Origin of the sequence: Mycolicibacterium pulveris, assembly GCF_010725725.1 — a bacterium.
GTDB lineage: Bacteria > Actinomycetota > Actinomycetes > Mycobacteriales > Mycobacteriaceae > Mycobacterium > Mycobacterium pulveris.
Map to the genome: position 1 here is coordinate 897,295 of NZ_AP022599.1, position 56,607 is coordinate 953,901.

At 69.4% G+C, this 56,607-nt stretch carries 51 protein-coding genes, 2 pseudogenes and 2 riboswitches (2 of these 55 cut by a window edge); of the genes and pseudogenes, 29 read left to right on the top strand and 24 right to left on the bottom strand.

Translation table 11 applies throughout. From position 1 onward, the window contains the following. Together G6N28_RS04640 and G6N28_RS26700 are read right to left on the bottom strand one after the other, a co-directional pair. Positions 1 to 334, bottom strand: the 5' portion of a protein-coding gene (locus G6N28_RS04640; protein ID WP_235674464.1) for a DUF1330 domain-containing protein. The gene continues 44 nt to the left of window position 1, outside the view; only the first 334 of its 378 coding nucleotides appear in the window; its start codon is at positions 332 to 334; its stop codon lies off the left edge, out of view. Between the two features lies 1 nt (position 335). Further along, on the bottom strand, positions 336 to 668 hold the full coding sequence (locus G6N28_RS26700; protein WP_170307883.1) for an RNA-binding protein: 333 nt from the start codon (positions 666 to 668) through the stop codon (positions 336 to 338). A 474-nt stretch (positions 669 to 1,142) separates the two neighbouring features. Here G6N28_RS26700 and G6N28_RS04655 point away from each other — a divergent pair, with 474 nt between their 5' ends. Then, a complete protein-coding gene (locus G6N28_RS04655) occupies positions 1,143 to 3,086 on the top strand; it encodes a glycoside hydrolase family 2 protein (RefSeq protein WP_163897448.1) in 1,944 nt (647 codons plus the stop codon). On the opposite strand, the gene G6N28_RS04660 is transcribed toward G6N28_RS04655, so the two are convergent. From G6N28_RS04660 to G6N28_RS04670, 3 genes are read right to left on the bottom strand one after another with little or no spacing between them, the layout of a single operon-like run. Next, entirely contained in the window at positions 3,037 to 3,948 is a 912-nt protein-coding gene (locus G6N28_RS04660) for a pseudouridine synthase (RefSeq protein ID WP_235674465.1), read from the bottom strand. The genes G6N28_RS04655 and G6N28_RS04660 overlap by 50 nt on opposite strands. Next, complete coding sequence (locus G6N28_RS04665) at positions 3,945 to 5,684, bottom strand: glycerol-3-phosphate dehydrogenase/oxidase (protein ID WP_163897450.1); 1,740 nt, start codon at positions 5,682 to 5,684, stop codon at positions 3,945 to 3,947. The genes G6N28_RS04660 and G6N28_RS04665 overlap by 4 nt, the downstream gene beginning before the upstream one ends. A 20-nt stretch (positions 5,685 to 5,704) precedes the next feature. Beyond that, the gene (locus G6N28_RS04670) at positions 5,705 to 7,108 is read right to left on the bottom strand and encodes an NAD(P)H-quinone dehydrogenase (RefSeq protein WP_163897452.1); all 1,404 of its coding nucleotides are present in this window, start codon (positions 7,106 to 7,108) and stop codon (positions 5,705 to 5,707) included. A gap of 65 nt (positions 7,109 to 7,173) precedes the next feature. Between G6N28_RS04670 and G6N28_RS04675 the strand changes: the two genes are divergently transcribed. Beyond that, the gene (locus G6N28_RS04675; protein WP_163897454.1) at positions 7,174 to 7,656 is read left to right on the top strand and encodes a gamma-glutamylcyclotransferase family protein; all 483 of its coding nucleotides are present in this window, start codon (positions 7,174 to 7,176) and stop codon (positions 7,654 to 7,656) included. On the opposite strand, the gene G6N28_RS04680 is transcribed toward G6N28_RS04675, so the two are convergent. Further along, positions 7,553 to 8,989 carry an NAD(P)/FAD-dependent oxidoreductase gene (locus G6N28_RS04680; RefSeq protein WP_163897456.1) on the bottom strand — a complete coding sequence of 479 codons (1,437 nt, stop codon included), beginning with the start codon at positions 8,987 to 8,989 and terminating at the stop codon, positions 7,553 to 7,555. The genes G6N28_RS04675 and G6N28_RS04680 overlap by 104 nt on opposite strands. A 73-nt stretch (positions 8,990 to 9,062) precedes the next feature. Between G6N28_RS04680 and G6N28_RS04685 the strand changes: the two genes are divergently transcribed. Continuing rightward, positions 9,063 to 9,803 carry a TetR/AcrR family transcriptional regulator gene (locus G6N28_RS04685; protein WP_235674466.1) on the top strand — a complete coding sequence of 247 codons (741 nt, stop codon included), beginning with the start codon at positions 9,063 to 9,065 and terminating at the stop codon, positions 9,801 to 9,803. Here the strand turns inward: G6N28_RS04685 and G6N28_RS04690 are convergent. The 3 genes from G6N28_RS04690 to G6N28_RS04700 form a co-directional block, all read right to left on the bottom strand. Continuing rightward, positions 9,790 to 10,632, bottom strand: coding sequence for a type IV toxin-antitoxin system AbiEi family antitoxin (locus G6N28_RS04690; RefSeq protein ID WP_163897458.1), 843 nt, complete (start codon positions 10,630 to 10,632; stop codon positions 9,790 to 9,792). The genes G6N28_RS04685 and G6N28_RS04690 overlap by 14 nt on opposite strands. A gap of 133 nt (positions 10,633 to 10,765) precedes the next feature. Beyond that, positions 10,766 to 11,935, bottom strand: a complete 1,170-nt coding sequence (locus tag G6N28_RS04695) for an amidohydrolase (protein WP_163897460.1) — start codon at positions 11,933 to 11,935, stop codon at positions 10,766 to 10,768. Further along, positions 11,932 to 13,113, bottom strand: coding sequence for a M20 family metallopeptidase (locus G6N28_RS04700; protein WP_163897462.1), 1,182 nt, complete (start codon positions 13,111 to 13,113; stop codon positions 11,932 to 11,934). The genes G6N28_RS04695 and G6N28_RS04700 overlap by 4 nt, the downstream gene beginning before the upstream one ends. Before the next feature lie 57 nt (positions 13,114 to 13,170). Between G6N28_RS04700 and G6N28_RS04705 the strand changes: the two genes are divergently transcribed. Both G6N28_RS04705 and G6N28_RS04710 read left to right on the top strand, forming a co-directional pair. Continuing rightward, positions 13,171 to 13,965 (top strand): purine-nucleoside phosphorylase, encoded by a 795-nt coding sequence (locus tag G6N28_RS04705; protein ID WP_163897464.1) that lies wholly within the window; start codon positions 13,171 to 13,173, stop codon positions 13,963 to 13,965. A 46-nt stretch (positions 13,966 to 14,011) separates the two neighbouring features. Further along, complete coding sequence (locus tag G6N28_RS04710; protein ID WP_163897466.1) at positions 14,012 to 15,658, top strand: phospho-sugar mutase; 1,647 nt, start codon at positions 14,012 to 14,014, stop codon at positions 15,656 to 15,658. 55 nt (positions 15,659 to 15,713) lie between these two features. Here the strand turns inward: G6N28_RS04710 and upp are convergent, their stop codons facing one another. Further along, positions 15,714 to 16,337, bottom strand: a complete 624-nt coding sequence (gene upp / locus G6N28_RS04715; protein ID WP_163897468.1) for a uracil phosphoribosyltransferase — start codon at positions 16,335 to 16,337, stop codon at positions 15,714 to 15,716. Positions 16,338 to 16,386: 49 nt separating this feature from the next. Between upp and G6N28_RS04720 the strand changes: the two genes are divergently transcribed. The 4 genes from G6N28_RS04720 to G6N28_RS04735 are packed head-to-tail and all read left to right on the top strand — an operon-like array spanning position 16,387 to position 20,015. Beyond that, the gene (locus G6N28_RS04720; RefSeq protein WP_163897471.1) at positions 16,387 to 16,671 is read left to right on the top strand and encodes a type VII secretion target; all 285 of its coding nucleotides are present in this window, start codon (positions 16,387 to 16,389) and stop codon (positions 16,669 to 16,671) included. 2 nt (positions 16,672 to 16,673) lie between these two features. Continuing rightward, positions 16,674 to 17,741, top strand: a complete 1,068-nt coding sequence (locus G6N28_RS04725; protein WP_163897473.1) for a C40 family peptidase — start codon at positions 16,674 to 16,676, stop codon at positions 17,739 to 17,741. Between the two features lie 34 nt (positions 17,742 to 17,775). Further along, on the top strand, positions 17,776 to 19,059 hold the full coding sequence (gene satS, locus G6N28_RS04730; RefSeq protein WP_163897475.1) for a protein export chaperone SatS: 1,284 nt from the start codon (positions 17,776 to 17,778) through the stop codon (positions 19,057 to 19,059). After that, positions 19,059 to 20,015: an NAD(P)H-dependent flavin oxidoreductase gene (locus tag G6N28_RS04735; RefSeq protein WP_179962017.1), complete on the top strand. Its 957-nt coding sequence runs from the start codon at positions 19,059 to 19,061 to the stop codon at positions 20,013 to 20,015. The genes satS and G6N28_RS04735 overlap by 1 nt, the downstream gene beginning before the upstream one ends. Here the strand turns inward: G6N28_RS04735 and G6N28_RS04740 are convergent. Next, positions 20,012 to 21,100 (bottom strand): adenosine deaminase, encoded by a 1,089-nt coding sequence (locus G6N28_RS04740; protein WP_163897477.1) that lies wholly within the window; start codon positions 21,098 to 21,100, stop codon positions 20,012 to 20,014. The two genes, G6N28_RS04735 and G6N28_RS04740, sit on opposite strands and share 4 nt — an antisense overlap. Before the next feature lie 803 nt (positions 21,101 to 21,903). On the opposite strand from G6N28_RS04740, the gene G6N28_RS04745 reads away from it, so the two are divergent. Both G6N28_RS04745 and G6N28_RS04750 read left to right on the top strand, forming a co-directional pair. Continuing rightward, positions 21,904 to 22,326 (top strand): helix-turn-helix transcriptional regulator, encoded by a 423-nt coding sequence (locus tag G6N28_RS04745; protein WP_163897479.1) that lies wholly within the window; start codon positions 21,904 to 21,906, stop codon positions 22,324 to 22,326. A gap of 86 nt (positions 22,327 to 22,412) precedes the next feature. Next, positions 22,413 to 24,320, top strand: a complete 1,908-nt coding sequence (locus G6N28_RS04750; protein WP_163897481.1) for a hypothetical protein — start codon at positions 22,413 to 22,415, stop codon at positions 24,318 to 24,320. A 9-nt stretch (positions 24,321 to 24,329) separates the two neighbouring features. On the opposite strand, the gene G6N28_RS04755 is transcribed toward G6N28_RS04750, so the two are convergent. Both G6N28_RS04755 and G6N28_RS04760 read right to left on the bottom strand, forming a co-directional pair. Then, positions 24,330 to 25,631 (bottom strand): thymidine phosphorylase, encoded by a 1,302-nt coding sequence (locus tag G6N28_RS04755; RefSeq protein WP_163897483.1) that lies wholly within the window; start codon positions 25,629 to 25,631, stop codon positions 24,330 to 24,332. 105 nt (positions 25,632 to 25,736) lie between these two features. Then, positions 25,737 to 26,147, bottom strand: coding sequence for a cytidine deaminase (locus G6N28_RS04760; RefSeq protein ID WP_163897485.1), 411 nt, complete (start codon positions 26,145 to 26,147; stop codon positions 25,737 to 25,739). Positions 26,148 to 26,394: 247 nt separating this feature from the next. Between G6N28_RS04760 and sdhC the strand changes: the two genes are divergently transcribed. From sdhC to G6N28_RS04785, 5 genes and pseudogenes are all read left to right on the top strand, one after another. Beyond that, the gene (sdhC, locus tag G6N28_RS04765) at positions 26,395 to 26,814 is read left to right on the top strand and encodes a succinate dehydrogenase, cytochrome b556 subunit (RefSeq protein WP_163897488.1); all 420 of its coding nucleotides are present in this window, start codon (positions 26,395 to 26,397) and stop codon (positions 26,812 to 26,814) included. 56 nt (positions 26,815 to 26,870) lie between these two features. Continuing rightward, positions 26,871 to 27,293, top strand: a complete 423-nt coding sequence (locus G6N28_RS04770; RefSeq protein WP_163905836.1) for a succinate dehydrogenase hydrophobic membrane anchor subunit — start codon at positions 26,871 to 26,873, stop codon at positions 27,291 to 27,293. Positions 27,294 to 27,296: 3 nt separating this feature from the next. After that, a complete protein-coding gene (gene sdhA / locus G6N28_RS04775) occupies positions 27,297 to 29,051 on the top strand; it encodes a succinate dehydrogenase flavoprotein subunit (RefSeq protein WP_163897490.1) in 1,755 nt (584 codons plus the stop codon). Then, complete coding sequence (locus G6N28_RS04780) at positions 29,051 to 29,842, top strand: succinate dehydrogenase iron-sulfur subunit (RefSeq protein ID WP_163897492.1); 792 nt, start codon at positions 29,051 to 29,053, stop codon at positions 29,840 to 29,842. The genes sdhA and G6N28_RS04780 overlap by 1 nt, the downstream gene beginning before the upstream one ends. A 76-nt stretch (positions 29,843 to 29,918) precedes the next feature. Next, a pseudogene (locus G6N28_RS04785) lies at positions 29,919 to 30,563 on the top strand (carboxymuconolactone decarboxylase family protein); the annotation flags it as partial. Here the strand turns inward: G6N28_RS04785 and G6N28_RS04790 are convergent. Both G6N28_RS04790 and G6N28_RS04795 read right to left on the bottom strand, forming a co-directional pair. Then, complete coding sequence (locus tag G6N28_RS04790) at positions 30,499 to 31,437, bottom strand: sigma-70 family RNA polymerase sigma factor (protein WP_163897502.1); 939 nt, start codon at positions 31,435 to 31,437, stop codon at positions 30,499 to 30,501. The pseudogene G6N28_RS04785 and the gene G6N28_RS04790 overlap by 65 nt on opposite strands. A gap of 17 nt (positions 31,438 to 31,454) precedes the next feature. Beyond that, positions 31,455 to 32,930 (bottom strand): aminobutyraldehyde dehydrogenase, encoded by a 1,476-nt coding sequence (locus tag G6N28_RS04795; RefSeq protein WP_163897505.1) that lies wholly within the window; start codon positions 32,928 to 32,930, stop codon positions 31,455 to 31,457. A 121-nt stretch (positions 32,931 to 33,051) separates the two neighbouring features. On the opposite strand from G6N28_RS04795, the gene G6N28_RS04800 reads away from it, so the two are divergent. From G6N28_RS04800 to G6N28_RS04825, 6 genes and pseudogenes are all read left to right on the top strand, one after another. Next, positions 33,052 to 33,573, top strand: coding sequence for an Lrp/AsnC family transcriptional regulator (locus tag G6N28_RS04800; RefSeq protein ID WP_163897508.1), 522 nt, complete (start codon positions 33,052 to 33,054; stop codon positions 33,571 to 33,573). Then, a pseudogene (locus tag G6N28_RS04805) lies at positions 33,570 to 34,920 on the top strand (aspartate aminotransferase family protein). Before G6N28_RS04800 ends, G6N28_RS04805 begins: the two are co-directional and overlap by 4 nt. 23 nt (positions 34,921 to 34,943) lie before the next feature. Next, entirely contained in the window at positions 34,944 to 35,951 is a 1,008-nt protein-coding gene (locus G6N28_RS04810) for an SMP-30/gluconolactonase/LRE family protein (RefSeq protein ID WP_163897511.1), read from the top strand. 73 nt (positions 35,952 to 36,024) lie between these two features. Continuing rightward, complete coding sequence (locus G6N28_RS04815) at positions 36,025 to 37,320, top strand: hemolysin family protein (RefSeq protein WP_163897514.1); 1,296 nt, start codon at positions 36,025 to 36,027, stop codon at positions 37,318 to 37,320. Between the two features lie 92 nt (positions 37,321 to 37,412). Continuing rightward, entirely contained in the window at positions 37,413 to 38,636 is a 1,224-nt protein-coding gene (locus G6N28_RS04820; RefSeq protein WP_163897517.1) for a D-alanyl-D-alanine carboxypeptidase family protein, read from the top strand. 5 nt (positions 38,637 to 38,641) lie between these two features. Further along, positions 38,642 to 38,705, top strand: a riboswitch (guanidine-III (ykkC-III) riboswitch). An 11-nt stretch (positions 38,706 to 38,716) separates the two neighbouring features. Further along, positions 38,717 to 39,034 (top strand): DMT family transporter, encoded by a 318-nt coding sequence (locus G6N28_RS04825; RefSeq protein ID WP_128108753.1) that lies wholly within the window; start codon positions 38,717 to 38,719, stop codon positions 39,032 to 39,034. Here G6N28_RS04825 and yhjD read toward each other — a convergent pair. From yhjD to G6N28_RS04840, 3 genes are all read right to left on the bottom strand, one after another. Continuing rightward, a complete protein-coding gene (yhjD, locus tag G6N28_RS04830) occupies positions 39,031 to 40,071 on the bottom strand; it encodes an inner membrane protein YhjD (RefSeq protein ID WP_163897520.1) in 1,041 nt (346 codons plus the stop codon). The two genes, G6N28_RS04825 and yhjD, sit on opposite strands and share 4 nt — an antisense overlap. Before the next feature lie 13 nt (positions 40,072 to 40,084). Next, the gene (gene trpS, locus G6N28_RS04835; protein ID WP_163897523.1) at positions 40,085 to 41,113 is read right to left on the bottom strand and encodes a tryptophan--tRNA ligase; all 1,029 of its coding nucleotides are present in this window, start codon (positions 41,111 to 41,113) and stop codon (positions 40,085 to 40,087) included. An 89-nt stretch (positions 41,114 to 41,202) separates the two neighbouring features. Then, positions 41,203 to 41,997, bottom strand: a complete 795-nt coding sequence (locus tag G6N28_RS04840) for an exodeoxyribonuclease III (RefSeq protein WP_163897526.1) — start codon at positions 41,995 to 41,997, stop codon at positions 41,203 to 41,205. A 60-nt stretch (positions 41,998 to 42,057) separates the two neighbouring features. Between G6N28_RS04840 and G6N28_RS04845 the strand changes: the two genes are divergently transcribed. Further along, positions 42,058 to 42,921 carry an epoxide hydrolase EphH gene (locus G6N28_RS04845; protein ID WP_163897529.1) on the top strand — a complete coding sequence of 288 codons (864 nt, stop codon included), beginning with the start codon at positions 42,058 to 42,060 and terminating at the stop codon, positions 42,919 to 42,921. 5 nt (positions 42,922 to 42,926) lie between these two features. Here G6N28_RS04845 and G6N28_RS04850 read toward each other — a convergent pair whose 3' ends face one another. After that, the gene (locus tag G6N28_RS04850) at positions 42,927 to 44,144 is read right to left on the bottom strand and encodes an NADP-dependent isocitrate dehydrogenase (RefSeq protein ID WP_163897532.1); all 1,218 of its coding nucleotides are present in this window, start codon (positions 44,142 to 44,144) and stop codon (positions 42,927 to 42,929) included. A 46-nt stretch (positions 44,145 to 44,190) separates the two neighbouring features. Further along, a complete protein-coding gene (locus tag G6N28_RS04855) occupies positions 44,191 to 46,431 on the bottom strand; it encodes an NADP-dependent isocitrate dehydrogenase (RefSeq protein ID WP_163897535.1) in 2,241 nt (746 codons plus the stop codon). Between the two features lie 144 nt (positions 46,432 to 46,575). After that, positions 46,576 to 46,697: riboswitch (SAM riboswitch) on the top strand. A gap of 93 nt (positions 46,698 to 46,790) precedes the next feature. On the opposite strand from G6N28_RS04855, the gene G6N28_RS04860 reads away from it, so the two are divergent. Genes G6N28_RS04860 through G6N28_RS04870 form a run of 3 tightly spaced genes read left to right on the top strand, consistent with a single transcriptional unit; the run spans position 46,791 to position 50,018 of the window. Further along, the gene (locus G6N28_RS04860) at positions 46,791 to 48,146 is read left to right on the top strand and encodes a bifunctional o-acetylhomoserine/o-acetylserine sulfhydrylase (protein WP_163897538.1); all 1,356 of its coding nucleotides are present in this window, start codon (positions 46,791 to 46,793) and stop codon (positions 48,144 to 48,146) included. Further along, positions 48,146 to 49,279 (top strand): homoserine O-acetyltransferase MetX, encoded by a 1,134-nt coding sequence (gene metX, locus G6N28_RS04865; protein WP_163897541.1) that lies wholly within the window; start codon positions 48,146 to 48,148, stop codon positions 49,277 to 49,279. The genes G6N28_RS04860 and metX overlap by 1 nt, the downstream gene beginning before the upstream one ends. A 7-nt stretch (positions 49,280 to 49,286) precedes the next feature. Beyond that, positions 49,287 to 50,018, top strand: coding sequence for a class I SAM-dependent methyltransferase (locus tag G6N28_RS04870; RefSeq protein WP_163897545.1), 732 nt, complete (start codon positions 49,287 to 49,289; stop codon positions 50,016 to 50,018). Positions 50,019 to 50,100: 82 nt separating this feature from the next. Here the strand turns inward: G6N28_RS04870 and G6N28_RS04875 are convergent, their stop codons facing one another. Together G6N28_RS04875 and G6N28_RS04880 are read right to left on the bottom strand one after the other, a co-directional pair. Further along, on the bottom strand, positions 50,101 to 50,394 hold the full coding sequence (locus tag G6N28_RS04875; RefSeq protein WP_163897548.1) for a DUF3017 domain-containing protein: 294 nt from the start codon (positions 50,392 to 50,394) through the stop codon (positions 50,101 to 50,103). Next, positions 50,391 to 51,248: a bifunctional methylenetetrahydrofolate dehydrogenase/methenyltetrahydrofolate cyclohydrolase gene (locus G6N28_RS04880; protein WP_179962168.1), complete on the bottom strand. Its 858-nt coding sequence runs from the start codon at positions 51,246 to 51,248 to the stop codon at positions 50,391 to 50,393. Before G6N28_RS04880 ends, G6N28_RS04875 begins: the two co-directional genes overlap by 4 nt. 27 nt (positions 51,249 to 51,275) lie before the next feature. On the opposite strand from G6N28_RS04880, the gene G6N28_RS04885 reads away from it, so the two are divergent. Further along, complete coding sequence (locus G6N28_RS04885; protein ID WP_163897554.1) at positions 51,276 to 52,496, top strand: NADH:flavin oxidoreductase; 1,221 nt, start codon at positions 51,276 to 51,278, stop codon at positions 52,494 to 52,496. 4 nt (positions 52,497 to 52,500) lie between these two features. Here the strand turns inward: G6N28_RS04885 and G6N28_RS04890 are convergent, their stop codons facing one another. Continuing rightward, positions 52,501 to 52,938 carry a hypothetical protein gene (locus G6N28_RS04890; RefSeq protein WP_128108741.1) on the bottom strand — a complete coding sequence of 146 codons (438 nt, stop codon included), beginning with the start codon at positions 52,936 to 52,938 and terminating at the stop codon, positions 52,501 to 52,503. Between the two features lie 145 nt (positions 52,939 to 53,083). On the opposite strand from G6N28_RS04890, the gene G6N28_RS04895 reads away from it, so the two are divergent. Both G6N28_RS04895 and G6N28_RS04900 read left to right on the top strand, forming a co-directional pair. Beyond that, on the top strand, positions 53,084 to 55,744 hold the full coding sequence (locus G6N28_RS04895) for an FHA domain-containing protein (protein WP_163897557.1): 2,661 nt from the start codon (positions 53,084 to 53,086) through the stop codon (positions 55,742 to 55,744). Positions 55,745 to 55,829: 85 nt separating this feature from the next. Then, positions 55,830 to 56,171 carry a hemophore-related protein gene (locus G6N28_RS04900; RefSeq protein ID WP_163897560.1) on the top strand — a complete coding sequence of 114 codons (342 nt, stop codon included), beginning with the start codon at positions 55,830 to 55,832 and terminating at the stop codon, positions 56,169 to 56,171. An 11-nt stretch (positions 56,172 to 56,182) separates the two neighbouring features. Here the strand turns inward: G6N28_RS04900 and G6N28_RS04905 are convergent, their stop codons facing one another. Next, positions 56,183 to 56,607, bottom strand: partial view of a globin domain-containing protein gene (locus G6N28_RS04905; protein ID WP_163897562.1) — the end only. 802 nt of this gene lie beyond the right edge of the window; only the last 425 of its 1,227 coding nucleotides appear in the window; its start codon lies beyond the right edge, outside the window; its stop codon occupies positions 56,183 to 56,185.

A 56,607-nucleotide genomic window follows, 5' to 3' on the forward strand; every position in this document is an offset into this window, starting at 1 on the left:
CGAGCGCGTTCGCCCGATGCTCGTGGATCTTGAGGTACTCCTCGTTGGTCACCATGTCGAGAAACGCCGCGGGCGACGGATATTCGACCACCAGGATCGCGTCCCACCACGGCTCGGTACCGTCGCCGATGACCTGCGCGGGGGCGGTGCCTGCGTAGCGGACGGCGCCGCCGACGCGTTGCAGGTGCGGACCGGCCCCCCGCACATACCGCAGGTAGGCGTCCCTGCCGCCGTCGGCGAACCGCAACAGGTTGATCATCACCACCGGCTCGTCGGCAGGCCTGGCCGCCAGCTCCTCAAGCTGGCTCGCCGTCGGCTCCAGCGGCGAGCTCACGTCACGTGCATCCGGTGACGCTCACGCGCCGGCCCACGCTCGCGCACACGCTCACGTTCGGCGGGGGCGGCGGCACATACGCCGGCGGCGGGGGCGGCGGTGGTGGAGGTGGCGGCTCCTCCCCCGGTGGAGGCGGTGGTGGCGGCGGGGGCGGAGGTGGCGGAGGGGGTGGGAGCGCGTCGTTCAGGTAGGACAACGGGTCGGCACAGCCGGTGACGTCGACGAACCTGCCGCCGACGGAGCCACACACCGTCGCGTCGGCGGAGGGCATGATCGGTAGCGTCAGGCCGCCGGCGAACATCGCGGCCGCCGCGCACAGCAACACCTTGCGCACACTTCCTCCTCAACGGTCCACTTCAGTGTGGCTCACAACGGGTCGATTCCGGCGATCGCCACGCCTGAGCGCAGACGCAGGTCCCACCGAAATTGACGCCCATACTGTATTTGCTCAGCACGCGGTCTGTCATGGTTTTCACGTCGACTGCGGCGCTGGCAACTTCGCGGCGCCTCTCGCGGCTCACGATTTTCGCACGGTGGTCGTGGGTGGGCGCCACGGCAGCCGCAGGTTTCAGCACCCGTTGGGAAAGACCAACTTCCGTGTCCGTGCCGATTCCGATGCCCGGCGGGTCCGGCACATCACCGATGTCACCTGCTTGTCTATCCGTTTTGCGAAAAGCTGCACGCCAGAAGCCGGTGGTAATGTCGCCAACTTCCCGGTATGTTTGCTGCGACGTCCGCGGCGGTCGGGGGACCTTCGGGAATGGCGCCGCCACGTCGGTCTTCGCCGGATCCCAACGTGGGGAAGTTCATGTCTGCCAACGTGGTGTCGCCGCTTCGTCTGCGATTCGTCCGTCTCGCGGTCGCCTGTTCGGCGCTGCTGACCGTCGTCGCGACGCTCAGCACGCCCGCGCACGCCGCGGAGGCCTGGCAACGCAAGCGGCCCCCGTTGGCCACGCCGTGGACACATCTGGTCGGGCCCAACAACGCGCTGCCCGAATACCCACGCCCGCAGCTGGTTCGGCAACGCTGGCTGAACCTCAACGGTTTGTGGGGGTACACGGGCCGCTCCGGCGAGGACGCACTGGCGCCCCTGCCGTCGGCCGACGAGTACGACGAGAAGATCCTGGTGCCCTACCCCACCGAGTCGGCGCTGTCGGGCATCGAACGCCACGACGACCAGATGTGGTACCGCAGGACCTTCGAGGTGCCCGGCACCTGGCGCGGTCAGCGAGTGCTGCTGCACTTCGGCGCCGTCGACCAGATCGCCACCGTCTGGGTCAACGACCAGGAGGTCGCCCACCATGAAGGCGGCTACACCTCGTTCAGCGCCGACATCACCGACGCGCTGCGCTGGTCGGGCACCCAGGAACTGACGGTGCGTGTCGAAGACCGCAACGAGGCCAACGCGGTTCCGGTGGGCAAGCAGCGCAACCGGCCCGGCGGGCTGTTCTACACCGGCGCCTCGGGAATCTGGCAGACGGTGTGGATGGAGCCGGTGCGCGCCGCGCACATCGAGAAGCTCGACATCACCCCGGACCTCACCGGTTTCACCGTCACGCCCCGGGTTTCGGAAGCCGCCGCCGACGGGGTCGCCGAAGTCGTGGTGTACGAGGCCGACGGCGCGGAGGTGGCGCGGGTGTCCGGCGACGCGGGCCAGAGCCTGCGGGTCCGGGTGCCGCAGCCGCGGTTGTGGAACCCGGACGATCCGTACCTGTATGACCTGAAGGTGCGGCTCGTGGCCCGGTCCGGGAAGGTGTCCGACAGCGTCGGCAGCTACGCCGGGTTGCGCACCGTCGGCACCGTGCCCGACGCGCGGGGCCGGCCGCGAATCGCGTTGAACGACAAGATCACCTTTCTGCACGGGCCGCTCGACCAGGGCTACTGGCCCGACGGGATCTACACCGCACCCACCGACGACGCGCTGCGGTTCGACCTGGAACGCACCAAGGCGCTGGGCATGAACTTCGTCCGCAAGCACGCCAAGGTGGAGCCGGCGCGGTGGTACTACTGGGCCGACAAGCTCGGGCTGATGGTGTGGCAGGACATGCCGTCGCTGGACGTCTCGCTCGATCCGCCGACCGGCCCGGCCCCCGAACCCAGCCCGCAGGCCAAGGCCAACTTCGAGCGAGAGCTTGCCGAGATGGTGGACCAGCTGCGCAGCGTCACCTCGATCATCGGCTGGGTGCCCTTCAATGAGGGCTGGGGCGAGTTCGACACGGCGCGAATCGCCGACCGGGTGAAGGCGCAAGACCCGACCCGCATGGTGAACGCCAACAGCGGGGTGAACTGTTGTAAGTCCAGGCCCGACAGCCGCGCCGGCGACGTCTACGACGACCACACCTACGTCGGTCCCGGCAGGCCCGTGGTGCACGAGCAGGCCAGAAAGCTCGACCACCCCCCAGGCCCGCCCGAACACCGCGTCGTGGTCAACGGTGAGTACGGCGGCCTCGGGCTGGCGCTGGCCAGGAACCGGTGGCCGGGCCGGCCGGAGGCCTACGAGATGACCGACAGCCAGGCGCGGTTGACCGAGCGCTACGTCGAGGTGAGCCGCGATCTCGAGGAGATCGTGCGCAAGGGCGGGCTGTCGGGCGCGATCTACACCCAGACCACCGACGTCGAGAACGAGGTGAACGGATTCCTCAGCTACGACCGCTGGCTGGTCAAGATGGTGTTGCGCACCGTCGCGGAACGCAACCGCGCCGTCATCGCCGCGGGCGCGAACCCGGGAGAGCCGCCCGAGGAGCGTCGCTGACGTCGTGCAACATGCGCGCGCTGACGAACTCGCGCCGACGCCCGCTGAGCGGATCGGTGAACTCCAGGCGGTGGGCGAGCAACTGCAGCGGGTTGGTGAAGTCCTCGGGCGCGACCTCGATCACCTCCGGGTACAACGGGTCCCCGATGATCGGCAGACCCAGCGCCGCCATGTGCACGCGCAGCTGGTGAGTCCGCCCGGTCGACGGCGTCAGGCGGTACAACCCGTCGCCGCAACGCTCGATCAGCGTCTCGGCGTTCGGTTCGCCGGGCTCCTCCACCGCCTGTAAGTGGCCGCGGCGCTTGACGATCCGGCTGCGCACCCCCGTGGGCAGCGCCACGCCCTGGTCGACGGCGGAACGGGCTAGATACGTCTTGCGCACCGCCGCGGCCGCGAACAGCGACTGATACGCACCGCGCAGCTCGCGTCGCGTCGTGAACATCAGCACGCCCGCGGTGAGCCGGTCCAGCCGGTGCGCCGGCGACAGCTCGGGCAGGTCGAGTTCGCGACGCAGCCGCACCAGCGCCGTCTGCGTGACGTGGCGCCCGCGCGGGGTCGTCGCCAGGAAGTGCGGTTTGTCGACCACGACGAGGTCGTCGTCGCGGTGCAGAACCGGCATGTCGAACGGCACGGGCACCTCGTCACGCAGCTCGCGGTAGAGGTAGACGTGCGCGCCCGCGGGCAACACCGTGGTGTCGGTGACCACGACGCCGTCGGCGTCGACCACCTCGCCCGCACGCACCTTGGCGCCCGCGGCCGCGCCGAACCGCGCTTGAAGCTCGGCCAGCACCGGCCCGCCGAACAGCCGCACCCGCGCGGGCCCGAGGCCGTCGCGCACCGGAAGCGGTGCCGGCCGCCTCAACTCAACGGAACCGGTTCGAGGATCTCGGCGCGCGCCTCGGGCGCGGCGGCCCGCAGCGCGTCGGCGGACTCGTCGTCGGGCTGCTGCTGGGAGCGCACCTCGGCGTCGACGCGCGCGCAGTAGGTGGCCACCTCGCGGTCCACGTCCTCGGCGGTCCAACCCAGCACCGGGGCAACGACTTCGGCGACCTCACGGGCGCAGTCCACCCCGCGGTGCGGATATTCGATGGAGATCCGCATCCGGCGCGCCAGGATGTCTTCGAGGTGCAGCGCGCCTTCGGCCGCGGCGGCGTAGTACGCCTCCACCTTGAGATAGACCGGCGCCTCGGTGATCGGATCCAGAAGCTCCGGTCGCCTTTCGGCCATCTGCAACACCTCACCGATCATGGAGCCGTACCGGTCCAGCAGATGACGGACCCGGTAGGGGTGCAGACCGTAGTGCGCGCCGACGCTTTCGGTCTGGTTGATCAGCGCGAAGTAGCCGTCGGCGCCCAACAGCGGGACCTTCTCGGTGATCGACGGCGCCACCCGGGCGGGAATGAACTCCGCGGCCGCGTCGATCGCGTCCTTGGCCATCACCCGGTAGGTGGTGTACTTGCCGCCCGCGATCGCCACCAGACCGGGCGCGGGCACCGCGACGGCGTGCTCCCGCGACAGCTTCGACGTCTCTTCGCTCTCCCCGGCCAGCAGCGGACGCAGGCCCGCGTACACGCCGTCGATGTCGTCGTGGGTCAACGGCGTCGCCAGCACCTTGTTCACCTCGCCGAGGATGTAGTCGATGTCGGCTTTGGTCGCGGCGGGGTGCGCCAAGTCGAGGTTCCAGTCGGTGTCGGTGGTGCCGATGATCCAGTGTGTGCCCCACGGGATCACGAACAGCACCGACTTCTCGGTGCGCAGGATGATGGCCACCTCGCTGACGATCCGGTCGCGCGGCACCACCACGTGCACACCCTTGGACGCCCGCACCCGAAACCGGCCCCGCTGCTTGGACAGCGCCTGGATCTCGTCGGTCCACACCCCGGTGGCGTTGACCACCACGTGCCCGCGCACCTCGGTGCTCGCGCCGTCCTCCGAGTCGCGCACCTGCACGCCGATCACCCGGTCGCCCTCCCGCAGCAACGCCACCACCTGCGTCGACGACCGCACCACGGCGCCGTAGTGGGCGGCCGTGCGCACCACGGTCAGGGTGTGGCGGGCGTCGTCGACGACGGTGTCGTAGTAGCGGATTCCGCCGATCAGCGAGCTGCGCTTGAGCCCCGGCGACAGCCGCAGCGCGCCGGCGCGGGTCAAATGCTTTTGCGGCGGCACCGATTTCGCACCGCCCAGCTGGTCGTAGAGGAAGATGCCCGCCGCCACGTAGGGCCGTTCCCACCACCGCTTGGTCAGCGGGAACAGAAACGGCAGCGGCTTGACCAGATGCGGGGCCAGCGTGGTCAGCGACAGCTCGCGCTCGTAGAGCGCCTCGCGCACCAAGCCGAACTCGAGCTGCTCGAGATAGCGCAACCCGCCGTGGAACATCTTCGACGACCGGCTCGACGTGCCCGACGCGAAGTCACGCGCCTCGACGAGCGCGACTTTCAGCCCCCGCGTCGCCGCGTCCAGCGCCGCCCCGGCGCCGACCACTCCCCCGCCGATCACCACGACGTCGAACTGCTCGCTGCCGAGCCGTTCCCACGCCGTCGCCCGCTGCTCGGGCCCCAGAAGCGTCTGTCCGTTGGCGGGGATCGGGTCACTCACCGTTCCCAGGTTACGTGGGATCAATCCAGATCGTCGTGCGCCATGAGCTGTCGGCCGGCCTCGGTGATCGACCCCGACAGCGAGGGATACACCGAGAACGTGTGCGCGAGATCCGTCACGTTGTTGCCGTTCTGCACGGCCAGCGCGATCGGCAGGATCAGCTCGGAGGCGATCGGGGCCACCACCACGCCGCCGATCACCACCCCGGTGGCCGGCCGGCAGAAGATCTTGACGAACCCGCGGCGCAGGCTCGACATCTTGGCGCGGGGGTTGGTGTTCAACGGCAGCATGATCGTGCGGGCGGGTACCGAACCGTCGTCGATGCGCGACTGCGGCACGCCGACCGCCGCGATCTCGGGGCGGGTGAACACCGCGGCCGCGACCGTGCGCAGGCGGATCGGTTCCAGCGCCTCACCCAGCGCGTGATACATCGCGATGCGGCCCTGCATGGCGGCCACCGAGGCCAGCAGCATCAACCCCGTGCAGTCGCCGGCGGCGTAGATGCCCGGCACGGTGGTGCGCGACACCCGGTCGACCTTGAGGTAGTCGCCGGGGCCGAGCTCGATACCGACGCGCTCCAGGCCCAGCCCGCTGGTGTTGGGCACCGAGCCGACGGTCATCAGCGCATGGCTGCCCTCGACGGTGTGGCCGTCGGTCATCGTCACCTGCACGCCGGTCCCGGTGCGGGTCACCGACTCGGCGCGGGCGTTCTTGACCAGCGTCACGCCGCGCGACGCGAACACCTCCTCGAGCACGCCGGCGGCGTCGGAGTCCTCGTGCGGCAGGATCTGGTCGCGGCTGGCCACCACGGTGACCTTCACCCCGAGCTCGGTGTAGGCGTTGACGAACTCGGCGCCGGTCACGCCGGAGCCGACCACGACGAGGTGCTCGGGCAGCTTGTCGAGGTCGTAGAGCTGGCGCCAGTTCAGGATGCGTTCGCCGTCGGGCTGGACGCCGGGCAGGATCCGGGGGCTGCCCCCGGTGGCGATCAGCACGACGTCGGCGGTGAGGGTGCTGACCGTGCCGTCGTGGGCCGTCACCTTGACGGTGTGCGCGGCCATGCCCGGGCGGTCGTCGACCAGCTCGCCGGCGCCCGCGATCACCTGAACGCCCTGTTTGCGCAGCCGCGCCTCGATGTCGGCGGACTGCGCCGCGGCCAGCGCCTTGACCCGCTTGTTGATCTGCGGCAGCGAGATCTTGGCGTCGTCGAACTCCAGGTCGTAGCCGAGGTCGGGGGCCCGGCGCAGCTCGGTGCGCACACCGGTGGAGGCGATGAACGTTTTGGACGGCACGCAGTCCCACAGCACGCAGGCGCCGCCGATGCCGTCGCGGTCGACGACGGTGACCTCGGCGTGCGGGGCGGCAACCAGCGCCGCTTCATAACCTGCGGGGCCGCCGCCGATGATGACGATGCGGGTTGCCACGCCCCCAACCTAACGAAGCGGGAGGTCGATCACCCAGCCGACGCACGAACGCTTAGTCTTTCTGCGTGCCGCTCTATGCCGCTTACGGATCCAACATGCATCCGGAGCAGATGTTGCAGCGCGCGCCCCATTCTCCGATGGCAGGAACGGGGTGGCTGCATGGGTGGAGGCTGACGTTCGCCGGCGAGGACATCGGTTGGGAGGGTGCGCTGGCCACCCTGGTGGAGGATCCGTCGTCCAAGGTGTTCGTGGTGCTCTACGATATGACCAAGGACGACGAGGCCAACCTGGACCGCTGGGAGGGCTCGGAGCTGGGGTTCCACAAGAAGATCCGATGTCGGGTGGAGCGCACGTCGTCGGACACCACTACCGACCCGGTGTTGGCCTGGCTCTACGTCGTGGACGCCTGGGAGGGCGGCCTGCCCTCGGCGCGGTATCTGGGTGTCATGGCCGATGCGGCCGAGATCGCGGGCGCGCCACCGGAGTACGTGCATGATCTGCGGACCCGGCCGGCTCGCAACATCGGTCCGGGAGCGCTGGGGTCCTAGCCGACGCCGCGCGGCGCCGCTGGAACATCCGCTTCTCGATCACGCGCTCGGCTTCGCGGCGCACGTCACGGCGGATGGTCTGCCACAGCTCGCGGCCATCGACCCCGGGATCGCGGGCGGCGGCCGCGGCCCAGCGCAGCACCCGCGCCGGCGAGAACACCTGCTGCGGCGACCTCACCCGGTTGAAGACGTCGGCGAGCTCGGTGAACCCGTTCGGCCGGGCGGCGAACCACCGGTAGGCGGCGAACTCGATCGGCGATATCGCGTCGTCACGGCCGAGCTGGTTGGCCCACTGATACATCGGCAGGCACTGCGCGTCACGGTCGAGCTCCCACGCCACGAGGGCGCTGTCGAGTCGGTCCGGGTCCTCGAGATGGGGTGCGACAGCCTCGCCGAGCAGCCGCCCGAACCGCCACGCGTCGCGCATGCCCTGCGCGGTGACCGGGTCCTTGAAGTGGCCGGAGTCGCCGGCCAACGCCCAGCCCGGGCCCTGCGAGTGCCGGAAGTAGGAGGGGTGCGAGTACGACATCCGGATCTTGCTGACCCGGCGGCAGCCGCGCAGCCGCTTCGCGTAGGGCGGGATGCGCGCGATCGTGGCGTCGAACGTGGCGATGGGGTCGGCGCGATAGTCGTCGGCGCGGCGCACCGGCGGCATCTGCAGCGCCACCAACTGCTCACCGTCACACGGGAACACGGTGACCAGATCGTCGTGCTGACGCCACTGCATGGCCACGTCGCGGCGATCGGCGTGCACGTCCTCGTAGTACGCGTAGGCCATCATCCGCTGGTTGGGCCAGAGGTGGTGGGCGCGGGCGCCGACGAGGCGCGCGACGGTCGATCTGCGCCCGTCGGCCCCGATCACCAGCTTCGCGCGGATCGTTCCCGTCGAGCCGTCGCGCAGCCGGAACCGCACCCCCGATGCGCGGCCGGTGTCGTCGCTGACCAGGTCGGTGACGCGGACATGCTCACGCACGTCGGCGCCGGCCTCCCGCGCGGTCTCGACCAGCGCGAGGTCCACACCCGGCCGTCGCACACACCCGCCCGCGGCCAGGCCCTCGTACACGCTGGACGGCCCGACCACCTCGACGCCGGGCGCCCCGAGCCCCGCCCGGACGTGCAGCGGCGCGCCGAGTTTCATCACGCGGTCGCGGGCGCCGAGCCGCTCGAGCTCAGCCCAGTGGTGGGTGAACAGCAGGTGCGTGGACAGCGTGTCGGAGGGAAAGGACGCGCTGTCGAGGACGACCACGCTGCGGCCCCGGCGGGCGAGCGCGATCGCGGCCGCCGAGCCAGCGCAGCGACCGCCGACGATGACGACATCAGTGTGTTCGGACATGTCGCCAGAATGCCAGCTCAGCCCATACTTTGTAAGAGTTTTCATTTTATGAATTCGATTACAATTCAGGCCTGTGGCCTATCCTTGGCTGGTGTCCGCCGAGCCGCTCGAACCCGCGCCGACCATGGCCGCGGCCCGTGCCGGCCGGCGCCGCGCGCGCACCCGGGCGGCCATCCTGGAAGCCGCCGAGGTGGTGTTCAGCCGCGAGGGGTACGACGGCGCGCGCATCGAGGAGATCGCCGAGTTGGCCGACGTGTCGGTCGGCTCCATCTACAGCCATTTCGACGGCAAACGCGGCATGTACCTCCAGCTCGTCGACCGTGCGCTCGGGCTGTTCACCGAGTACATGGAGCGCAGCGAAGATCCCGGGCTGAGCCCGCTGCAGCGGGTGCTGGCAGGCGGCGACGCGTATCTGCGGTTTCACCTCGACCATCCCGGCGCGTTCCACTTCCTGGCGTACCGCAGCCCGGGCGCTCAGCCGCTGTCCGGAGACGACGAGACCGAGGCCCGCATCCGCGACCGGGTGGGGCTGCTGCTCCGACGGTTCGCCGCGCAGATCGACAATGCGGTCGCGGCCGGCGAGGCCCGGCCCGTGGACTCGCTGCGGCTGACCCACTACCTGTGGGGCGCGTGGAACGGCGTGATCGCGTTGCGCCAGCAGCCCGACGGGCTGCGGATCTCCGACGAGGAGATCGCCCGGACGCTCGAGCTCGCGCGCTGGCTGCTGCGCGAAGGGCTCGCCGCGCCCGCGCTGCGCGACGCCAACGGCGAAGTGGGCGACCGGGTTCCGCTGCCCCGGATCAGGCTCGGGTGAGCCCAGCGAAGTTGAGCCTGCGCAACTTCCACAGCGGGTAGCCGCGCTCGATCACCGCGAATCGCACCAGGCCTGCGACAACCAGCGGGTTCCCCGAATCCGCGGCACTGATCGTTCGCCAGCCAATTCGTTCGATGAATTCCGGTGTCGTGGAGGTGAATTGGACCGCGACCATCGGCGCCTCGTACCCCATCGCGAGAGTCGCCGTCGAGTCTCCGTCCGTAACCGTGAAATGCGTCCTCGGCTTGGGAAAGCCGCAGTCGAGCAAAGCAAGGCGGACCATGGATTCCCACGGCGACTGCGCTCCGCCGTCCATCAGGTCCAGCGCGTCGAACACCCGCCACCAGTGCCGTGCCCCGCGATACCGATCGGCCAGGGACTGCACGTCGGCGGCCGTGATGCCCGTCGCCGAGGCAAGCGCATCCAGCCGGAAGACGGCCTCGTCGCGTGAGCGGTGCCGAGCAAGGTCGAAGGCCGTCCGCTCCGCGGTCGTGACGGGCAACCCGGCGAGCTCGATGATCTCATCGGGACGTATTCGGTTGTTTCTGACGACGATTCCCGAAGGAGGGCGGCCGTTTTGCCAGATCAGTTCGACATCGGCGTCGGCCTCGATCCAGCGCGCGCCGTGCAGCGCCGCCGCGGCGAGGCCCGCGACCACCCCGCGGCGGCGTGACCACAGCCAGGCGCCGACAGCGCGCTGCAGCAGTGACGGCGTCGCCTGCGCGGGGACGTACACGTCCGGGTAGATGGCTCGGTAGTTCCACCGCAGCTGCCCACGGGTGAGCACGCCGTCAGCCAATGCTTCACTGCCGATGAAGACGTCGTCCATGCCGTGATGCTGACCTGACCAACTGACACGATTTGAGCGCTAGGGCCGAGATTGCAGTCAGGGCTGTGGATTCTCGACAGCAGCCCTGACTGCAATCTCGCCCGTAGCACCCATTTCGAAGGTCCACCAGACCCTAGAACCGGGCCGCCTGCCCCACGAGGTTGACGAGCACCCGCACCCCGACCGCCAGCGCACGCTCGTCGATGTCGAACGTCGGTTGATGCAGGTCCAGCTGCGGCCCGCGGCCCGACCACACGCCCAGCCGCCCCATCGCACCCGGCACCTCCTCCAGATACCAGGAGAAGTCCTCGCCGCCGCCGGACTGGCGGGTGTCGGCGAGCACGTCGGGACCGATCGCCTCGATCGCGTGGGTGAGGATGCGCGTGGAGATCTCCTCGTTCACCACCGGCGGCACCCCCCGCCGGTACTGCAGGCTGTGCTCGAGGCCCAGTGGCGCCAAGAGTGACGAAACCGCTTCACGCACAATCGCTTCCAGCATCTCCCAGGCGTCGCGGCTGGCGGTGCGGATGGTGCCGGCCAGCGTGCCGGTCTGCGGGATCGCGTTGGCGGCCACCCCCGCGTTGACCGCGCCCCACACCATCACCGTGCTGTTGCGGGGATCGATGCGGCGCGACAGCACCCCGGGCACCCCGGTGATCAACGTGCCGATGCCGTAGACGAGGTCGCCGGTCAGATGTGGTCGCGAGGTGTGCCCGCCGGGCGAGTTCAACGTCACCTCGAGCTGATCGGCGGCCGAGGTGATCGGGCCCGCCCGCACCGCGACCTTGCCGACCGGCAGCCGCGGGTCGCAGTGCAACGCGAAGATCCGCGACACCCCGGTCAACGCGCCCGCGGCGATGGCGTCGATCGCGCCGCCGGGCATCAGCTCCTCGGCGGCCTGAAAGATCAGCCGCACCCCCACCGGTAGTTCGGGTACCGACGTCAGCGCCAGCGCGGCGCCAAGCAGCATCGCGGTGTGGGCGTCGTGACCGCAGGCGTGCGCGACGTTGGGCACCACCGACGCGAACGGCTTGCCGGTGCGGTCGGCCATCGGCAGCGCGTCCATGTCGGCCCGCAACGCGATCCTGGCACCGTGTTCGGGGCCGATGTCGCATGTCAGGCCGGTGCCCCCGGGCAGCACCTTCGGGTTCAGACCCGCGTCGGCCAACCGCGATGCGACGAACTGGGTGGTGCCGAACTCTTGGCGGCCCAGCTCGGGGTGGGCGTGAAAATGCCTGCGCCAGCCCACCAGGTCGGCGTGGTGGGCGTCCAGCCAGCGTTCGGTCGCTTCGGTGAGGCTCATGCCGCCCGCCTCGCCTGCAGGTCGAGCACCCGGTCGCGTTCGGCGGGCGTCTCGGCCAGCCGCACCACCGTGCGCGCCAGCATGACCGCGCCTTCGACGACGGCCGTGTCGGCGCTGGGCCCGGCCGCGGCCGCGGCGAACTCGGGCTGGTGCACCGAGGCGCCACCGGCGTCGATGCCGACGATCGGGTGGATGCCGGGCATGACCTGGGTGACGTTGCCCATGTCGGTGCTGCCCAGCGGCGAGGCCGCCTCGACCTCGGGCGGCACCGGGCTGCGCCCGACCCGCACCATCTCGGCGCGAAACGTCTCGGCGAGCCAGCGGTCGGGGGTGAGCTCGAGGTAGGCCGGCTCGGTCTCGGTCACCCGGTAATCGCAGCCGGTGGCCACCGCGCCGGCGAGGAAGCAGTCGGCCATCCGCTGCTCGAGCCCGCGCAGCGAGGCCGAGTCGTCGGCCCGCATCGTGTACTGCATCTCCGCGCGCGCCGGGATGACGTTGGCGGCCTGGCCACCGTCGGTGACGATGCCGTGCACCATCTGGCCGGGCTCCAGCTGTTGGCGCAGCAGCCCGATGGCCACCTGCGCGACGGTGACCGCGTCGACGGCGTTGACGCCGCGATAGGGTGCGACGGCCGCGTGGGCCTCCCTGCCGTCGTAGCGGACCGCCACCTGCGACAGCGCCAGCGAACGGGCGGCGGCGATGTCCTGCGGCCCGGGATGCAGCATCACCGACACCGCGACGTCGTCGAACACCCCCGCGTCGAGCATCAGCACCTTGCCCCCGCCGGCCTCCTCGGCAGGAGTGCCCAGCAGCACCACGGTCAGCCCGAGGTCGTCGGCCACCTCGGCCAGCGCCAGCGCGGTGCCGACGGCCGAGGCGGCGATGATGTTGTGCCCGCAGGCATGTCCGATGCCGGGCAGCGCGTCGTACTCGGCGCACACCGCGACCACCAGCGGCCCGCTGCCGTACTCGGCGCGAAACGCGGTGTCCAGCCCGGCCGGCGCGGCGGTCACCGCGAAGCCGTACTCGGCTGCCAGCGCTTGGGTCTTGGCGCAGCTGTGGTGCTCGGCGAAGGCGAGTTCGGGCTCGGCGTGGATGGAGTGCGACAGCTCGACCAGGTCGCCACGGCGTCGGGTGACGGCGTCTTCGACGCGGCTCGACGCGGTGGCGGTGGGCATCTTCGAAGTATCTCACTGCTCGGTTCGCCGTCGTTTGCGGCGGCTAAGCTGCGCAGCGTGACGAGCCCGGACGCGGCGGCGCGAGAAGCGGCGGCCGCCATCGCCGACCGCACCGGCGTCGAGCGGCACGACGTCGCCGTCATCCTCGGGTCGGGGTGGGCGCCCGCCGCCGACCAGTTCGGTGACCCGGTGGCGGTGGTGCCCGTGGCCGAGTTGCCGGGGTTCACCCCGCCCACCGCGCAGGGACACGGCGGCCGGTTGCTGTCGACGCGCATCGGCGAGCGCCGGGTGCTGGTGTTCGTCGGCCGGATCCATGCCTACGAGGGCCACGACCTTTACCACGTGGTGCACCCGGTGCGGGCCGGCTGCGCCACCGGCGTGCACACGATGCTGCTGACCAACGCCGCGGGCGGCCTGCGCGACGACTTCGAGGTGGGCCAGCCGGTGCTGATCAGCGACCACCTCAATTTGACCGGGCGCTCGCCGTTGGTCGGCCCGCAGTTCGTCGACATGGTGGACGCCTACTCGCCGCGGCTGCGCGCCGTCGCCCGCGAGATCGAACCCACGCTGACCGACGGGGTGTATGCGGGCCTGTTCGGGCCGCAGTACGAGACGCCCGCCGAGATCCGCATGCTGCGCACGCTGGGCGCCGACCTGGTCGGCATGTCGACCGTGCACGAGACGATCGCCGCGCGCGCGGCAGGCGCCGAGGTGCTGGCCGTGTCGTTGGTGACCAACCTCGCGGCCGGCATGACCGGGGAGCCGCTGAACCACGAGGAGGTGCTGGCGGCCGGGCGCCGATCGGCGACGCAGATGGGCGCCCTGCTGGCCGACGTCATCGCGCGGCTGTGAGCGCAGAGCCCGCATATGCCGCCGACAAAGTGGGCACACTAACCGCATGACGTTGTCGCGGACCTCGACCACCGCGCAGGAGTGGATTGCCCACGACCCCGATCCCCGTACCGCCGCCGAGCTCAAAGCGCTCTCGGAGGAGGAACTCGCCGAGCGGTTCGCCAACCCGCTGACGTTCGGCACCGCGGGGTTGCGCGGTCCACTGCGCGGCGGTCCCAACGGAATGAACTTGGCCGTCGTGCTGCGCGCGACGTGGGCGGTGGCAAAGGTGTTGCACGACCGCGGGTTATCCGGCCAGAACGTCGTGGTCGGCCGCGACGCCCGGCACGGCTCCGACGAGTTCGCGTTGGCCGCCGCCGAAGTTCTTGCCGCCCAAGGCTTCACGGTGACATTGATGTTCACGGCGGTGCCGACGCCGGTGGTGGCGTTCGCCGTGCGCCGCCAGGCGGCCGTCGCGGGCGTCATGATCACCGCGTCGCACAATCCGCCGACCGACAACGGGTACAAGGTTTACTTCGAGGGCGGCTACCCGATCGTGTCGCCGACGGACCGCGAGATCGAGCAGGCGATGGCGCAGGCCCCGCACGCCGACGAGATCGAGCGGGCCGCGGTGGAACCCTCCGGCGTCGACGAGGTGCAGCGGTTCGTCGAGCGCGCCGCGCAGGTGCGCCACACGCACGGCTCGGCACGGGTGGCGCTCACGCCGCTGCACGGCGTGGGCGGCGAGTTCGTGCTCGACGCGCTGGTGCGGGCCGGGTTCGCCGATGTGCACGTCGTCGACGAGCAGTTCGCGCCCGACCCGGACTTCCCCACCGTGTCCTCGCCCAACCCCGAGGATCCCGCCGCGACCGAGGCGCTGTTGAAGCTGGCCGCCGACGTCGACGCCGACGTCGCCGTCGCGCTGGATCCCGACGCCGACCGGTGCGCGATCGGCGTCCCGACCCCCGACGGCTGGCGGATGCTTTCCGGTGACGAAACCGGTTGGCTGCTCGGCGATTACATCCTCTCGCAGATCGAGCCGGGGCCGGTCACCGAGGCCACGGTGGTGGCCAGCACGGTGGTGTCGTCGCGGATGCTGGCCGCGATCGCCGCCGAGCACGGCGCGCAACACATCGAAACCCTCACCGGGTTCAAGTGGCTCGTGCGCGCCGACGAGCAGCTGCCCGGCAGCACGCTGGCGTACGCCTACGAGGAGGCGATCGGCCATTGCGTCGACCCCGCCGCGGTCCGGGACAAGGACGGCATCAGCGCGGCGGTGCTGGCGTGTGATCTGGTCGTCGCGATGCAGCACCGCGGGCACACGCTGCTCGACGCGCTCGACGACCTGGCCCGCCGCCACGGTGTGCACACCACCACCGCGGTGTCGCGGCCGGTCAACGACGCGCACGAGGCGGCAGCGGTGCTGGACCGGCTGCGCCGCACCCCGCCCGATCGACTGGCCGGCTTCGACGTCACCGTCACCGACCTGCGCGACGACGACGGCCCCTTGCGCACCGATGCGTTGATCCTGTCCGGAGGTGACGGCGACACCTCGGTGCGGGTGGTGGTGCGCCCGTCGGGCACGGAGCCAAAGGTCAAGTCCTACATCGAGGTTCGCTGCGGCGACGTCGGCGACCTCGATGCGGCCCGGGTCCGCGCGCGACACCTGCAGGACGAGCTGGCCGCCGATTTCTTCGGGCGCGAGCAGACGTGAGCACCCCCAAATATCCCCGATTCAGGGGGTGTTGGCGTCTGCTCGCCGAAGGAAACTAGCGCGGGCCGAACTGGCGGTCCCCGGCATCCCCGAGGCCCGGCACGATGTAGGCGATGTCGTTGAGCCCCTCGTCGATGGCGGCGGTGAACAGCCGCAGCTCGGGGGCCACCTTCTCCAGCTTGGCAAGGCCCTCCGGAGCGGCCACCACGCAGATCGCGGTGATGTCAACGGCATTGCGCGAATGCAGCAACTCGATGGTGTGGGCCATCGAACCTCCGGTCGCGAGCATCGGGTCCAGCACCATCACCGGCTGGGTGCTCAGATCGTCGGGTAGCGACTCCAAATAGGGTGTGGGCACCAGTGTTTCCTCGTTGCGGGCGACGCCGACGAAGCCGACGAGCGCCTCGGGGATCAGCGCATGGGCCTGGTCGACCATGCCGAGGCCCGCCCGCAGCACCGGGACGAGAAGCGGCGGGTTGGCCAGCCGGCAGCCGGTGGTGTCGGCGATCGGGGTGTGCACGGCCACCGGTTCGACGGGCACGTCGCGGGTGGCCTCGTACACCAGCATCAGCGTCAGGTCGCGCAGCGCCGCACGGAAGGCCGCGTTGCCGGTGGCCTCGTTGCGCAGCGTGGTCAGCCGGGCGGCGGCCAGCGGGTGGTCGACGACGCGCACATCCATGGGCCGAAGACTAATGGAACCGAACGCCGCTTCCGTGCGTCCTAATCACATGCGCGCCGATACCGACGCGATCCGCCACCTGGGATCCGCGACCACCGCCCATGCCGCCGAACTCACCGACGTCGCCGCCATGCTGGCGTCCCTGCCACCTCCGGACCTCGGCCCCGTCGGGGCCCGCTTCCTGACCGCGTTGCAGCAGGCGTCCGGCGACGGCGCGCGGGCACTCGCCGCGCTGAGCGAGCGGCTCTCGTCCTCGGGGCACACCGCGCGTACTACGGCCGCCGCGTACGACGCCGCAGACGACGGCGCCCGCGCCCGCATCACCGGCGTCTGACGGTGCCCGGCGCGCTGATCGCGGCGCTGTCGGCGCCGATACGCGAGCTGCAGGCCTTGGTCGGAACCGGCGGTGACGACACGGCCGTCGTACTAAGCACCGTGCGCGACGCGCTGGGCGACGTGGCGGCCTCCGTTCGGGTGTCGTGGCGCCATGCGCAGGGATCGTGGTTCGGCGCGGGCGCCGACGCCGCGCAGGCCTTCCTCGCCTCGACGGCGAGCGCCATCGACGAACTCGCCGACCACGTCGACCGGCTCAGCACCGCGACGCGCACGGCCGCCGATGCCGTCGCGCAGGCACACGCGCGGTTGCAGGCGATCGTCGACGACTTCGAGGCCCGCGCCGCCGCGCTGGAGCCTTACCTCGACTCCCCGGGCGTGGCCGAGAAGCTGCTGGCCGAGGCACGCCGCTCGCTGCGGGAGGCGGTCGCCGCCGTCGAGGATCTCGAGGCCGAGTTGGACGGCCAGGTTACGACGATGGGCGCGCCCGCGCCGCCCGCGCCGTCGTCGCCGCCCGCGGCGACGGCACCGGCCGGGTTGGGGGCTCCGTCCGGGCTAAGCCCTCCGGCCATGCCCACCGCCCCCACCTCGGGGCTCGGCGGTGCGCTGGGTGAACTCGCGTCGCTGGCACGGCCCGAGTCCGCGGCGCCGGTGCCCGACGCGGCGACGTTCGGCGACGGCGTCGCGGTCCGACTGCCCGACGGCAGCACCGCGCTGGCGCCCAACGCGGTGGCCGGCAGCGCGGTGCGCTACGCGTTGACACAGCTGGGCGTGCCCTACGAGTGGGGCGGCACCACCCCGGGCGTCGGCCTGGACTGCAGCGGGCTGACCCAGTGGGCCTATCGCGAAGCGGGGCTGAACATTCCGCGGCTGGCTCAGGAACAAGACGTGGGCGCCGCCGTCGACGCGGGCTCGCTGCGCCCCGGCGACCTGGCGGTGTGGGACGGCCACGTCGCGATGATCGTCGGCAACGGCACGATGATCGAGGCAGGCGACCCGGTCAAGCTGTCACCCATCCGCACCGAGAACGCCGGGCAGGGGTTCCAGGGCTTCTGGCGACCGACGGCGTGAGGGCCTGCCAGGTCAGATCGTTAGGCTGTGCGCCATGGCTGCTGACATCTTGTCGATCCGTCTCGGGCTGACCAAGGGTGACCTGTACACGTTGTGGGCGCCACGCTGGCGCGACGCGGGCGACGAATGGGAGGCCTTCCTCGGCAAGGGCGACGACCTGTACGCGTTCGAGTCCGTGGCAGACATGGTCGCGTTCGTGCGGACGAGCAACGACAACGACCTCACCGACCACCCCGCGTGGGAGAAGCTGACCGAGGCCAACGCGCACCGGCTCGACCCGCCGGAGGACCGCCAGTTCGACGTGATCGGCGTGGCCGAACTGGTCGCCGAGAAACCCACCGAGGAGTCGGTGACCAAACTGCACCGCACGATGGCGGTGGTCTCGGCCATCGGTTCGGTGTGTGAGCTTCCGCCGATCACGAAGTTCTTCAACGGCAACCCGGTGCTGTCCACGCTGGGCGGCGGCGTCGAGGCGTTCCGCGGCCGCAGCGGGCGCAAACGCTGGGGGGAGATCCTGGCGGTGGTCAACCGCGGCTGGGACAACGTCATCGACGCGCTCGACGAGCTGGTCACCATCCCCGACGTCGACGCGGCCGCGGCGAAGAAGGCCGAGGCCGAGCTGGCCGAACCCGCCCCGGAGCCCGACGTCGAAGCGGACCCGATCGAGGAGCTCGCCGACGAGAGCGAGGCCGACGAGGCCGCCGACGAGGAATCCGGCGCGCTCGAGACCCAGGCGGCCAACCTGGTGCTGGGCAGCGACGAGGACTTCTGGATCAAGGTCGGCATCGACCCGGTCCGGATCATGGCCGGCGCGAACACCTACTACACGTTGCGCTGCTACCTCGACGACCAGCCGGTCTTCTTGGGCCGAAACGGACGAGTCAGCGTGTTCGGCTCCGAGCGTGCGCTGGCGCGTTACCTGGCCGACGAGCACGACCACGATCTGTCCGACCTGGCCACCTACGACGACATCCGCACCGCGGCCACCGACGGGTCGCTGCAGATCGAGGTCAGCGACGACAACGTCTACGTGCTGACCGGCATCGTCGACGACATGGCCGACGGACCCGACGCGCTGGACCGCGACCAGCTGGAGCTGGCCGTCGAACTGCTCAGAGACGTCGGCGATTACGCCGAGGACACCATCGTGGAGCAGACCCTCGACGCCGACCAGCCGCTGGGCCGGCTGATCGCCCACGTGCTGGATCCCAAGAGCGTGAGCCGCCCCGGCGCGCCCTACGCCAAGGCCGTCGAGCAATGGGAGGCGCTGGAGGCGTTCATGGAGTCGCGGCTGCGCCCGGAGCAAGCCTACGGCTGATGATCTCGACCGACTGGTCGGCCCGGATGGGTCTCGCCGTGCCGATCGTCAACGCGCCGATGGGCGGGGTCGCCGGCGCTGCGCTGGCCGCCGCGGTGTCGCGCGCCGGCGGGCTCGGCATGCTGGGGCTGGGCAGCTCTGCGTCGCTGTCGCGGCTGGAGGCCGGGCTGCGGGACCTCTCGGAGTTGAAGTCGCCGTTCGGGATCGGGCTCGTGGACTGGGTGGCGGCGGCCGAACCCGGGCTGCTCGACGCCGCGATCGCGGCCCGTCCGGCGTTGCTGTCGGTGGGTTTCGGTGACGACTTCTCCTGGGTGGGCCCCGCGCGCGACGCGGGGGTGACCACCGCGACCCAGGTGGGTGATCTCGCCGCCGCGCAGCGCGCTATCGACGCCGGGGTCGACGTGCTGATCGCGCGCGGTGCCGAGGGCGGGGGCCACGGCGCACCCCTGGTGGGCACGCTGCCGCTGCTCACCTCGGTGCTCGACCGCTACTCGGTGCCCGTGCTCGCTGCGGGCGGAATCTCCTCGGGACGCGGGGTGGCGGCCGTGCTGGCGGCGGGTGCGGCGGGGGCCTGGGTCGGTACGGCGTTCAGCGCCTGCGTCGAGGCCTCGGTCACCCCGACCATACGCACGGCGTTGCTCGCCGCTCGTGACACCGACACCGTCACCACCCGGGTGTTCGACGTCGCACAGGGCTACCCGTGGCCGGCGACATTGCCAGAACGGGTGCTGCGCAACACATTTACCGACACGTGGGACGGCAGGGAAGCCGAGCTGACGGACACCGACCGGGACGCGCTAGCCGCGGCCGTCGCCGCCGAGGACCACCGGCTGGCGCCGATCAACGCCGGCCAGGGCGTCGGGGTGCTCGACACCGTCGAATCCGCGGCGGACCTGATCGAGCGGCTGACCACCGAGGCGGAACAGTTGCTCGTTCGTTGGGGCGCAGCGGGTTAGCCGATCAGGACGGCGTAGCGGGGCTTGATCACGTCGTCGATGAGCGCGAGCCGCTCGTTGAACGAGATGAACGCCGACTTCATCGCGTTGATGGTGAACCACTGCAGATCGGTCCAGCCGTAGCCGAACGCCTCGACCAGCCGCAGCATCTCGTGGCTCATCGAGGTGTCGCTCATCAACCGGTTGTCGGTGTTCACGGTGACGCGGAACCGCTGCCGCGCCAACAGGTCGAAGGGATGCTCGGCGATGCTGGCGACCGCGCCGGTCTGCACGTTGCTGCTCGGACACATCTCGAACGGAATTCGCTTGTCGCGCAACAGCGACGCCAGCCTGCCCAGTTTGGCGGTGCCGTCCTGCGCGACGGTGATGTCGTCGACGATCCGCACCCCGTGGCCCAACCGGTCGGCGCCGCAGTAGGCGATCGCCTCGTGGATGGACGGCAGGCCGAACGCCTCACCGGCGTGAATTGTGAAGCGCGCGTTGTTGCTTCGCATGTACTCGAACGCGTCGAGGTGCCGCGTGGGCGGATAGCCGGCCTCGGCGCCAGCGATGTCGAAGCCGACAACGCCCTTGTCGCGGAACCGGATCGCCAGCTTCGCGATCTCCAGGGAACGGGCGGCGTGGCGCATCGCGGTGACCAGGCAGCGCACCGTGATGGCACGGCCCTCGGCGCTGGCGGCCTTCTCGCCGTCGACGAAGCCGGCCAGCACCGCGTCGACGACCGCGTCCAGCGACATCCCGCCGTCGATGTGCAGCTCCGGGGCGAAACGGACTTCGGCGTAGACGACGTTGTCCTCGGCGAGGTCCTCGACGCACTCGTAGGCCACCCGGTGCAGCGCCTCCGGGGTCTGCATCACCCCGACGGTGTGGGCGAACGGCTGCAGGTAGCGCTCCAGCGACCCGCTGTGCGTGGCGGTGCGGAAGATCTTGGCGAGCTCGTCGGGGTCGGTGGAGGGCAGATCTGTGTAACCGGTCGCGTCGGCCAGCTCGACGACGGTGGTCGGGCGCAGGCCCCCGTCGAGATGGTCGTGCAGCAGCGCCTTGGGGGCGCGCCGGATGTTCTCCAGGGTCAGCGGCGTCGTCATGGCTCCATCTTGCGCAAAAACCCTGGTTACGAACAGGCTTGCGGACGCCGAAAACCCTCGGCCGTCCGGGCGCGGTGATAGGTTGCTGAGCATCTGACCCACCGCGACGACGTGGCGCACTGTAATTACGGCGATGCTGACTATCGACGGCTTTTCTCAGGTGGTGCATGCGATTTACACCACCGCCGTCGGGGCTCGTCCGTGGGAGTCGACCCTCGACGAGATCGCCACCGCCATTGAGGGCCAGCAATGCCTGTTGATGTCCACCGGGCAGGACAACGAGATCGCCCATCAATCAGCTCGATCCGATCCGGGCGGTGTCGCTAGCTATAACCAGTACTACGGTCGGCTGGATCCGGCTCCCGCCGCCATCGAGGATGTTCCGACCGGGCAGGTGGCCGCTTTTCAGCAACTGTTCCCCGCCGATGCGCTGCGCGGCAGTGAGTTCTACAACGACTGGGGGGTTCCCAACGGGCACGGGGATTGCACCTTTTCGGTGCTGACCCGGCGCGGCGCCGACGCGTCGTGGCTTTCGGTGACCGCGGAGGCGCGTACGGACCCGTTCAGCACGCCGCAGCGGATGACGCTGCTGTCGGCCCTCGTGCCGCACCTGCAGCACGCGATCGCACTCCGCACGCGGCTGTCCGACACGGATCGCCACTGCGAGGAACTCGCCGCCGCGGTGGACGCAGCATCCGATGCGATGGCGATAGTGCGCGACGACGGTCTGCTCAGCTACCTGAACCCGGCGGCCGACGCGATATTCAGCGGGGGCAAACGGCTTGCATGCGACCGGCGGGACCTTGCGGGCTTCGGGGGCCGCCGTCGATCGCGCGCTCGCCGCCGCGGTCAGCGCGGCGGTGGGCCGCGCGGGCGTGCCGACCGCCGGGTGGGTGACGGTACCCAGGCCGGGGCGGCGACCGTACGTGGTCCGGGTCGTTCCGGTGTCGGCGACGGGCACACCGGCGGCGTTGGTGATCGTCGTCGATCCCGACCGCAATCCACTGCCCACGGTCGAGGCGCTGATCCGCCGTTACGGGCTGACCCGGACCGAAGCCGAGGTGGCCCGCCGTGTGCTCGACGGGGACGGGCTGGGACCCATCGCCCGGGAACGGTCGGTGTCCATCACCACGATCCGCACCCATATGAAGCACATCTTCGAAAAAACCGGCACCCGCCGCCAAGCCGAACTCGTCCGGCTGATACTCGGCGCCACCACTTCCTGACCGAATCTCCTCCATTCGGATGACGACGCCGCGCGGCGCCGGTGATTTGCTCGGCGCAGGCCCGCTGCGACGAAGGGGAAGCGACGATGAGCAACTTGACCAGATCGGCACTGCCGCAGATCACCACGGCGGGGTTTGCCATCGCGGGGGCGGCGGTCCTGCTGGCCGGCACACCGGACGAAGCGCCGACCGAGATCCGGGCCGAGGTGCGACTGGCCTCGACCGAATCGGTCCCGATGAGCCCGATGCTCGAGGAGCCGTGGTGGCTGTCCGACAACGATCGCCTGTTCGGGCCCGCGGCGGCGGTCCAAAACCCGCTCGCCGCGTTCGGGGGCATCAACATCTTCAACCCCGTCGGCCCGGGAGGCTGGTTGATCGGCAACGGCCTGGACGCCAGCCCCGATTGCATCGGCACCGCGTGTAACGGCGGCAACGGCGGGCTGTTGTGGGGCCGCGGCGGCAATGGCGCCAATGGCGGAAACGGCGGCGACGCCGGACTGTTCGGCAATGGCGGCAACGGGGGCAACGCCACCGTTGCCGGAATGGCCGGCGGTAGCGGCGGTCGCGGCGGCTGGCTGGTCGGCAACGGCGGGGCTGGTGGAAACGGCGCCGTCGGCATCAGCCCCGGTCAGGCCGGCGCCGACGGCGGGCGTGGCAGCGACGGCGGGGCCGGCGGCAATGCCGGGCTGTTCGGCAACGGCGGCAACGGCGGCAATGGCGGAACCGGCGCCCGTGGGGCGAACGGTTTCACCGGTGCCGCCGGGGATGGCACCGACGGCGCTGCCGGTGGCGCGGGCGGTAATGGCGGAGCAGGCGGGGCAGGTGGGACTTTGTCCGGCGATGGCGGGTCGGGTGGGCTCGGCGGTGCGGGCGGAGCCGGCGGTTCGGGCGGGCACGGCGCATTCGGCTCCCCACTGGAAAACGACGGTGCGGGCAAAGTCGGCGGTTCGGGCGGCGCCGGGGGTGCCGGCGGGGCTGGCGGCGCGGGCGGAACAACGATCGTGGGCCAGGTTGGCGCCGGCGGGGCCGGCGGCGCGGGCGGGGCCGGCGGCGTAGCCGGTAATGGCGGAAACGGCGCCCAAGGTGACATGCAGGTCAACGATGGCCGCGGCGGGAACGGCGGGGACGGCGGCGATCCCGGGGCCGGCGGTCAAGGTGGTACCGGCGGGCCCGGCGCCACCACCGGCGCCGACGGCGCGGACGGCGCGACCCCCACCAGCGGCGGCAACGGCGGCAACGGTGGCGACGGTGCCCACGGCGAGAGTGGAGCGGGCAACCTCGCGGCCGCGCACGGCCGCGAGGGCGGTAGTGGTGGCGACGGCGGACTCGTTGGCAACGGCGGTCGCGGTGGCGCCGGCGGCGACGGCGGTTACGTCAGCGACGGCGGCCCTGGTGAGGGCGGAGCCGGCGGGGACGGCGGTGCAGGCGGCAATGCCACCCATGGGCGCGGCGGAAACGGCGGCGCTGGCGGCGCGGGCAGCAGCGGTCCCGGCAATGTTGTCACCTTCGCCTTCGGTGGCAACGGCGGCTCCGGCGGTCAAGGGGGCGAAAGCATCACCGGAGCCGGTGGGGACGGCGGTCGCGGCGGCGACGGCGGCCACGGCGGAAATAACAACCAGCCGAGTTCGGTGGGTGGCGGAGGTGGAGGCGGCGCGAACGGCGGAAGCGGCGGCACGGACGGCGGTGATGGTGGTGACGGCGGCCGCGGCGGCAACGCCGGCAGCTCATCCGGCGGCGTCAGTCTCGGCGGCCCCGGCGGGAACGGTGGTAAGGGCGGCTCCGGCAGCACAGGCGCTGGGGGTGCAGGGGGCGACGGTGGCGACGGCGGTAGCGGCCACAGCGAGGAAGCGGTAAGCCTCGGCGGATTCGGCGGTAGCGGCGGGGATGGCGGTGACGGTAGCAGCGGCGTCGGGGACCCGGGTCAGGCCGGCAGCGCCAATGCCGGCAACACCGGTGGTTCGGGCGGTGCCGGCGGTGAAGGCGGCAGCCCGTAACGACCTTTCCTAGCCGGGCATCATTCGGTCGATGATCAACGGTCGGTCAGAGGGCGGTTTGTCGCCAACGGACCACGCGTCGTCCAGTTCGGCAAGCGCCCCCGCGAACCGCTCAGGAGTGTCGGTGTACAGGGTGAACAGCGCCTCACCGGCGGCGACGGGCTCCCCGGGGCGGCGGTGGATGAGCAGCCCGGCGCCGGACTGCACCCGTTCGCCTGGGGCCGAGCGGCCCGCGCCGAGCCGCCACACCGCCAGCCCCACCGCCATCGCGTCGATGGTTCCCATGGTTCCGCCCCGCGGTGCTGTCACCGCCTCGGAGTGCGCGCCGAGGGGCAGCGGTGCGGCGGGGTCCCCGCCCTGGGCGGCGACCAGGGCGCGGAACCGGTCCATCGCCGACCCGTCGCGCAGCGCCTCGGCCGGGTCCACGCCGTCGAGCCCGCCGGCGTCGAGCATCTCGGCGGCCAGCGCCACCGTGAGCTCCACCACGTCGGGTGGCCCGCCGCCGGCCAACACCTCCAGCGACTCCTCGACCTCGACGGCGTTGCCGACCGCGCGGCCCAGCGGCGTCGACATGTCGGTCAGCAGCGCCCGGGTCTTCAGCCCGGCGGCCGTGCCCAGATCGACCATCGTGCGGGCCAGCTCGCGGGCCTCGGTCTCGGTCTTCAGGAACGCCCCCGAACCCACCTTGGTGTCGAGCACCAGCGCGCGGGTGCCCTCGGCGATCTTCTTGCTCATCACCGAGCTGGCGATCAGCGGCAGCGACTCGGTGGTGGCGGTGACGTCGCGCAGCGCGTAGATCTTGCGGTCGGCAGGAGCCAAATCACCGGCGGCGAAAATTGCCGCACCAAGGTCGCAAAGTTGTTGGCGGACTTGAGCGGTGGAGATCTCCGCGGTGAACCCGGGAATGGACTCCAGCTTGTCGAGCGTGCCGCCGGTGTGGCCCAGCCCGCGCCCGGCGGCCTGCGGCACCGCGCCACCGCAGGCCATCACCACCGGCACCAGCGGGATCGTGATCTTGTCGCCGACCCCGCCGGTGGAATGCTTGTCCACCAACGCCAGCGGCTTACCGTCACGGCGCAGGTCAGAGAAGTCCAGCCGATCCCCCGAGGCCACCATGGCCGCTGTCCAGCGGGCGATCTCGGCGCTCGTCATCCCGCGCAGGAAGATCGCCATCAGCAGCGCCGACATCTGCGCGTCGGCCATCTGCCCGCGTGTGTAGGCGTCGATCACCCAGTCGATTGCCTCGTCCGACAGCTCCCCGCCATCGCGTTTGATCCGGATGACCGTCGGCGCGTCAAACGACTGCGACATTGTCTGTGTCCCCTTGGCCGCCGAGTGTGGGGTTGTGACACGCTTTTCCGCCGCACGCGTGCGGGTAACCCACGTTCGGCGGTCGGGTGTCAAACCTGGGCTGCGTCACGGGGTTTCCTCGAGGCGGGCCAGGTCCTGCGGGCCGAAGGCGTCGGGCAGCAGCTCCCCCAACGTCCTGGGGCCGCGCGGATGCTCGATCAGCATCTCTGGGCCGCCGTGCTCGAGCAGCACCTGCCGACACCGTCCGCACGGCATCAACAACTCCCCCGCGGCGTCGACGCACGACAGCGCGATCAGGCGTCCGCCGCCGCCGGAATGCAGTGCGCAGACCACTGCGCACTCGGCGCACAGACCAAGACCATATGAGACATTTTCCACATTGCAGCCCGTCACCACCCGACCGTCGTCGACCAGCGCCGCCGCACCGACGGCGAACCCCGAATACGGCGCATATGCCTGGGCTGCGACTTCGGTTGCCTTGGCGCGCAACATCTTCCAGTCGATATCGGCCGTCATGCCACCTCCACTGGTCCGCCTCTGAATGGATTCCGACGATTTCCGCCGCCGCGGCAGCTGTGAAATAGGTAACCCCAGTTTCGCATTTTCCGGTGCATTGACGGCTAAACCGTAGTTCGTTTAGTAGTGCGACTGGGTTTAGAGTCGCCCCGAGGTTTGGGTGAGGCGAACCGGGCCGGATGATCACCCAGGTTCGGCATGCGTGCGCCTCTGCGCCCAAGCGTTCACCGAAGGCGTTGGAGGCCAGATGAGTACTCAGACCGGGGGCGCGGCGGTGGCACGACCGAAGCCGTCGCGGCGACGCACCCTCTACCGGGGCGATCCGGGCATGTGGTCGTGGGTGCTGCACCGCATCACCGGCGCGACGATCTTCTTCTTCCTGTTCGTCCACGTGCTCGACACCGCGCTGGTGCGGGTCAGCCCGCAGGCCTACAACTCGGTGATCGAGACCTACAAGACCCCGATCGTCGGGCTGATGGAGATCGGGCTGGTCGTGGCGGTGCTCTACCACGCCCTCAACGGGATCCGGGTCATCCTCATCGACTTCTGGCAGCACGGACCGCGCTATCAACGGCAGATGCTGTGGGGGGTCGTCGCGGTGTTTCTGGCCGTCTTCATCCCCGCGGTCGGCGTGATCGGCATGCACATGGCGGAGCGGTTCCTGTGAGCGCGCCGACGGAGAAGTGGACACCGCACCACCGCGAGGGCCGCGTCGCCCCGGTGATGGAGAAGGAACACGACCGTCCCGCCGGGCTGGATCACCCGCGCGCGCCGCGACGGGCCAGGGGCATCCCCTACTTCGAGAAGTACGCCTGGCTGTTCATGCGCTTCTCGGGTGTGGCGTTGGTGTTTCTGGCGCTGGGGCATCTGTTCGTCATGTTGATGTGGCAGGACGGCGTGTACCGCATCGACTTCAACTACGTCGCCGAGCGCTGGGCGTCGCCGTTCTGGCAGATCTGGGACATGGCGCTGCTGTGGCTGGCCATGCTGCACGGCGCCAACGGCATGCGCACGATCATCGGCGACTACTCGCGCAAGAACGTCACCAAGTTCTATCTGAACTCGCTGTTGTTGCTGGCCACGGGGTTCACGTTGGTGCTGGGCACCTACGTCCTGGTCACTTTCGACGCGAATATCGGGGTGTGACCAATGATTCTTGAACATCGCTACGACGTCGTCATCGTCGGCGCAGGCGGGGCCGGTATGCGCGCCGCGGTGGAGGCCGGCCCGCGCGCCCGCACCGCGGTGCTGACCAAGCTGTATCCCACCCGCAGCCACACCGGCGCGGCCCAGGGCGGCATGTGCGCGGCGCTGGCCAACGTCGAAGAGGACAACTGGGAGTGGCACACCTTCGACACCGTCAAGGGCGGCGACTACCTGGCCGACCAGGACGCCGTCGAGATCATGTGCAGGGAAGCCATCGACGCGGTGCTGGACCTGGAGAAGATGGGGATGCCGTTCAACCGCACCCCCGAGGGCCGCATCGACCAGCGCCGGTTCGGCGGGCACACCCGCAACCACGGCAAGGCGCCGGTGCGCCGGGCCTGCTACGCCGCCGACCGCACCGGCCACATGATCCTGCAGACCCTGTACCAGAACTGCGTCAAGCACGACGTCGAGTTCTTCAACGAGTTCTACGCGCTCGACATCGCGATCACCGAGACCCAGTCGGGCCCGGTGGCCACCGGCGTCATCGCCTACGAGCTGGCCACCGGTGACATCCACGTCTTTCACGCCAAGGCGATCGTGTTCGCCACCGGCGGCTCGGGGCGGATGTACAAGACCACCTCCAACGCCCACACGCTGACAGGCGACGGGCTGGGCATCGTGTTCCGTAAGGGACTTCCGTTGGAGGACATGGAATTTCATCAGTTCCATCCGACGGGCCTTGCGGGGCTGGGCATCCTGATCTCCGAAGCGGTGCGCGGGGAGGGCGGCCGGTTGCTCAACGGCGAGGGCGAACGGTTCATGGAACGCTACGCGCCGACGATCGTCGACCTGGCTCCACGCGACATCGTCGCCCGTTCGATGGTGCTCGAGGTGCTCGAGGGCCGCGGCGCCGGGCCGAACAAGGACTACGTGTACATCGACGTGCGCCATCTCGGCGCCGACGTGCTCGAGGCCAAGCTGCCCGACATCACCGAGTTCGCGCGCACCTACCTCGGCGTGGACCCCGTCAACGAACTGGTGCCGGTCTATCCGACCTGCCACTACGTGATGGGCGGGATCCCCACCACGGTCACCGGCCAGGTGTTGCGCGACAACACCACCCCGCTGCCGGGTCTGTACGCCGCGGGCGAATGCGCGTGCGTGTCGGTGCACGGCGCCAACCGGCTGGGCACCAACTCGCTGCTGGACATCAACGTGTTCGGGCGCCGGGCGGGCATCGCCGCGGCAAACTACGCGCTGGGCCACGACCACGTCGACCTGCCGCCGGACCCGGCGGGCATGGTCGTCGGCTGGGTCGGCCACGTCCTCTCCGAGCACGGCAACGAGCGCGTCGCCGACATCCGGGGTGCGCTGCAGCAGTCGATGGACAACAACGCCGCGGTGTTCCGCACCGAGGAGACCCTCAAGCAGGCGCTGACCGACATTCACCGGCTCAAGGAGCGTTACAGCCGAATCACGGTGCACGACAAGGGTAAACGCTATAACAGCGATCTGCTCGAAGCGATCGAGCTGGGCTTCCTGCTGGAGCTGGCCGAGGTGACCGTCGTTGGTGCGTTGAACCGCAAGGAATCCCGGGGCGGCCACGCCCGCGAGGACTACCCCAACCGCGACGACACCAACTACATGCGCCACACCATGGCCTACAAGCAGGGCAGCGAGCTCTTGTCGGACATCAGGTTGGACTACAAGCCGGTGGTGCAGACGCGATACGAGCCGATGGAACGGAAGTACTGATGACCGTTAGCCCTGACGTGCAGGCCAAGGATCCCGAACTGCCGCCCGTGCCGGAGGGCGCGGTGATGGTGACGCTGAAGATCGCCCGGTTCAACCCGGAGGATCCCGACGCCTACGCCGATTCGGGTGGCTGGCAGAGCTTTCGGGTGCCGTGCCTGCCGACCGACCGGCTGCTGAACCTGCTGCACTACGTCAAGTGGTACCTCGACGGCACGCTGACGTTCCGGCGGTCATGCGCGCACGGGGTGTGCGGCTCAGATGCTATGCGCATCAACGGCGTCAACCGGCTGGCATGCAAGGTGTTGATGCGCGACATGCTGCCGAAGAACGCGCGCAAGCAGCTGACCATCACGATCGAACCGATCCGCGGGCTGCCTGTGGAGAAGGACCTCGTGGTGGACATGGAGCCGTTCTTCGACGCCTACCGCGCGATCAAGCCCTACCTGATGACCAGCGGCAATCCGCCTACGCGCGAGCGTATTCAGAGCCAGACCGACCGCGCCCGCTACGACGACACCACCAAGTGCATCCTGTGCGCGTGCTGCACCACCAGCTGCCCGGTGTACTGGACCGAGGGGTCGTACTTCGGGCCGGCCGCCATCGTCAACGCGCACCGGTTCATCTTCGACAGCCGCGACGAGGGCGCCGCCGAGCGGCTGGACATCCTCAACGAGGTCGACGGGGTGTGGCGCTGCCGCACCACGTTCAACTGCACCGAATCCTGCCCGCGCGGTATCCAGGTCACCCAGGCGATCCAGGAGGTCAAGCGCGCGCTGATGTTCGCGCGCTAGAAGTTGTGATTTCGGCGTACTTTGTCACGCTGAGGTTGACGAACTACGCCGAAACCGCAGGTGGGCGCCAAAGCTGTCACACATCGGCGGGCTGTCTCGTCTGACTGGTATGACCGAGAAAACACAGAAGACCCGTATCGAACCCGTCGCCCCCAAGCAGGCCTCGCTGCTGACCAAACTCTTCTACCGCGTCGCCAAGCGGCGCTTCGGCGAGGTGCCCGAGCCGTTCGCCGTCGCCGCTCATCACCCGCGGTTGATGCTGGCCAACGTGGTGCACGAAGGCATGCTGCAGTCGGGTTCCAAGAAACTGCCCAAGAGCGTGCGAGAGCTCGCGGTGTTCTGGACCGCGCGCACCGTCGGCTGCTCGTGGTGCGTGGACTTCGGCGCGATGCTGCAGCGCCTGGACGGCCTCGACGTCGACCGGCTCAAGTACATCGACGACTACGCGACCTCACCGCTGTTCAGCGACGACGAACGGGCCGCGATCGCCTACGCCGACGCCATGACCACCGATCCGCACACCATCACCGACGAGCAGGTCGAGGACCTCAAGCGCCGGTTCGGCGAGGCCGGCGTGATCGAGCTGACCTACCAGATCGGCGTGGAGAACATGCGGGCGCGGATGTACTCCGCACTCGGCATCACCGAGCAGGGCTTCAACTCTGGTGACGCGTGCCGGGTTCCGTGGCTGACCGACGACGATAAAGCGGCGACCCCGTGAACTTGTCGGGGTTGGCGATATCCCAGATCGCGCAGACCTTGCCGTCGCGCACGGTCATCGCGGTCACCCGCGGCATCAGCTCCGGATAGCCTTCGACCGGCGGCGCTCCGGGGGTGTAGGCGCCCAGCTGGCCGTTGACCAGCGCCAGCTCGTTGCCCGACAGCCAGTTCGGCCCGTAGCGACGCGCCAGCCCGAACAGGAACCGCGCCACCTTCTCGGGTCCGTGGATGACCCGCGGGGCTGTCGGCGCCCTGCGGTTGGAGTCACCGGTGAAGGTGACCTCCGGATGCAGCAGGCGCACAACGGCTTCCATGTCACCAGCGGCCAGCGCGCCCATCAGTGCGACGGCCACCTCGTTGTGCGTGTCGTCGGCGACCGGAGCGGGCGTGGCCGCCACGGCCCGCCGTGCCCGCGACGCGAGCTGGCGCGCGGAGGCGACGCTGACGCCGAGCACCTCGGCGATCTCGGCGAACGGCACGTCGAAGCCGTCGTGCAGCACGAACGCCACCCGTTGATCGGGGGTGAGTCGCTCCAGCACCACCATCGCCGCGAACCGGGCGTCCTCGCCCGCCACCACGGCCGACAGCGGATCCGAGCCGTCCAACGGGGTCACCACCGGCTCGGGCAGCCATTCGCCGAAGTACATCTCGCGGCGGTGCGCGGCCGAGCGCAGCCGGTCCAGGCTGAGCCGGCTGACCACCGTGGTCAGCCAGGCCCGCAGGTCGTCGACGTCGGAATCGGCGCGGTTCCAGCGCAGCCACGCGTCCTGGACCACATCCTCGGCGTCGGCGACGGTGCCGGTGAGTCGGTACGCCACGGCCAGCAGGTGTGGCCGCAGGTCTTCGAACTCATCGATCCGCGTGCTCGCGGTCATGGTTCGAGTCTAGGCGCTCAGCGCTTGGCGAAAACAGTTCGATGCCAAGCTTTGTCGGCCACCCCGGTGATGTCGCTCATCACATGCTTGACGGTCAGGTACTCCTCGAGCGAGTAGTCGCTCATGTCCTTGCCGAAGCCCGACGCACCCACGCCGCCGTGGGGCATCTCGCTGATGATCGGGATGTGGTCGTTGATCCACACGCAACCGGCCTTGATCTCGCGCGACGCCCGCTGCGCGCGGTACACGTCACGCGTCCACGCCGAGGCGGCCAGCCCGTAATCGGTGTCGTTGGCCTGCCGCAGGGCATCGTCGTCGTCGGTGAAGGCACGCACCGTCAGCACCGGGCCGAAGATCTCCTCGCGGTAGACCTCCGAGGATTCGGCGACATCGGCGATCAGCGTCGGCAGGTAGAACCAGCCCGGCCGCTCGGGCGCGACGCCGCCGGTGACGATGCGCCCACCCTCGGCAGGGGCCCGCGCGACCATGCCCGCCACCTTCTCCCGGTGCGCGGGCGAGATCAGCGGGCCCAGGTCGGTGTCGGGGTCGTCGGGGTCACCGACGACGACCTTGCCCATCACCTCGGCGACCCCCGCGACGAAGTCGTCGTACAGCGCGGTCGCCACGATCGCGCGCGTCGCCGCCGTGCAGTCCTGGCCGGTGTTGATCAGCGCCGCGGCGACCGCGCCCTGGATCGCGGCGTCCAGATCGGCGTCCTCGAACACCACGAACGGGGCCTTGCCGCCCAGTTCCAGCTGCACCCGGTGCCCCTGGGCCGCGGCCGAGGCCATCACCGTGCGCCCGACCGCGGTGGATCCGGTGAACGTCACCATGTCGACGCCGTGATGCCCGGCCAGCGCGGCCCCGACGTCGGGACCCGCCCCGGTCACCACATTGAAGACCCCGTCGGGCAGCCCCGCCTCGGCCGCCAGCCGGGCCAGCGTCAGCGTCGTCAACGGCGTCAACTCACTCGGTTTGATCACCACCGAGCAGCCGGCGGCCAAGGCGGGCAACACTTTCCACACCGCCATCTGCAGCGGATAGTTCCACGGGGTGATCGTCGCGACGACGCCGACCGCCTCACGCCGAACGCTGGACGTGTGGTCGCCGGAGTATTCGGCGGTGGCCTTGCCCTCAAGGTGCCGTGCCGCACCCGCGAAGAAGTCGATGTTGTCGATGCTGCCGGGCACGTCGAACTCGGCCGCCAACCGCACGGGCTTGCCGGTTTGGCTGACCTCCTCGACCACCAGTTGTTCGGCATGCTCGCCGGCCAGCCGGGCCAGCGCGGCCAACACCGCGGACCGTTCCGCCGGTGTCGCGCCCGCCCATTCGGGTAGCGAGGCGCGCGCGGCGGCCACCGCGGCGTCGACGTCGGCCGGCGAGGCCAGTGCGCATTCGGCGACTGCCCGGCCGGTTGCCGGGTCGACGATCGGATGCAGCCGCGCACCGTCGGCCATCGGCGCGCCCGCGATCCAGCTGGCCGTAACGTTCATGGGCCAACGCTAACCGACGACGCCCACCCCAGCTACGTATTCCAAGCACCGGCACCGCTCTTGCGCGTGATTTCATCGCCGTGGTTGCTTGCGACGACGGATTCCGTGCACAATTCAGGGCATGGCAAGCCCGGGTCCAGTGCGTGGTGTCGGACCGGTGTCGTTTCGGGTCAACGAATCCCGCCCGGGTGCGGCGTTTGCGCTCGACGAGCTGTCCAAGCAGATCATCGAGAAGCTGCAGGAGGACGGCCGGCGCTCGTATGCGGGTATCGGCAAGGCCGTCGGGCTCTCGGAGGCCGCGGTGCGCCAGCGGGTGCAACGCATGGTCGACGCCGGGGTGATGCAGATCGTCGCGGTCACCGACCCGATGCAGCTGGGCTTCGCCCGCCAGGCCATGATCGGTATCCGCTGCACCGGCGACACCACCAAGGTCGCCGAGCAGTTGGCGGCCATCGACTCGGTGGACTACGTGGTGCTGACGGCGGGCTCGTTCGACGTGATCGTCGAGGTGGTGTGCGCCGACGACGACGATCTGCTCGATCTCCTCAACACCCAGATCCGCGCCGTGCCCGAAGTGAGCTCCACCGAGACGCTCGTTTACCTGAAACTTGTGAAGCAGCAATATAATTGGGGCACAAGATGACCACTGTTTCGTCCGATCTCGCCGCCAAGGCGAACCGGCACCTGTGGGGGCATTTCGCCCGGCACGGCCCGGGCATCACCCCGCCGATCATCACCCGCGGCCAGGGTGTCACGATCTGGGACAGTAACGGCAAGAGCTACCTCGACGGCTTGTCAGGGCTTTTCGTCGTGCAGGTGGGGCACGGCCGCGAAGAACTCGCCGAGGCCGCGGCCAAGCAGGCCGAGCAGCTGGCGTTCTTCCCGCTGTGGTCGTATGCCACCCCCACCGCGATCGAACTCGCCGAGCGGATCGCGCGCTACGCGCCGGGCGACTTGAACCGGGTCTTCTTCACCACCGGCGGCGGCGAAGCGGTCGAGTCGGCGTGGAAGCTGGCCAAGAACTACTTCAAGCTCATCGGCAAACCCGGTAAACACAAAGTGGTTTCGCGTGCGGTGGCCTACCACGGCACCCCGCAGGGGGCGCTGGCGATCACCGGCCTGCCGGTGTTCAAGGAGCCGTTCGAACCGCTGACCCCCGGCGGGTTCCGGGTGCCCAACACCAACTTCTACCGCGCGCCCGCGCCGTATCAGGACGACGAGAAGGCCTTCGGCCAGTACTGCGCCGACCGCATCGCCGAGGCGATCGAGTTCGAGGGGCCCGACACCGTGGCCGCGGTGTTCCTGGAGCCGGTGCAGAACGCGGGCGGGTGTTTCCCGCCTCCCCCAGGCTATTTCGAGCGGGTCCGCGAGATCTGCGACACCTACGACGTGCTGCTGGTGTCCGACGAGGTGATCTGCGCCTTCGGCCGGATCGGCTCGATGTTCGCCTGCGACGACTTCGGCTACGTGCCCGACATCATCACCTGCGCAAAGGGTTTGACGTCGGGCTACTCGCCGATCGGGGCGATGATCGCCAGCGACCGGCTGTTCGAGCCGTTCGACGACGGCAAGACGGTGTTCGGGCACGGCTACACGTTCGGCGGCGGTGGCGCTGGCCAACCTCGACATCTTCGAGCGCGAAGGGCTCAACGACCACGTCAAGCGAAACGCCCCCGCGCTGCGCGCCACGCTCGAGAAGCTCTCCGACCTGCCGATCGTCGGCGACATCCGCGGCGAGGGCTTCTTCTATGGCATCGAGCTGGTCAAAGACAAGGCCACCAAGGAGACGTTCGACGACGAGGAATGCGAACGCCTGCTGCGCGGCTTCCTCACCCCCGCGGTGTTCGAGGCCGGGCTGTACTGCCGTGCCGATGACCGCGGCGACCCGGTGGTACAGCTGGCGCCGCCGCTGATCAGCGGGCAAAAGGAGTTCGACGCGATCTACGAGATCCTGCGCGGGGTACTCGACGAGGCCGGCCGCCTGCTGTAGCACCAACCTGCCAGACTGGCAACATGCCCGCACCGACCAAACCGCCGATCGATCCCGCCCGTTGGCAGCCCCCGCCCGTCGAGCAGCTACCGGACCTCCCGAAACCGGCGTTGACCGTCGTGCCCGTGCCCGGCAACGCACCCGAGGACGTGGTGGCCGACGACGACGGCCACATCTGGACCGGCCTGGACGACGGCCGCATCGTGCGCATCACCCCCGACGGTGCCGTGACGATCGTCGCCGAGACCGGCGGCCGCCCGCTGGGTCTTGAGGTGGGCAGGGACGGCCGGCTGCTGGTGTGCGACAGCCCGCGCGGTCTGCTGGCGATGGACATGCGCACCGGTGCGCTGGAGACGTTGGTCGACGAGGTCGACACCCGGCCGTTGCGATTCTGCTCCAACGCGATCGAGATAAACGACGGCACAATCTATTTCACCGAGTCGACCAGCGCCTTCACCTACGCGCACTTCAAGGGCGCGGTGCTGGAGGCCCAACCCCGCGGCAGCCTGTTTCGCCGCGAACCCGACGGCACCGTGCTGACCGAGGTGCCCGGGCTGCATTTCGCCAACGGCGTGACGCCGACCGCCGACGGTTCGGCGCTGGTGTTCTCCGAGACACTCGGCCGCCGCCTGGCGAAGTACTGGCTCACCGGCCCGCAGACCGGCACAGTGACCACGCTGGTGGCCAACCTGCCCGGCTATCCCGACAACCTGTCCACCGGGGCCGACGGACGCATCTGGTGTGCGATGGTCTCCGCCGTCAACCCCGCCGCCGAATGGCTGGCGCCGCGGTGGCCGGGCCTGCGCAAGCTGCTGTGGAAGCTGCCCGATCGGCTCCAACCCCAGATCAAGCCCGAGGTGTGGGCCGTCGCGTTCGACCCGGACAGCGGCGAGGTCGTCGCCGGGCTGCGCACCGAGCATCCGGCGTTCGGCATGGTGACCGGCCTGGTGGAGGCCGACGGCCGACTGTGGATGGGCTGCATCGGCGCCCGCGCCGTCGCCTGGGCGGAGTTGTCCGCGCTGCGCCTCTGACCAGCATCCGACCCGGGTGCCCGGAGTCGCCGTTGCCTTGGTGTTGCGCCCGCCGATCAGGTACGCACATCCCATGGACGAATACTGGGCGAGCCTGGCACTGATCGCGGCGCTGGTGCTGATCAACGGGGTCTTCGCGGGCAGCGAGATCGCGCTGATCTCACTGCGCGAGGGGCAACTGCGCCAGTTGGAGCGCCGCGGCAGCCGCACCGCGCGCACGCTGGCCGGGCTGGCCCGCGACCCCAACCGCTTCCTGGCGACCATTCAGCTGGGCATCACGTTGTCGGGCTACCTCGCCTCGGCGGCGGCGGCCGTCACGCTGGCCCAGCCGCTGGTGCCCGCGTTCGGCTTCTTCGGCGCGGCGGCCGAGCCGACGGCGGTGGCGCTGGTGACCATCGCGCTGGCGTTCGTCACCCTGGTGTTCGGCGAATTGGCACCGAAACGCCTGGCCATGCAGCACGCGCAGCGCTGGGCCATGCTGATCGCAAGGCCGCTGGATCTGATGGCCACGTTCTCGCGCCCGGCGGTCTGGCTGCTGAGCAAGACCACGAACCTCGTCGTGCGGCTGTTGGGCGGTGACCCGAGGATCGGCCAACAGCCGCCCACCCCGGAGGAACTGCGCGATCTCGTGGCGGGCCACCGCGGTCTGACCGTCGAACAGCGGATGATCATCACCGGCGCACTCGAAATCGACCAGCGCGCACTGCGGGAGGTCCTGGTTCCCCGCCGCGCGGTGGTGATGCTGTCGGCCGACACGCCGACCGAGCAGGCCCGCGCCGTGCTCGCCGACAGCGGGCATACCCGCGCCCCCGTGGTGGAGACCCCCAACCTCGACCATGTGACGGGCATGGTGCATCTTCGTGACCTGCTCGCCGACGGCCGCGTCGTCGGCGACGTCGCCCGGCCCGTCGTCCGCTTCCCGGAGAGCCTGCGGGTCTCAGAAGCGTTGCGCCGGTTCAAGAACGACCGCGAGCAGTTCGCTGTCGTCGTCGACGAACACGGCGGCGCCGAGGGCATCGTCACCCTCGAGGACCTGCTGGAGGAGATCGTCGGCGAAATCTATGACGAGGCCGATACCGACATCCAGTCGGTGCGCGCCCTGCCCGACGGCCGGTTGGTGCTTCCGGGCCACTTCCCCATCCACGACCTGCCCGACATCGGCGTGGAGTTCCGCGACGCCCCCGAGGGGGACTACACCACCGTCGCCGGTCTGGTGCTGACCAAACTCGGGCGCATCCCGACCACGCCCGGTGACCGCGTCGAACTCGCCGATTGGACCGTTCAGGTGACCGGAACCGAACACCACGCGATCACGGAGGTGTGTCTCGTCCCCCGCGCCAAGCCGGCCGACGACGGGGCGGCGGAATGAACCGGCCAGCAATCACTTGAGCAACTCTAATCACAGCAGTCACAGCGCGCCTCCGGGCTATCTCGTCGCCGAGCGCTTAATCTGCGCTCACGATGGCGACTTTCCGAACCGCGTCCCAGCGCGCTGTCGGCCTGGCAGCTGCCCTTTTTGTGATGGTGGGCCCCGCCGTGGCAAGCGCGCAGCCACCGTCGGCGCCGGAGGCTACCGCCTGTCCGTACCGCGAGACGACGCCGCCGGCCGTCGACGCCTCCGAGGTCCCCAAACCAGGCCAGGCCCCGCCCGCACCGCTTCCGGTGCCCGCCACCCCGCTGGGCGGTGAGGCGCTGTCGGGGTGCGGGGTGATCACCGCACCCGGCACGCCGCCGCTGCCCAACGACGTCTCCGCCGAGGCGTGGATCGTGGCCGACCTGGACACCGGCGACGTCATCGCGGCCAGGGACCCCCACGGCAGACACCGGCCCGCCAGCGTCATCAAGGTGCTCACCGCGATGGCTGCCATCAAGGAACTGCCGCTGCACCGGGTGGTGGCCGGCACCCCGGAGGACGCGGCGCAGGAGGGCACCAAGGTCGGCGTCGGGCCCGACGGTCACTATTCGATCAACGACCTGCTGCACGGGCTGATGATGTACTCCGGCAACGACGCCGCCCACGCGCTGGCCACCCAGCTCGGTGGGATGGACGCCGCGCTGCACAAGCTCAACGACCTGGCCCGCAAGCTCGGCGGTCACGACACCCGCGTCGCCACACCGTCGGGCCTGGACGGTCCGGGCATGAGCACGTCGGCCTACGACATCGCGCTGTTCTACCGCTATGCCTGGCAGAACCCGGTGTTCGCCGACATCGTGGCCACCCGCAGCTTCGACTTCCCCGGCCGCGGCGACGTCGGCTATCCGATCGAGAACGACAACAAGCTGCTCAACAACTATCCGGGCGCGTTGGGCGGCAAGACCGGATACACCGACGACGCGGGCCAGACGTTCGTCGGCGCCGCCGAGCGGGACGGCCGCCGCCTGATCGCAGTGCTGCTGCGCGGCACCCGGCAACCGATCGCGCCGTGGGAGCAGGCCGCGCACCTGTTGGACTACGGCTTCGCGACCCCGCCCGGAACGAAGGTGGGCACGCTGATCGAACCGGATCCCTCGCTACAGGGGCGCAAACCGGCCGCCGACGGCACCGCCGCCGGGGTCAACGCCGCGCCGATGTTCTCCGACGTCGACGCCATGCCGGTGCGCGTCGGGGTGGCGGTCGTCGGCGCGGTCATCGTGTTCAGCCTGATCATGGGGGCCCGGTCGCTGAATCGCCGCCCGCAGCACTAACCTCGCACTGGTCGGCATCCGACACCGGACGAGGGGCGCCGTACCCGGCCAGCGACAAGACGGCGTCACGGAGGTGTTTCATGGCCTGGCTCATTCTCATCGTCTCCGGCGCCTTCGAAGCGGTGTGGGCCGTCGCGCTAAGTAAGTCGGAGGGGTTCAGCCGACCGATGCCCGTAGCGGTGTTCGTTGTGGCACTGATCATTTCGATGGGCGGTCTGGGCATCGCGCTGCGTGATCTACCGGTCGGCACCGGCTACGCGGTGTGGGTGGGCGTCGGCGCCGCGCTGACGGTCGTCTACTCGCTGGCCTCCGGGGCCGAGAGCGCATCACTTCTCAAGGTGGTTCTGCTGCTGGGCATCGTGGGCTGTGTCGTCGGCCTGCAGCTGGTCAGCAGCTAGCGTCGCACCCACCGCGAAAGACTAAGCGCGCCAACGGCTCCCACGAGCGCCGCGGTCAACGCGCCGACGAACCCGACGCCTTCGCGGACCTGCACCCGCGGCGCGATGAAGGCCCGCCCCGGCGGCTCGACGGGCACGGGTCGCATGTTCTCGGCCGCCGTCGCGGCCCACGCCGTCGCGAAAAGGATCAGCCGCGCGGTGATGTAGGCGAACACCATCAGGCCCAGCACCGGACCGAACGTCGCGCCCGCCGGGCCGGTGACCACCGATCGCAGGTAGAGCGCGGCCACCAGCTTGAACACCTCGAACGCGACGGCCGCCAGCAGCCCGGCCCGCATCGCGCTGCGAAAGCTCACCGACTCCCTGGGCAGCCGCGCGATGATCCACGTGAACAGCAGCCAGCTGATCAGCAGCGAGGTCAGCATGGAGACCACCCGCAACGCCAGGCCGACACCCGGAACTTCCTCCAGCCCAACCCATTCGAGCACTTGCCTCATCGGTCCGGCGCTGCCCAGCGCGGTCAGCGCAACGGTGACGGCGATCGCGAGGAACAGCCCGAGGATCGCCAGCAGGTCCGAGGCCTTGGTGCGCAGAAACCCCTTGGACTCCTGCCGGGCGAGGCCCCACATCTGGCTGAGCGCCTCACGCAGGTTCGCCATCCAGCCCAGCCCCGCCCAGGCCGCGGTGACCAGGCCGATGATGCCGACCGACGTGCGCGACGCGATCGCCGAGTCCATCAGGTCGACCAGCTGGTTGCCGACGTCGCCCGACACCGCCGCACGGATCCGGTCCTCGATCTGGGCCAACAGGTCGGGCTGGCGCACCAGGATGAAGCCGCCGACGGCGAATCCCACCATCAGCAACGGGAACAGCGCGAAGACGGTGAAGTAGGTGATGCCCGCCGCGTAGAAGTCGCCCTTGCTGTCCTTGTAGCGATCCTGGGCCCGCATCACGTGATCGAACCACCGATAACGGGCGCGCATCCGGTCGATGATGCCCGGCTTCTCCGGCTCGGTCTCCGTGTCTGGCGCGGCCATCGGTGTCTCCCGGTCAAGAACGTGGCGGCAGAAAGCCCAGTCGGTCGTATACCCGCTTGAGCGTCTTCGCAGACACTTCCCGGGCGCGCTGTGCGCCGGCCGCCAACACCGATTCCAGTTCGGTCGGGTCGGCGAGGAGTTCGTCGACGCGGGCCTTGAGCGGGGTGACGTACTCGACGACGGCCTCGGCGGTGTCGGACTTCAGATCGCCGTATCCGCGGCCCGCGTAGGACTCCACGAGCTTGTCGACGTCGGTGCCGGTGATCGCCGACTGGATGGTCAACAGGTTGGAAACGCCCGGTTTGGTCTCGGGGTCGTAGCGCACCTCACGCTCGCTGTCGGTGACCGCCGAGCGGATCTTCTTGGCCGACACCTTCGGGTCGTCGAGCAGGTTGATCAACCCCGCCTCGGTGGCCGTGGACTTGCTCATCTTGGCGGTCGGGTCGGCCAGGTCGTAGATCTTGGCGGTGGCCTTCTGGATCATCACGTCGGGGATGACGAACGTGTCGGGAAACCGCGCGTTGAACCGTTGCGCGACATCGCGTGCCAGCTCCAGATGCTGGCGCTGGTCCTCGCCGACCGGCACCAGGTCGGTGTCGTAGAGCAGCACGTCGGCGGCCATCAGCACCGGGTACGTGAACAGCCCCACGGTGGTGGCCTCGCTGCCCTGCTTCTGCGACTTGTCCTTGAACTGCGTCATCCGCGACGCCTGCCCGAAGCCGGTGAAACACCCCAGCGCCCAGGCGAGTTCGGCGTGCGCGGGAACATGGCTCTGCACGAAGATCGTGGCGCGTGCCGGGTCGATGCCCAACGCCAGGTACTGCGCGGCGACGGCCAGCGTGCGCCTGCGCAACTGCTCGGGTTCCTGCGGCACGGTGATCGCGTGCAGGTCGACCACACAGAAGAACGCGTCGAATTCCTCCTGCAGCCCCACCCACTGCTTGACGGCGCCGAGGGCGTTGCCGAGATGCAGGGAGTCCGATGTGGGTTGCACACCGGAGAAGACGGTCTTCTTCTGCGCAGCGGCGCGGTCGATGCTCATGGTGGCCCGATCATTTCACACCGGCCGAGTGTCGGGTTGAGACACGTTCCGCGGCGCGAGGCGTGCGACAACCTGACACTCGGCGGTGTCTAACCGCGATATTCGACGGTGACCGGCGCGTGGTCGGACCACCGCATCGCGTACGCCGCGGCGCGCTCCACCCGCGCCGACACCGTCCGCGCGGCCAACGTCCGAGTCGCCAAGTGGTAGTCGATGCGCCAGCCGGCGTCGTTGTCGAAGGCCCGCCCGCGCCATGACCACCACGAGTACGGTCCGGCCACCCCCGGATGCAGGGCCCGGACCACGTCGACCAAGCCGGAGTCCAGCAGCTCGGTGAGCCATTGGCACTCGCTGGGCAGAAAGCCCGACTCCTTGAGGTTGCCCTTCCAGTTCTTGATGTCGTTTTCGGTGTGCGCGATGTTCCAGTCGCCGCACACCACCGCGTCGCGGTCGGCGAGTTCGGCCATCCGCTTGGCCAGCGCCGTCATGAAGCGCTCCTTCTCCAGCTGGCGGTCGGTTTCGGCTTCGCCGGTCTGCACGTAGACGCTCGCCACGGTGGCCCCGGCGACGTCGACCTCGAGGTATCGGCCGTGCGTCGCGAACTCGTCGGACTCCAGCGGCCGCGCCGCGGTGATCGGCCGGCGCGACAGCACGGCAACGCCGCTGCGGCCCTTGATATGTGGTTCGGCCGAGGCCAGCTGCCAGCCGTCGGACAGCGCGGGCGCCAGCGCCGCGGCCAGCTGGTCGTCGTCGGCCCGGGTCTCCTGCAGGCACACCACGTCGGCGGCGGTGTCGGCAAGCCAGGCCAGCAGGCCCAGGTTGTCCGGCGAACGCTGCTTGACCGCGGCGCGGATTCCGTTGACGTTGACGGTGCTGACGATCACGCAGCAGACCATAGCCTCGAAGCTTGCGGTACCGGCGGTATCGCCTTTAGTGTCGGCACGATGACCCTGCGCGCCCCGATCCACCTCGGCTCCGGCGAACCGATGCTTTTGCTGCACCCGTTCATGATGTCGCAGAGCGTGTGGAAAGACGTCGCACCGCTGATTGCTGGAGTCGATGTCGCCGACCCGACCGCTCCGGCCACGGGCCGCTACGAGGTCTACGCGCCCACCATGCCTGGTCACAACGGCGGGGTGAAGGGCCGCTTCTTCCTGGACACCGTGGAGCTCGCCGACGACATGGAACGCCGCATGGACGAGCTGGGTTGGGACACCGCTCACATCGTCGGCAACTCGCTGGGCGGCTGGGTCGCGTTCGAGCTGGAGCGTCGTGGCCGGGCGCGCACGCTGACCGGGATCGCGCCCGCGGGTGGCTGGAGCCGCTTCACCCCCGCCAAGTTCGAGATCGTGTTCAAGTTCGTCGCCGGCCTGCCGGTCTGGCTGATCGCGAAGGCGCTGGGACCGCGCGCCCTGCGCCTGCCGTTCGCCCGGCAGCTGGCGTACGTGCCGGTCAGCGCAGGCCCCGAGGGGCTGTCCGACGAGGACCTGTTGGTCATCATCGACGACGTCACCCACTGCCCGGCCTACTACCAGCTGCTGCTCAAGTCGCTGTTGCTGCCGGGGCTGCGAGAACTGACCGAGAGCGCCGCGCCCGTCCACCTGGTGATCTGCGAGAAGGACCGGGTGCTGCCGCATCCCCGGTTCACGCGGCACTTCACCGAGCACCTGCCCGAGCACACCGAGATCACCCACCTCGACGGCGTCGGGCACATCCCGATGTTCGAGGCCCCCGAGCGCGTCGCCGAAACGATCGTCGAGTTCGTCGACCGCAACGCCGCGCCGCCGCCGCGCAAGGCTGTGATGTAGCCGGGCTAACGTAGCTCCTTCTCAAAGTTCTCGGCGATCGACTCGAAGAACACCTCGGTGGTCTGCCACTGCTGCTCCGGGCCGATCAGCAATGCCAGGTCCTTGGTCATCTGACCGCCCTCGACCGTGCCGATCACCACCTCTTCGAGCGTTTCGGCGAACTCGATCACCGCGGGGGTGTCATCCAGTTTGCCGCGGTGCGCCAGGCCCCTGGTCCACGCGAAGATCGAGGCGATCGGGTTGGTCGACGTCGGCTTGCCCTGCTGGTACTGCCGGTAGTGCCGGGTGACGGTGCCGTGCGCGGCCTCGGCCTCCACGGTCCTGCCGTCCGGGGTCATCAGCACCGACGTCATCAGCCCCAGCGAGCCGAAACCCTGTGCGACCGTGTCGGACTGCACATCGCCGTCGTAGTTCTTGCAGGCCCACACGTAGCCGCCCTCCCACTTGAGGCTGGCGGCCACCATGTCATCGATCAGCCGGTGCTCGTATGTCAGCCCTTCGGCGTCGAACTTGTCTTTGTACTCCTCGTCGAAGATGCGCTGGAACTCGTCCTTGAACATCCCGTCGTAGCCCTTGAGGATGGTGTTCTTCGTCGACAGGTACACCGGATACTTCTGCTGCAGCGCAAAATTGAACGTCGAACGCGCGAAGTCCTGGATGGACCTGCGGAAGTTGTACATGCCCATGATGACGCCGCCGCCCTCGGGGATGGACACCACGTCGTGAACCATCGGCTCGCTGCCGTCGTCGGGGGTGAACGTGACGGTGAACGTGCCGGGCCGGTCGACCTTGGTGTTGAAGGCGCGGTACTGGTCGCCGAATGCGTGGCGGCCGATGATGATCGGCTTGGTCCAGCCCGGCACCAGCCGCGGCACGTTCTTGATCACGATCGGGGCCCGGAAGATGGTGCCGCCCAGAATGTTCCGGATGGTCCCGTTGGGCGACTGCCACATCTTCTTCAGCCCGAACTCCTTGACCCTGGCCTCGTCGGGCGTGATCGTGGCGCATTTGACCCCGACCCCGTGGCGCTTGATCGCCTCGGCCGCCTCGATGGTGACCTGGTCGTCGGTGGCGTCACGGTTCTCGATGCCGAGGTCGTAGTAGTCCAGGTTGATGTCGAGGTAGGGGTAGATGAACGTGTCCTTGATGAGCTTCCAGATGACGCGGGTCATCTCGTCGCCATCGAGTTCGACTACCGTGCCTTCGACTTTGACCTTGGCCATGCGGCCACATTACAAGCCGGCCCCGCCGGGCAAGGCCCAGCTAGGGCTACTGAGCAGTAACGGACTCCAGCGTGGCGTTCAGCGTCTTGCTCGGCCGCATCACCGCGGTGGTCTTCTCCGGATCGGGGTAGTAGTAACCGCCGATGTCGACCGAATTGCCTTGCACCTCGGTGAGTTCGGTGACGATGGTGTCCTCGTTCTTGGCCAGCTCCTCGGCCAACGACGCGAAATGTTCGGCGAGTTCCTTGTTCTCGGTCTGCGCGGCCAGCTCCAGGGCCCAGTACATCGCGAGGTAGAACTGGCTGCCGCGGTTGTCGAGCTCCCCGGTCTTGCGCGACGGGCTCTTGTTGTTGTCCAGCAGCTTGCCGATCGCGGAGTCCAGCGTCTTGCCCAGTAGCGCCGCCGCCTTGTTGTCGGTCTTGCGGCCCAGGTCCTCGAAACACGCTCCGAGCGCGAGGAATTCCCCGAGCGAATCCCAGCGCAGGTGGTTCTCCTCCACCAGCTGCTTGACGTGCTTGGGCGCCGAACCGCCCGCGCCGGTCTCATACATTCCGCCGCCGGCCATCAGCGGCACGATCGAGAGCATCTTGGCGCTGGTGCCCAGCTCCAGGATCGGGAACAGGTCGGTCAGATAGTCGCGCAGGATGTTGCCGGTCACCGCGATGGTGTCCTGGCCGCGGATGAGCCGTTCCAGGGTGTACCGCATCGCCCACACCTGCGGCATGATCTGGATGTGTAGGCCCTCGGTGTCGTGATCCTGCAGGTAGGCCTTGACCTTCTTGCGCAGCTCCACCTCGTGCGGGCGTTCGGTGTCCAGCCAGAACAACGCGGTCATGCCGGAGGCCCTGGCCCGGGTGACGGTCAGCTTCACCCAGTCCCGGATCGCGGCGTCCTTGACGATCGGCATGCGCCATATGTCGCCGGTCTCCACGTTCTGGGTCATCAGCACCTCGCCGGTGTCGATGTCGACGATGTCGGCCACGCCGTCCTCGGGGACTTCGAACGTCTTGTCGTGGCTGCCGTACTCCTCGGCCTGCTGCGCCATCAACCCGACATTGGGCACGGTGCCCATGGTCGTCGGATCGAACTGCCCGTGGGTCTTACAGAAGTTGATCATCTCCTGATAGATCCGCGAGAACGTCGACTCGGGGTTGACCGCCTTGGTGTCCTTGAGCTTCCCGTCGGCGCCGTACATCTTGCCGCCGGCGCGGATCATCGCGGGCATCGAGGCGTCCACGATGACGTCGCTGGGCGAGTGGAAGTTGGTGATCCCGCGCGCCGAGTCGACCATCGCCAGCTCCGGGCGGGTCTCGTGACAGCGGTGCAGATCATCGATGATCTCGTCACGCAGTGAGGCAGGCAGGGATTCGATCTTGTCGTAGAGGTCCGAGAGCCCGTTGTTGACGTTGACGCCGAGCTCGTCGAACAGCTCCTGGTGCTTGGCGAACGCGTCCTTATAGAAGATCTTGACCGCGTGGCCGAACACGATCGGGTGGCTGACCTTCATCATGGTGGCCTTGACGTGCAGCGAGAACATCACGCCGGTCTTGTAGGCGTCCTGCATCTGCTGTTCGTAGAAGTCGCACAGCGCCTTTCGGCTCATGAACATGCTGTCGATGATGTCGCCCTCGTCGAGCTTCACTTCGGGCTTGAGCACGATCGTTTCGCCGCCCTTGGTGTTCAGCACCATCTTGACCTTGCGCGGCCGGTCCAGCGTCATCGACTTCTCACCGGCGTAGAAGTCGCCACCCCGCATCGTGGCCACGTGGGTGCGCGACGCCTGCGACCACTCCGCCATGCTGTGCGGGTTCTTGCGCGCGTACTCCTTGACCGCCTTCGGCGCGCGCCGGTCCGAGTTGCCCTCCCGCAGAACGGGGTTCACGGCACTGCCCAGCACCTTGGCGTAGCGCTCCTTGATCGCCTTTTCCTCGTCGGTCTTCGGGTCCCCGGGGTAGTCCGGAACCGCGTAGCCCTTGCCCTGCAGCTCCTTGATCGCGGCCACCAGCTGCGGCACCGATGCGCTGATGTTGGGCAGTTTGATGATGTTGGTGTCCGGCAGCTGCGTGAGCCGGCCCAGCTCGCCGAGGTTGTCGGGCACCCGCTGCTCTTCGGTCAGGTAGTCGCCGAACTCCGCCAGGATGCGGGCCGCCACCGAGATGTCGCTGGTCTTGATCTCGATACCGGCGGGCTCGGCGAAGGTGCGGATGATCGGCAGGAACGCGTAGGTCGCGAGCAGCGGCGCCTCGTCGGTCAGCGTGTAGATGATGGTTGGCTGCGCAGCACTCATGTTCTCTCTTCCGGGCGTCACGATCAGGATCGGGGGGAACCTCGCCTACCAGTATTCCGTGGTCCCCGACGCTACGCGTGGCCACCTCCGCCGGGCGCCCACCTGTTGGCACTTCTTTGCTTCGATGGGATAAGCTTCGTCACAGGTCATGAGCGCCAGCGACAAGCCCCGGCTTGCTGGCCGGCAACCCTCCAACCGCGGTGGGGTGCCCCGGGTGATGACCAGGTTGAGTACCCACTGACAAGTGGTACCGGCAAGCGCGGGTCCGTTGTGACGGGCCCCCAGAGAGACAGGTGGAGGTCCGGCGTGCGCATGTGTCGCTGAAATCCGCCCCCGGCCACATCACAACAGGAGAAACCATGAGCACCGACAACCAGGCTGACGATCCCACCGCGCACTGGGCGTTTGAGACCAAACAGGTCCACGCCGGCCAGACGCCCGATCCGGCGACGAACGCGCGGGCCCTGCCGATCTATCAGACCACCAGCTTCACGTTCGACAGCACCGAGCATGCCGCCGCGCTGTTCGGGTTGGCCGAGCCCGGCAACATCTACACCCGGATCATGAACCCGACCCAGGACGCCGTCGAGCAGCGCATCGCCGCCCTGGAAGGCGGGGTGGCCGCGCTGTTTCTGGCGTCCGGCCAGGCGGCGTCGCACTTCGCGATCCTCAACATCGCCCACACCGGCGACCACATCGTGTCCAGCCCGCGCCTGTACGGCGGCACCTACAACCTGTTCCACTACACGTTCCCCAAGATCGGCATCGAGGTCGGCTTCGTGGAGGACCCCGACGACCTGGAGTCCTGGCGCGCCGCGGCCCGGCCGAACACCAAGGCGTTCTTCGCCGAGACGATCTCCAACCCGCAGATAGACGTGCTCGACATCCCTAACGTCGCGGCCGTCGCGCACGACGTCGGGGTTCCGCTGATCGTCGACAACACCATCGCGACGCCGTACCTGCTGCAGCCCATCAGCCACGGCGCCGACATCGTCGTGCACTCGGCCACCAAGTACCTCGGCGGCCATGGCACCACGATCGCGGGTGTCATCGTCGACGGCGGCACCTTCGACTGGACCAACGGCAACTTCCCCGGGTTCACCACCCCCGATCCCAGCTACCACGGTGTGGTGTACGCCGAACTCGGCCCGCCGGCGTTCGCGCTGAAGGCCCGGGTGCAGCTGCTGCGTGATCTGGGCTCGGCCGCCTCCCCGTTCAACGCGTTCCTGATCGCCCAGGGGTTGGAGACGCTGAGCCTGCGCGTCGAGCGTCATGTCGAGAACGCCCAGCGCGTCGCCGAGTACCTGGCCGGGCACGACGCGGTCCTCTCGGTGAACTACGCCGGGCTGCCCAGCTCGCCGTGGCATGCACTGGCAAACAAGCTGCTGCCCAAGGGAACCGGGGCGGTGCTGGCCTTCGAGCTGGCCGGCGGCGTTGACGCCGGGAAGGCGTTCGTCAACGCGCTGACGCTGCACAGCCACGTCGCCAACATCGGCGACGTGCGGTCGCTGGTGATCCATCCGGCGTCGACGACCCACGCGCAGCTCTCCCCTGAGGAGCAGCTGGCCACCGGCGTCACCCCGGGACTGGTGCGTCTGGCCGTCGGGATCGAGGGCATCGACGACATCCTGGCCGACCTCGAGCGCGGCTTCGCCGCGGCCAAGCCGTTCTCGACCGCGGGGCCCACGGACCCCAAGACCACGGCGGCGTTCTGATGACCCTCACTGATTTCGAGGCCGATGTGCCAGCTTTGACTCTTCCCGCCGAAGGCGAGATCGGCATTGTCGACGTCGGGCCGCTGACGCTCGAGAGCGGCGCCGTCATCGACGACGTGCAGATCGCCGTGCAACGTTGGGGCGAGTTGTCGCCCGAGCGCGACAACGTGGTGATGGTGCTGCACGCGCTGACCGGAGATTCCCACATCACCGGCCCCGCCGGACCCGGCCACCCGACGCCGGGCTGGTGGGACGGCATCGCCGGGCCCGGCGCCGCGATCGACACCGACCGGTGGTGCGCGGTGGCCACCAACGTGCTGGGCGGTTGCCGCGGCTCGACGGGTCCCAGCTCGCTGCACCGCGACGGAAAGCCGTGGGGCTCAAGGTTTCCCCATGTGACGGTGCGCGACCAGGTCGAGGCCGACATCGCCGCGCTCAAGGCGTTGGGCATCACCGAGGTCGCCGCGGTGGTCGGCGGCTCGCTGGGTGGTGCCCGCGCGCTGGAGTGGATGGTCGGGCATCCCGACAAGGTCCGCTCGGCGCTGCTGCTCGCGGTCGGCGCCCGCGCCACCGCCGATCAGATCGGCACGCAGAGCACGCAGATCGCCGCGATCAAGGCCGACCCGAACTGGCACGGCGGCGACTACTACGACACCGGCACGTCACCCGACGTCGGCATGAGCATCGCCCGGCGCATCGCGCACCTGACGTATCGGGGTGAGGTGGAGCTGGACAACCGCTTCGGCAACGATCCGCAGGGCACCGAGAATCCCCGCGCAGGCGGCCGTTACGCGGTGCAAAGCTACCTCGAGCATCAGGGCGCCAAGCTGGTCGCGCGTTTCGACGCGGGCACCTACGTGGCGCTCACCGAATCGCTGTCCAGCCACGACGTCGGCCGCGGCCGCGGTGGCGTCGAGGCCGCGCTGCGCGGCTGTCCGGTGCCTGCGCTGGTCGGCGGGATCACCTCGGACCGGCTGTATCCGCTGCGGTTGCAGGAGGAACTGGCCGAGCTGCTGCCCAACTGCGGCGGGCTGCAGGTTGTCGACTCGATCTACGGCCACGACGGCTTTCTGGTCGAGATGGAGGCGGTCGGCAAGCTGATCCGCCAGACGCTGGAGTTGGCCTCGAAATGACGGCGCGGTGACCCGCTCGGATCAGCGGCGCTCGCTGTCGTTCGGCGCGGAGGCCGCGGCGTACGAGCGCGGCAGACCGTCGTATCCGCCGGAGGCCATCGACTGGTTGCTGCCGTCGGACGCGCGCGACGTGCTGGATCTGGGTGCAGGCACGGGCAAGCTGACCACGCGGCTGGTGGAACGCGGCCTGGATGTGGTTGCCGTCGACCCCATCCCGGAAATGCTTGAGCTGCTGAGTAATTCGCTGCCGGACACGCCGGCGCTGCTCGGCACCGCGGAGGAGATCCCGTTGCCTGACGACAGCGTCGACGCCGTGCTGGTAGCGCAGGCCTGGCACTGGTTCGACCCGGATCGCGCGGTCAAGGAGGTGGCCAGGGTGCTGCGTCCCGGAGGCAGGCTCGGGCTGGTGTGGAACACCCGCGACGAACGGATGGGCTGGGTCAAGGAACTCGGCCGCATCATCGGCCACGAGGACGACCCGTTCACCAACCGGGTGACGCTGCCCGAGCCGTTCACCAATGTGGCGCGCCATCAGGTGGAATGGACGAACTATCTGACGCCGCAGGCCCTCATCGATCTGGTCGCCTCGCGCAGCTACTGCATCACCTCGCCGGAGAAGGTGCGCGTCAAGACGCTCGACCAGGTGCGCGAGCTGCTGGCCACCCATCCCGCGCTGGCCAACGCGACGGGCTTGGCGCTGCCCTATGTCACCGTCTGCATCCGCGCCGAACTCACCTGATCTGTACCCCCTTACGCCCAAACTGAAGTTGTGCGCACAAACACCGAGAGGCGGCGTGCACAAGCTCAGTTTCGGCGCAGGACTAACTGGTGCCCAACGGGTCGATGGTCCAGGCGATGTAAAGCATCGCTGCGCTGACCGTCGCGGTGGTGACGAAGTCGATCGGCTTGCTGCGCACCGCCAACAGCCCCGCCCGCTCGTCGGGCAGAACCAACCGCAGCACCGCGGCGGCGCCGACGCCGATCGCGATGACCAACGCGCCGCGCCGCCAGTACCCCGCGACCACGAGCCCGAACGCCGCGACGAAAACCAGGCCGACCAACCAGATGGGCCACTGCCCGGCGAACACCTTGCGGGCGAACTCCTTTGCGGTCACGTCGCGGCGAGGGCTTCCGCGCGTTCCACGACGTTTGTCAACAGGAACGCCCGGGTGAGCGGTCCGACCCCGCCGGGATTGGGCGAGACGTGCCCGGCGACCTCCCACACGCCGGGGTGCACGTCACCGACGAGCTTGCCGTTCTCGTCGCGGCTGACACCAACGTCGACGACGGCTGCGCCGGCACGCACCATCTCGGCCGTCACCATGTGCGGCACCCCGGCGGCGGCGACGATGATGTCGGCCTGCCGGGTCAACGCGGGAAGATCACGGGTTCCGGTGTGGCACAACGTGACCGTCGCGTTCTCCGAGCGACGGGTCAGCAGCAGCCCCAGCGGCCTGCCCACCGTGACGCCGCGCCCGATCACCACCACGTGCGCGCCCGCGATCGGCACCTCGTAGCGGCGCAGCAGATGCACGATGCCGCGCGGGGTGCACGGCAGCGGCGCGGGTTCGTTGAGCACCAGCCGGCCCAGGTTCGTCGGGTGCAGACCGTCGGCGTCCTTGCCCGGGTCCACCCGCTCCAGCGCGGCGTTCTCGTTCAGCCCCCGCGGCAGCGGCAGCTGCACGATGTAGCCGGTGCACTGCGGGTTGGCGTTGAGTTCGTCGATGGTCGCGTCGAGCTCGGCCTGGCTGATGTCGGCAGGCAGGTCGCGACGGATCGATGTGATGCCGACCTTCGCGCAGTCGGCGTGCTTGCCGCGGACATAGGCGTGCGACCCGGGGTCGTCGCCGACGAGCACCGTGCCGAGGCCGGGTGTGCGCCCGGCCGCGGTCAGGGCCGCAACCCGTTCGGAGAGGTCGACGAAGATCTCGTCGCGCGTGGCCTTACCGTCTAGCGTGATCGCACCCACGGGGGTCATTGTGGCAGGCTTCCCGTTATGGACACTCCCCGGAATGTGTTCACCCCGGCCAAGCTGGGCCCGGTGACGCTGCGCAACCGCATCATCAAGGCGGCGACGTTCGAGGCGTGCACGCCGAACGCGCTCGTCACCGACGACCTGATCACCTACCACCGGCTGCCGGCCGCCGGCGGCGTCGGCATGACGACGGTGGCGTATCTGGCGGTGAGGCCGGGCGGGCGCACCGAGGGCAGGCAGATCTACTGGCGCCCCGAGGCGATCCCGGGGCTGCGCAGGCTCACCGCCACGATCCACGCCGAGGGCGCGGCGATCAGCGCGCAGATCGGTCACGCCGGACCGGTGGCCGACGCGCGCTCGAACAAGACCACCGCGTACGCGCCGGTGCGGTTCTTCAACCCGCTGGCGATGCGCTTCGCCAAGAAGGCCAGCCGCGACGACATCGACGACATCATGGCCGCCCATGCCGACGCGGCCCGGTTCGCAATCGATGCCGGGTTCGACGCCGTCGAAATCCATCTCGGCCACAACTACTTCGCCAGCTCGTTTCTGAGCCCGCTGATCAACCGCCGCACCGACGAGTTCGGTGGCTCGCTGGAGAACCGCGCCAAGGTGGCCCGCGGCACCGTGCTGGCGGTGCGCCGCGCGGTGGAGAAGGCGGGCACCCCGATCGCGGTCACCGCCAAACTCAACATGGCCGACGGGGTGCGTGGCGGCATCTCCCTCGAGGAGTCGTTGCAGACGGCCAAGTGGCTCGAGGAGGACGGCGGCCTGGACGCCATCGAGCTCACCGCGGGCAGCTCTCTGGTCAACCCGATGTACCTGTTCCGTGGCGGCGCCCCCGTCAAGGAGTTCGCGAACGCCTTCAAACCGCCGCTGCGTTGGGGTATCCGGATGACCGGCAAGAAGTTCTTCCGCGAGTACCCCTACCGCGAGGCGTATCTGCTGCGCGACGCCAAGCAGTTCCGCGCCGAGCTGAAGATGCCGTTGATCCTGCTCGGCGGCATCACCAACCGCGAAACGATGGACCTGGCGATGGCCGAGGGGTTCGACTTCGTCGCGATGGGTCGCGCGCTGCTCGCCGAGCCGGATCTGATCAACCGGATCCAGGCCGACGGCGACAAGCACTCGGTGTTCTCCGCGTGCACGCACTGCAACCAGTGCATGGCCACGATCTACAGCCAGACCCGCTGCGTGGTGACCGGCTCGCCGCACTACTCCTCGGTGGGCACGCCCGGCTGATCCGTTACCGCGTCGGCGTCTCCACCGCCAGGATCGGCGGCGTCTCGAACTGCAGCATCGGCTCGGCGCGCACCCACTCGTCGGTCCTGATGACGAGGTCCTTCGCGGTGACGGTGTAGGTGGCGCCGTCCTTCTGGGCGAAGAACTCGCCGGGCACGGTGGGTTCAGCGACGACGACCAACACCGCGTCGTCGCCGAGGCGGGCACCGCGGTACTCGTAGTGCCCCTCGGGCACCAGGCAGATCGCGACGAGCGACTGCGCCGTGCGCCCGAAGCTCACCGCCGAGCGCGGGGCGTCGCAACGCACGGACGTGCCGATGAAACCGCGATCGTCGGTGGGATACGACGGCTGCGCGAGGGCCGTCGACGGCGCGACCGTCGTCGCCAGGCTCACGCCCACCGCCGCACCGAGGAGCAGCACCGCAGGCGTCACAGACACCATGACTCAGTGTCCCCATGAACCGGCGTCAATTCGCGGCGACGCGCCGCACCGGCCGTCAAGTCGGCGCAAATGACGGCCCGCAGCAGATCACCGACACCGCGCGGTGGACCATGCGCGTGACTGACTACCCGATACAGTTGTCGCGATGTCCAATGTCGCCGGCCGTTCGGCTCCGACGAGCCGACCCGTCCCTCCCGCGCTGACCGTTCGCTACGACGGCTCGACACGAACCTTCGCGCCAGGCAACGACGTCGTCGTCGGCCGGGACCTACGCGCCGACGTGCGCATCGCCCATCCGCTGATCTCCAGGGCGCACCTGGTGCTGCGGTTCGATCAGGGCCGGTGGGTCGCGATCGACAACGGCAGCCTCAACGGCATGTTCGTCAACAACCGGCGGGTGCCCATGGTCGACATCGCAGACGGGCTCAGCGTCAACATCGGCAACCCCGACGGCCCGCGGCTGACCTTCGAGGTCGGTCGCCACCAGGGCGCCGTGGGCCGCACGCCGACGACCGCGGTGCCGATCGCCACGCAGCGCCACGGCTCGGCGTCCTGGCCCAGCGCGGGACCCCAGGTTTCGGGACCGCAGCACACCTCGCGGCCGCAGCCGGTGTATCCGACGGCACCGCAGCCGCCGCGGTATCCGACCGGCCCGCAGGCCCCCACCGGTGGCCCCACCACATACCCGCCCAGCACCCCGCAACCAGCGCGCCACGCGGCCCCACCCCCGCCGCCGCCGGTGTCATCGGCGTCGCTGGAGTCGGTGACCGCGATGGGGCCGACGGCCGCGCCCCGCTCCAGCGAGGGCAACCTCGCCACGAGCATGCTGAAAATCCTGCGGCCGGGGCGGCCCGCCGATGCCGGGCTGCCGGGAGCCATCAAGATCGGCCGGGCCACCGACAACGACATCGTCGTGCCCGACGTGCTCGCGTCGCGCCACCACGCCACGTTGGTGCCCACCCCGGCGGGCACCGAGATCCGCGACAACCGCAGCATCAACGGCACGTTCGTCAACGGCTCCCGGGTCGAGACGGCGGTGCTGCACGAGGGCGACACCGTCACGATCGGCAACGTCGACCTGGTGTTCACCGGCGGCACGTTGGTCCGCCGCACCGAGACCGAGGCCGCCACCCGCACCGGCGGGCTGGAGGTGCACGGCGTCACCTGGACGATCGAGAACGACAAGACGCTGCTGGAGAACATCTCGATCGCCGCGCGGCCCGGCACGCTGACCGCGGTGATCGGACCGTCGGGCGCGGGCAAGTCGACGTTCGCCCGGTTGGTGGCCGGCTACACCCACCCCACGACGGGCACGGTGACGTTCGAAGGCCACAACATCCACGCCGAGTACGCCTCGCTGCGCTCCCGGATCGGGATGGTGCCGCAGGACGACGTGGTCCACGGCCAGCTGACCGTCAACCAGGCGCTGATGTATGCCGCCGAGTTGCGGCTGCCGCCCGACACCACCAAGGAAGACCGCGCCCAGGTCGTCGCGCAGGTGCTCGAGGAACTGGAGATGACCCGGCACGCCGACACCCGCGTGGACAAGCTCTCGGGTGGGCAGCGCAAGCGGGCGTCGGTGGCGCTCGAGCTGCTCACCGGCCCGTCGCTGCTGATCCTGGACGAGCCGACGTCGGGGCTGGACCCGGCGCTGGACCGCCAAGTCATGACCATGCTGCGCCAACTCGCCGACGCCGGGCGGGTGGTGCTGGTCGTCACGCATTCGCTGACCTACCTCGACGTCTGCGATCAGGTGCTGCTGCTGGCGCCCGGCGGCAAGACGGCGTTCTACGGGCCGCCGAGCCAGATCGGCCCGTCCATGGGCACCACCAACTGGGCCGACATCTTCAGCGCGGTCGCCAACGATCCGGACGCGGCCAACCAGAGATTCCTGGCCCAGCACGGCCCGCCGCCACCGCCGCCGCCGACCGAGCAGCCGTCCGATCTCGGCAACCCGACCCGCACCAGCGTCACCCGCCAGTTCTCGACGATCGCGCGACGGCAGGTGCGGTTGGTGGTCTCTGACCGCGGCTATTTCGCGTTCCTGATGCTGTTGCCGTTCATCATGGGGGTGCTGTCGCTGTCGGTGCCCGGCGACGTCGGCTTCGGGGTGCCCGTGCCCGCGATCGAGGGCGGCGCGGCACCCAACGAGCCCGGTCAGATCCTGGTGATGCTCAACGTCGGCGCCATCTTCATGGGCACCGCGTTGACGATCCGCGCGCTGATCGGTGAGCGGGCCATCTTCCGCCGCGAGCAGGCGGTCGGATTGTCCACGACGGCATATCTATTGGCGAAGATCTTCGTGTTCACGGTCTTCGCGGTCGTTCAGTCGGCGATCGTCACGGTGATCGCGATCATCGGTAAGGGTTGGGGGCCAGGCGCGGTGGAGCGAGGCGCGCTGCTCGGCAACCGCAGCGTGGAGTTGTTCCTGGACATCGCGGTGACGACCGTGGCCGCGGCCATGGTCGGGCTGGCGTTGTCGGCGTTGGCGAAGTCCAACGAACAGATCATGCCGCTGTTGGTGGTGGCGATCATGTCGCAGCTGGTGTTCTCCGGCGGCATGATCCCGGTGACCGATCGCATCGCGCTCGACCAGATGTCTTGGTTCACCCCGGCGCGCTGGGGTTTTGCGGCGTCGGCCTCGACGATCGACCTGATCCGGCTGGTGCCGGGCCCGCTGACCCCCGACGATCGGCACTGGGAGCACTCGGCGGGCACCTGGCTGTTCGACATGGCGATGCTCGCCGTCATCTCCGTGGGCTACGCGTCGTTCGTGCGCTGGAAGATCCGCCTGAAAGGCGCTTGATCACCGAAAATCGCACAGGGTTGGCCGACAGTGTTAGCGTGTAACCTTCACAACAGGGCTCGGGGAATGGTGGAAGGTATACCGCATGTTGTCGACGACACGACTGGCTTTGGCCTCTGGCAGTGTGGCTTTGATGCTGGCCGGTGCCGGCGTGGGGGCCGGAATCGCGGCCGCGCAGCCAGACATTGACACCATCATCTACTCGAAATGCACCTACTCACAGGTCGTTGCGGCGCTCAACGCCGAATCACCTGAGCTCGCCACCCAGCTGCAGTCGGCCCCTGCGGCCACCGGCTGGCTGCAGGCGCTGGTCGCCGCGGGGCCCGAGACCCGTCGCGGCATGGTCGCGCAGGCTCAGGCGACGCCGGGCGTGGAGCAGTTCACCCCGATCATCATGCGGGTGGCCAACAGCTGCAGCAACTTCTGAGCGCAGCCGCCTCAGGACAACAGCCAGTCGTTGGGCGAGAACAACTCGCTGTGGATCTGCGCTGTGCGCACCCCCCGTGCGAGCAGTTGGGTGCGCACCGCCTGCACGAAACCGTTGTTGCCGCATAGGTAGACGTCGGCCCCGGCGGACAGTGTGACGTCGTCCAGTCGCAACAACCCGGGATGCACTCCGGGCTGGTCGCCGGTCATGCCGTCCTCGTACCAGATGTCGAGCGTGCTTTGGGGCAGTGCGGCGAGCAGTTCGCGCTGCCGTTCCCGCAGCGGATGGCTCTGATCGGAGCGGTCGGCGTGGAGCACCTGCACCGGGGTGTCGGGCGCCTCGGCGGCGAGAAATTCCAACAACCCGATCATCGGGGTGATCCCGATGCCCGCGGAGATCAGAACCACCGGACGGCCGTCCGCGGGTGCGGGCAGGT

Coding starts and splice junctions, on each gene's coding strand:
- sdhC (WP_163897488.1), top strand. CDS start 26,395: ATGAGTACTCAGACCGGGGGCGCGGCGGTGGCACGACCGAAGCCGTCG.
- G6N28_RS04890 (WP_128108741.1), bottom strand. CDS start 52,938: ATGGTGTCTGTGACGCCTGCGGTGCTGCTCCTCGGTGCGGCGGTGGGC.
- G6N28_RS04855 (WP_163897535.1), bottom strand. CDS start 46,431: ATGAGTGCTGCGCAGCCAACCATCATCTACACGCTGACCGACGAGGCG.
- yhjD (WP_163897520.1), bottom strand. CDS start 40,071: ATGGCCGCGCCAGACACGGAGACCGAGCCGGAGAAGCCGGGCATCATC.
- G6N28_RS04850 (WP_163897532.1), bottom strand. CDS start 44,144: ATGGCCAAGGTCAAAGTCGAAGGCACGGTAGTCGAACTCGATGGCGAC.
- G6N28_RS04895 (WP_163897557.1), top strand. CDS start 53,084: ATGTCCAATGTCGCCGGCCGTTCGGCTCCGACGAGCCGACCCGTCCCT.
- G6N28_RS04695 (WP_163897460.1), bottom strand. CDS start 11,935: ATGAGCCTCACCGAAGCGACCGAACGCTGGCTGGACGCCCACCACGCC.
- G6N28_RS04885 (WP_163897554.1), top strand. CDS start 51,276: ATGGACACTCCCCGGAATGTGTTCACCCCGGCCAAGCTGGGCCCGGTG.
- G6N28_RS04710 (WP_163897466.1), top strand. CDS start 14,012: ATGACGTTGTCGCGGACCTCGACCACCGCGCAGGAGTGGATTGCCCAC.
- upp (WP_163897468.1), bottom strand. CDS start 16,337: ATGGATGTGCGCGTCGTCGACCACCCGCTGGCCGCCGCCCGGCTGACC.
- G6N28_RS04770 (WP_163905836.1), top strand. CDS start 26,871: ATGGAGAAGGAACACGACCGTCCCGCCGGGCTGGATCACCCGCGCGCG.
- G6N28_RS04790 (WP_163897502.1), bottom strand. CDS start 31,437: ATGACCGCGAGCACGCGGATCGATGAGTTCGAAGACCTGCGGCCACAC.
- G6N28_RS04750 (WP_163897481.1), top strand. CDS start 22,413: ATGAGCAACTTGACCAGATCGGCACTGCCGCAGATCACCACGGCGGGG.
- G6N28_RS04755 (WP_163897483.1), bottom strand. CDS start 25,631: ATGTCGCAGTCGTTTGACGCGCCGACGGTCATCCGGATCAAACGCGAT.
- sdhA (WP_163897490.1), top strand. CDS start 27,297: ATGATTCTTGAACATCGCTACGACGTCGTCATCGTCGGCGCAGGCGGG.
- G6N28_RS04780 (WP_163897492.1), top strand. CDS start 29,051: ATGACCGTTAGCCCTGACGTGCAGGCCAAGGATCCCGAACTGCCGCCC.
- G6N28_RS04820 (WP_163897517.1), top strand. CDS start 37,413: ATGGCGACTTTCCGAACCGCGTCCCAGCGCGCTGTCGGCCTGGCAGCT.
- G6N28_RS04700 (WP_163897462.1), bottom strand. CDS start 13,113: ATGCCCACCGCCACCGCGTCGAGCCGCGTCGAAGACGCCGTCACCCGA.
- G6N28_RS04815 (WP_163897514.1), top strand. CDS start 36,025: ATGGACGAATACTGGGCGAGCCTGGCACTGATCGCGGCGCTGGTGCTG.
- metX (WP_163897541.1), top strand. CDS start 48,146: ATGACCCTCACTGATTTCGAGGCCGATGTGCCAGCTTTGACTCTTCCC.
- G6N28_RS04825 (WP_128108753.1), top strand. CDS start 38,717: ATGGCCTGGCTCATTCTCATCGTCTCCGGCGCCTTCGAAGCGGTGTGG.
- G6N28_RS04720 (WP_163897471.1), top strand. CDS start 16,387: ATGCGCGCCGATACCGACGCGATCCGCCACCTGGGATCCGCGACCACC.
- G6N28_RS04760 (WP_163897485.1), bottom strand. CDS start 26,147: ATGACGGCCGATATCGACTGGAAGATGTTGCGCGCCAAGGCAACCGAA.
- trpS (WP_163897523.1), bottom strand. CDS start 41,113: ATGAGCATCGACCGCGCCGCTGCGCAGAAGAAGACCGTCTTCTCCGGT.
- satS (WP_163897475.1), top strand. CDS start 17,776: ATGGCTGCTGACATCTTGTCGATCCGTCTCGGGCTGACCAAGGGTGAC.
- G6N28_RS04655 (WP_163897448.1), top strand. CDS start 1,143: ATGTCTGCCAACGTGGTGTCGCCGCTTCGTCTGCGATTCGTCCGTCTC.
- G6N28_RS04795 (WP_163897505.1), bottom strand. CDS start 32,930: ATGAACGTTACGGCCAGCTGGATCGCGGGCGCGCCGATGGCCGACGGT.
- G6N28_RS04740 (WP_163897477.1), bottom strand. CDS start 21,100: ATGACGACGCCGCTGACCCTGGAGAACATCCGGCGCGCCCCCAAGGCG.
- G6N28_RS04800 (WP_163897508.1), top strand. CDS start 33,052: ATGGCAAGCCCGGGTCCAGTGCGTGGTGTCGGACCGGTGTCGTTTCGG.
- G6N28_RS04690 (WP_163897458.1), bottom strand. CDS start 10,632: ATGGACGACGTCTTCATCGGCAGTGAAGCATTGGCTGACGGCGTGCTC.
- G6N28_RS04735 (WP_179962017.1), top strand. CDS start 19,059: ATGATCTCGACCGACTGGTCGGCCCGGATGGGTCTCGCCGTGCCGATC.
- G6N28_RS04860 (WP_163897538.1), top strand. CDS start 46,791: ATGAGCACCGACAACCAGGCTGACGATCCCACCGCGCACTGGGCGTTT.
- G6N28_RS04845 (WP_163897529.1), top strand. CDS start 42,058: ATGACCCTGCGCGCCCCGATCCACCTCGGCTCCGGCGAACCGATGCTT.
- G6N28_RS04680 (WP_163897456.1), bottom strand. CDS start 8,989: ATGTCCGAACACACTGATGTCGTCATCGTCGGCGGTCGCTGCGCTGGC.
- G6N28_RS04810 (WP_163897511.1), top strand. CDS start 34,944: ATGCCCGCACCGACCAAACCGCCGATCGATCCCGCCCGTTGGCAGCCC.
- G6N28_RS04900 (WP_163897560.1), top strand. CDS start 55,830: ATGTTGTCGACGACACGACTGGCTTTGGCCTCTGGCAGTGTGGCTTTG.